Origin of the sequence: Streptomyces sp. NPDC051987, from assembly GCF_040680735.1 — a bacterium.
Classification (GTDB): domain Bacteria; phylum Actinomycetota; class Actinomycetes; order Streptomycetales; family Streptomycetaceae; genus Streptomyces.
In genome coordinates, this window is record NZ_JBFAXI010000004.1 from 115344 (window position 1) to 172894 (window position 57551).

Annotated in this window: 48 protein-coding genes and 2 pseudogenes (1 of these 50 only partly in view); 34 read left to right on the top strand and 16 right to left on the bottom strand. The window is 72.6% G+C overall.

Annotated features, from left to right (window positions below):
- Positions 1 to 127 precede the first annotated feature (127 nt).
- Positions 128 to 1279 carry a hypothetical protein gene (locus AB0M11_RS03520; protein WP_365700848.1) on the top strand — a complete coding sequence of 384 codons (1152 nt, stop codon included), beginning with the start codon at positions 128 to 130 and terminating at the stop codon, positions 1277 to 1279.
- Positions 1280 to 1917: 638 nt separating this feature from the next.
- Here the strand turns inward: AB0M11_RS03520 and AB0M11_RS03525 are convergent.
- Entirely contained in the window at positions 1918 to 2199 is a 282-nt protein-coding gene (locus AB0M11_RS03525; RefSeq protein ID WP_365700850.1) for a chorismate mutase, read from the bottom strand.
- Between the two features lie 411 nt (positions 2200 to 2610).
- Between AB0M11_RS03525 and guaA the strand changes: the two genes are divergently transcribed.
- The gene (gene guaA, locus AB0M11_RS03530; RefSeq protein WP_365700852.1) at positions 2611 to 4176 is read left to right on the top strand and encodes a glutamine-hydrolyzing GMP synthase; all 1566 of its coding nucleotides are present in this window, start codon (positions 2611 to 2613) and stop codon (positions 4174 to 4176) included.
- A gap of 222 nt (positions 4177 to 4398) precedes the next feature.
- Positions 4399 to 5193 carry a class II aldolase/adducin family protein gene (locus AB0M11_RS03535; protein WP_365700854.1) on the top strand — a complete coding sequence of 265 codons (795 nt, stop codon included), beginning with the start codon at positions 4399 to 4401 and terminating at the stop codon, positions 5191 to 5193.
- Between the two features lie 8 nt (positions 5194 to 5201).
- Here AB0M11_RS03535 and AB0M11_RS03540 read toward each other — a convergent pair whose 3' ends face one another.
- A complete protein-coding gene (locus AB0M11_RS03540; protein WP_365700856.1) occupies positions 5202 to 6089 on the bottom strand; it encodes a DUF4429 domain-containing protein in 888 nt (295 codons plus the stop codon).
- Between the two features lie 188 nt (positions 6090 to 6277).
- On the opposite strand from AB0M11_RS03540, the gene AB0M11_RS03545 reads away from it, so the two are divergent.
- Together AB0M11_RS03545 and AB0M11_RS03550 are read left to right on the top strand one after the other, a co-directional pair.
- Positions 6278 to 7555: a hypothetical protein gene (locus AB0M11_RS03545; RefSeq protein WP_365700859.1), complete on the top strand. Its 1278-nt coding sequence runs from the start codon at positions 6278 to 6280 to the stop codon at positions 7553 to 7555.
- 175 nt (positions 7556 to 7730) lie between these two features.
- A complete protein-coding gene (locus AB0M11_RS03550; RefSeq protein WP_365700863.1) occupies positions 7731 to 8270 on the top strand; it encodes a DoxX family protein in 540 nt (179 codons plus the stop codon).
- Positions 8271 to 8291: 21 nt separating this feature from the next.
- Here the strand turns inward: AB0M11_RS03550 and AB0M11_RS03555 are convergent, their stop codons facing one another.
- Both AB0M11_RS03555 and AB0M11_RS03560 read right to left on the bottom strand, forming a co-directional pair.
- On the bottom strand, positions 8292 to 8501 hold the full coding sequence (locus AB0M11_RS03555; RefSeq protein ID WP_365700865.1) for a hypothetical protein: 210 nt from the start codon (positions 8499 to 8501) through the stop codon (positions 8292 to 8294).
- Positions 8488 to 9921, bottom strand: a complete 1434-nt coding sequence (locus tag AB0M11_RS03560) for a PspC domain-containing protein (protein WP_365700867.1) — start codon at positions 9919 to 9921, stop codon at positions 8488 to 8490. Before AB0M11_RS03560 ends, AB0M11_RS03555 begins: the two co-directional genes overlap by 14 nt.
- Positions 9922 to 10119: 198 nt before the next feature.
- On the opposite strand from AB0M11_RS03560, the gene AB0M11_RS03565 reads away from it, so the two are divergent.
- Both AB0M11_RS03565 and AB0M11_RS03570 read left to right on the top strand, forming a co-directional pair.
- Positions 10120 to 11412, top strand: a complete 1293-nt coding sequence (locus AB0M11_RS03565; RefSeq protein WP_365700869.1) for a PspC domain-containing protein — start codon at positions 10120 to 10122, stop codon at positions 11410 to 11412.
- Complete coding sequence (locus AB0M11_RS03570) at positions 11409 to 12122, top strand: response regulator transcription factor (protein WP_365700871.1); 714 nt, start codon at positions 11409 to 11411, stop codon at positions 12120 to 12122. The genes AB0M11_RS03565 and AB0M11_RS03570 overlap by 4 nt, the downstream gene beginning before the upstream one ends.
- A gap of 176 nt (positions 12123 to 12298) precedes the next feature.
- Here AB0M11_RS03570 and AB0M11_RS03575 read toward each other — a convergent pair whose 3' ends face one another.
- Complete coding sequence (locus AB0M11_RS03575) at positions 12299 to 12772, bottom strand: ATP-binding protein (RefSeq protein WP_365700873.1); 474 nt, start codon at positions 12770 to 12772, stop codon at positions 12299 to 12301.
- 132 nt (positions 12773 to 12904) lie between these two features.
- Here AB0M11_RS03575 and AB0M11_RS03580 point away from each other — a divergent pair, with 132 nt between their 5' ends.
- Complete coding sequence (locus tag AB0M11_RS03580; RefSeq protein WP_365700875.1) at positions 12905 to 13723, top strand: helix-turn-helix transcriptional regulator; 819 nt, start codon at positions 12905 to 12907, stop codon at positions 13721 to 13723.
- Positions 13720 to 13968: a DUF397 domain-containing protein gene (locus tag AB0M11_RS03585; RefSeq protein ID WP_365700877.1), complete on the top strand. Its 249-nt coding sequence runs from the start codon at positions 13720 to 13722 to the stop codon at positions 13966 to 13968. The genes AB0M11_RS03580 and AB0M11_RS03585 overlap by 4 nt, the downstream gene beginning before the upstream one ends.
- Before the next feature lie 196 nt (positions 13969 to 14164).
- Here the strand turns inward: AB0M11_RS03585 and AB0M11_RS03590 are convergent, their stop codons facing one another.
- Positions 14165 to 15223 (bottom strand): NlpC/P60 family protein, encoded by a 1059-nt coding sequence (locus tag AB0M11_RS03590; protein WP_365701000.1) that lies wholly within the window; start codon positions 15221 to 15223, stop codon positions 14165 to 14167.
- Between the two features lie 452 nt (positions 15224 to 15675).
- Here AB0M11_RS03590 and AB0M11_RS03595 point away from each other — a divergent pair, with 452 nt between their 5' ends.
- Both AB0M11_RS03595 and pcrA read left to right on the top strand, forming a co-directional pair.
- Positions 15676 to 16029, top strand: coding sequence for a hypothetical protein (locus AB0M11_RS03595; protein ID WP_365700879.1), 354 nt, complete (start codon positions 15676 to 15678; stop codon positions 16027 to 16029).
- Between the two features lie 174 nt (positions 16030 to 16203).
- Positions 16204 to 18690, top strand: a complete 2487-nt coding sequence (gene pcrA, locus AB0M11_RS03600) for a DNA helicase PcrA (protein ID WP_365700881.1) — start codon at positions 16204 to 16206, stop codon at positions 18688 to 18690.
- Positions 18691 to 18745: 55 nt separating this feature from the next.
- On the opposite strand, the gene AB0M11_RS03605 is transcribed toward pcrA, so the two are convergent.
- Both AB0M11_RS03605 and AB0M11_RS03610 read right to left on the bottom strand, forming a co-directional pair.
- A complete protein-coding gene (locus tag AB0M11_RS03605) occupies positions 18746 to 20221 on the bottom strand; it encodes a M23 family metallopeptidase (protein WP_365700883.1) in 1476 nt (491 codons plus the stop codon).
- Between the two features lie 211 nt (positions 20222 to 20432).
- Positions 20433 to 21296 (bottom strand): alpha/beta fold hydrolase, encoded by an 864-nt coding sequence (locus AB0M11_RS03610; RefSeq protein ID WP_365700885.1) that lies wholly within the window; start codon positions 21294 to 21296, stop codon positions 20433 to 20435.
- 326 nt (positions 21297 to 21622) lie between these two features.
- Here AB0M11_RS03610 and AB0M11_RS03615 point away from each other — a divergent pair, with 326 nt between their 5' ends.
- Entirely contained in the window at positions 21623 to 22039 is a 417-nt protein-coding gene (locus AB0M11_RS03615; RefSeq protein ID WP_365700887.1) for a cobalamin B12-binding domain-containing protein, read from the top strand.
- A 90-nt stretch (positions 22040 to 22129) separates the two neighbouring features.
- On the opposite strand, the gene AB0M11_RS03620 is transcribed toward AB0M11_RS03615, so the two are convergent.
- Both AB0M11_RS03620 and AB0M11_RS03625 read right to left on the bottom strand, forming a co-directional pair.
- Positions 22130 to 23722: a DUF5691 domain-containing protein gene (locus AB0M11_RS03620; protein ID WP_365700889.1), complete on the bottom strand. Its 1593-nt coding sequence runs from the start codon at positions 23720 to 23722 to the stop codon at positions 22130 to 22132.
- 160 nt (positions 23723 to 23882) lie between these two features.
- Positions 23883 to 25238, bottom strand: a complete 1356-nt coding sequence (locus tag AB0M11_RS03625; RefSeq protein ID WP_365700891.1) for an SWIM zinc finger family protein — start codon at positions 25236 to 25238, stop codon at positions 23883 to 23885.
- A gap of 132 nt (positions 25239 to 25370) precedes the next feature.
- Here AB0M11_RS03625 and AB0M11_RS03630 point away from each other — a divergent pair, with 132 nt between their 5' ends.
- From AB0M11_RS03630 to sucD, 7 genes are all read left to right on the top strand, one after another.
- Entirely contained in the window at positions 25371 to 26489 is a 1119-nt protein-coding gene (locus AB0M11_RS03630) for an AAA family ATPase (RefSeq protein WP_365700893.1), read from the top strand.
- Entirely contained in the window at positions 26486 to 28933 is a 2448-nt protein-coding gene (locus AB0M11_RS03635; RefSeq protein ID WP_365700895.1) for a DUF5682 family protein, read from the top strand. The genes AB0M11_RS03630 and AB0M11_RS03635 overlap by 4 nt, the downstream gene beginning before the upstream one ends.
- A complete protein-coding gene (locus tag AB0M11_RS03640) occupies positions 28930 to 30327 on the top strand; it encodes a VWA domain-containing protein (RefSeq protein WP_365700897.1) in 1398 nt (465 codons plus the stop codon). The genes AB0M11_RS03635 and AB0M11_RS03640 overlap by 4 nt, the downstream gene beginning before the upstream one ends.
- 236 nt (positions 30328 to 30563) lie before the next feature.
- Positions 30564 to 31469, top strand: coding sequence for a hypothetical protein (locus AB0M11_RS03645; RefSeq protein ID WP_365700899.1), 906 nt, complete (start codon positions 30564 to 30566; stop codon positions 31467 to 31469).
- A gap of 235 nt (positions 31470 to 31704) precedes the next feature.
- Positions 31705 to 32058 carry a hypothetical protein gene (locus AB0M11_RS03650; protein ID WP_365700902.1) on the top strand — a complete coding sequence of 118 codons (354 nt, stop codon included), beginning with the start codon at positions 31705 to 31707 and terminating at the stop codon, positions 32056 to 32058.
- Positions 32059 to 32555: 497 nt separating this feature from the next.
- Positions 32556 to 33737, top strand: coding sequence for an ADP-forming succinate--CoA ligase subunit beta (gene sucC / locus AB0M11_RS03655; RefSeq protein WP_046733149.1), 1182 nt, complete (start codon positions 32556 to 32558; stop codon positions 33735 to 33737).
- A gap of 27 nt (positions 33738 to 33764) precedes the next feature.
- Complete coding sequence (gene sucD, locus AB0M11_RS03660) at positions 33765 to 34649, top strand: succinate--CoA ligase subunit alpha (RefSeq protein WP_365700905.1); 885 nt, start codon at positions 33765 to 33767, stop codon at positions 34647 to 34649.
- Positions 34650 to 34846: 197 nt separating this feature from the next.
- On the opposite strand, the gene AB0M11_RS03665 is transcribed toward sucD, so the two are convergent.
- Entirely contained in the window at positions 34847 to 35659 is an 813-nt protein-coding gene (locus AB0M11_RS03665; protein WP_365700906.1) for a sigma factor-like helix-turn-helix DNA-binding protein, read from the bottom strand.
- Between the two features lie 97 nt (positions 35660 to 35756).
- Between AB0M11_RS03665 and AB0M11_RS03670 the strand changes: the two genes are divergently transcribed.
- A complete protein-coding gene (locus AB0M11_RS03670; RefSeq protein ID WP_365700908.1) occupies positions 35757 to 37526 on the top strand; it encodes a DUF6350 family protein in 1770 nt (589 codons plus the stop codon).
- Positions 37527 to 37556: 30 nt separating this feature from the next.
- Here the strand turns inward: AB0M11_RS03670 and AB0M11_RS03675 are convergent, their stop codons facing one another.
- Positions 37557 to 38351, bottom strand: a complete 795-nt coding sequence (locus tag AB0M11_RS03675; RefSeq protein WP_365700910.1) for a hypothetical protein — start codon at positions 38349 to 38351, stop codon at positions 37557 to 37559.
- Positions 38352 to 38721: 370 nt separating this feature from the next.
- Here AB0M11_RS03675 and purN point away from each other — a divergent pair, with 370 nt between their 5' ends.
- On the top strand, positions 38722 to 39351 hold the full coding sequence (gene purN / locus AB0M11_RS03680) for a phosphoribosylglycinamide formyltransferase (RefSeq protein ID WP_365700912.1): 630 nt from the start codon (positions 38722 to 38724) through the stop codon (positions 39349 to 39351).
- Positions 39348 to 40931 carry a bifunctional phosphoribosylaminoimidazolecarboxamide formyltransferase/IMP cyclohydrolase gene (purH, locus tag AB0M11_RS03685; RefSeq protein ID WP_365700914.1) on the top strand — a complete coding sequence of 528 codons (1584 nt, stop codon included), beginning with the start codon at positions 39348 to 39350 and terminating at the stop codon, positions 40929 to 40931. Before purN ends, purH begins: the two co-directional genes overlap by 4 nt.
- Positions 40932 to 41045: 114 nt before the next feature.
- On the opposite strand, the gene AB0M11_RS03690 is transcribed toward purH, so the two are convergent.
- Positions 41046 to 41636: an RDD family protein gene (locus AB0M11_RS03690; RefSeq protein WP_365700916.1), complete on the bottom strand. Its 591-nt coding sequence runs from the start codon at positions 41634 to 41636 to the stop codon at positions 41046 to 41048.
- A gap of 229 nt (positions 41637 to 41865) precedes the next feature.
- Here AB0M11_RS03690 and AB0M11_RS03695 point away from each other — a divergent pair, with 229 nt between their 5' ends.
- From AB0M11_RS03695 to AB0M11_RS03710, 4 genes are all read left to right on the top strand, one after another.
- Entirely contained in the window at positions 41866 to 42720 is an 855-nt protein-coding gene (locus AB0M11_RS03695; RefSeq protein ID WP_365700918.1) for a bifunctional methylenetetrahydrofolate dehydrogenase/methenyltetrahydrofolate cyclohydrolase, read from the top strand.
- A complete protein-coding gene (locus AB0M11_RS03700) occupies positions 42710 to 43180 on the top strand; it encodes a DUF3017 domain-containing protein (protein WP_365700920.1) in 471 nt (156 codons plus the stop codon). Before AB0M11_RS03695 ends, AB0M11_RS03700 begins: the two co-directional genes overlap by 11 nt.
- A gap of 550 nt (positions 43181 to 43730) precedes the next feature.
- Positions 43731 to 44753: a DUF2690 domain-containing protein gene (locus AB0M11_RS03705; RefSeq protein ID WP_365701002.1), complete on the top strand. Its 1023-nt coding sequence runs from the start codon at positions 43731 to 43733 to the stop codon at positions 44751 to 44753.
- Positions 44754 to 45057: 304 nt separating this feature from the next.
- Positions 45058 to 46047 (top strand): malate dehydrogenase, encoded by a 990-nt coding sequence (locus tag AB0M11_RS03710; protein WP_365700922.1) that lies wholly within the window; start codon positions 45058 to 45060, stop codon positions 46045 to 46047.
- A 70-nt stretch (positions 46048 to 46117) separates the two neighbouring features.
- Here the strand turns inward: AB0M11_RS03710 and AB0M11_RS03715 are convergent, their stop codons facing one another.
- Both AB0M11_RS03715 and AB0M11_RS03720 read right to left on the bottom strand, forming a co-directional pair.
- Entirely contained in the window at positions 46118 to 46804 is a 687-nt protein-coding gene (locus AB0M11_RS03715; RefSeq protein ID WP_365700924.1) for a siderophore-interacting protein, read from the bottom strand.
- A gap of 38 nt (positions 46805 to 46842) precedes the next feature.
- Positions 46843 to 47553 (bottom strand): MFS transporter, encoded by a 711-nt coding sequence (locus AB0M11_RS03720; protein ID WP_365701004.1) that lies wholly within the window; start codon positions 47551 to 47553, stop codon positions 46843 to 46845.
- On the opposite strand from AB0M11_RS03720, the pseudogene AB0M11_RS03725 reads away from it, so the two are divergent.
- The 8 genes and pseudogenes from AB0M11_RS03725 to AB0M11_RS03760 form a co-directional block, all read left to right on the top strand.
- Positions 47547 to 47921, top strand: a pseudogene (locus AB0M11_RS03725) (LysR substrate-binding domain-containing protein); the annotation flags it as partial. The gene AB0M11_RS03720 and the pseudogene AB0M11_RS03725 overlap by 7 nt on opposite strands.
- A gap of 198 nt (positions 47922 to 48119) precedes the next feature.
- On the top strand, positions 48120 to 48299 hold the full coding sequence (locus AB0M11_RS03730; RefSeq protein ID WP_365700926.1) for a hypothetical protein: 180 nt from the start codon (positions 48120 to 48122) through the stop codon (positions 48297 to 48299).
- 23 nt (positions 48300 to 48322) lie between these two features.
- Positions 48323 to 49012: a DUF2637 domain-containing protein gene (locus tag AB0M11_RS03735; protein WP_365700928.1), complete on the top strand. Its 690-nt coding sequence runs from the start codon at positions 48323 to 48325 to the stop codon at positions 49010 to 49012.
- A 170-nt stretch (positions 49013 to 49182) separates the two neighbouring features.
- A complete protein-coding gene (locus tag AB0M11_RS03740; protein ID WP_365700931.1) occupies positions 49183 to 50703 on the top strand; it encodes an aldehyde dehydrogenase family protein in 1521 nt (506 codons plus the stop codon).
- Positions 50704 to 50771: 68 nt separating this feature from the next.
- Positions 50772 to 52310, top strand: coding sequence for a GMC oxidoreductase (locus tag AB0M11_RS03745; RefSeq protein WP_365700933.1), 1539 nt, complete (start codon positions 50772 to 50774; stop codon positions 52308 to 52310).
- Positions 52310 to 53335 (top strand): annotated as a pseudogene (locus tag AB0M11_RS03750) (glycine betaine/L-proline ABC transporter ATP-binding protein); the annotation flags it as partial. The gene AB0M11_RS03745 and the pseudogene AB0M11_RS03750, both read left to right, overlap by 1 nt.
- Positions 53336 to 53733: 398 nt before the next feature.
- A complete protein-coding gene (locus tag AB0M11_RS03755; RefSeq protein ID WP_365700935.1) occupies positions 53734 to 55662 on the top strand; it encodes an ABC transporter permease subunit in 1929 nt (642 codons plus the stop codon).
- A gap of 2 nt (positions 55663 to 55664) precedes the next feature.
- On the top strand, positions 55665 to 56615 hold the full coding sequence (locus AB0M11_RS03760) for an ABC transporter substrate-binding protein (protein WP_365700937.1): 951 nt from the start codon (positions 55665 to 55667) through the stop codon (positions 56613 to 56615).
- A gap of 73 nt (positions 56616 to 56688) precedes the next feature.
- Here the strand turns inward: AB0M11_RS03760 and AB0M11_RS03765 are convergent, their stop codons facing one another.
- Positions 56689 to 57551 carry the 3' portion of a hypothetical protein gene (locus AB0M11_RS03765; protein WP_365701006.1) on the bottom strand. It continues 1 nt past the right edge of the window, so only the last 863 of its 864 coding nucleotides appear in the window; the start codon is cut by the window's right edge — 2 of its three bases fall inside, at positions 57550 to 57551; the stop codon is at positions 56689 to 56691.

Here is a 57551-nt window from a genome sequence, read left to right on the forward strand (position 1 = left end):
TTGCCTCCGCATTCACAGGATTCTTATGTGACGTGAGTCACCTGACCGGAGGGGGTGTTCGGTGGCATGGACACAGCCGATTCCAAGGCTATTCTCGCCCCGTCGAACGGCCGAGCGAGAGAGTGTCATGTCTGACAGACGGTCCGAAGAGTCGTCGGGGGACGAGCCGTCCTCCTCCGTGTCCGACGAGGTGTGGGAGCGGTTCCTCCGCGACACCGAACGGGACATTCGCACGTCCGCCCCCAAGGAGCCCTCCGCCCGAGCCCGCCAGGTGACCGAACGGCTCAAGGGCCAGAAGGGCGAGCCGCAGGGGTGGCGGACCGGGCCCGCCTGGCAGGAGATGAACGGGCGGGCCGCCCGCCGCCGCAGGATCTGGGCGGTCGTCGGTGTTCCGCTGGCGATCGCCGCGGCCGTCGTGGCCATGCGGCCCTCCCTGATCCCGGGCGATCCCTTCGGCTCCTCCGGCGGCACGGACACCGCCACCACGCTCCTGCCCGACGAGACCACCACGCCGACCGCCCCGCCCTCCGCGGTCGCCCCCGACACCCCCACGCCGGCGCGTCCGTTCGCCGGCTCCCCGGCGCTGCGCTGGGCCGACGGCGCGGCCGGCATCGTGCTGCCGAAGGCCACCGCGCTCGGTGCGATACCGAAGGACCGGGTCGCACTGGCCCTCCAGCAGACCAGGAAGCTGCTGGTCGACGCCAACCTGAACCCCGACGTGGTGGCCGGCGGCCGCCCCGTGGTCGCTCTCTCGGTGCTCGACCCCAGGCAGCCCGGCGTGCTCGACGGTCTCACCACCTCGCTGCGCAGCCCCAGCAAGACCCACGACCCGCTGTTCCTCTTCAGCCGCTTCGACCCGAAGGACGTGCGGCCGGCCGGGAAGGTCGTCAAGGTGCGCGGCCGGATCACCTTCGCGAAGGGCAAGTTCGAGGGCGTGGCCGTGCACGCCGACTACACCTTCGTCTACCCGGTCGTCCGCGCCGGCGGCTCCACCGAGGTCACCCGCACGATCGTGCGCCGGGTCATCGACGTCGAGCTCCCCGACCCCGCGCGGTACCGGGTCACCCCCGGCCGGCTGACCCTCCTGCGCTACGACGAGGACGCCGGCAACTCCTCCTGCGGCATCAAGGACGGGTACCTGCACCCGCAGTTCCCGTCCCAGGCCAGGACCGGGACCCCGACCGGGAGCGCCACTCCCAGCGGGCCGCCCGTCGACCCGTACGACCGCAGCCGCGACATCGGCAAGGAGGGGGCCTGCAGCACGGTGAGCCGTATCTGACGGTGAGCTCTGTAGCTGACGGTGAGCCGTGCCCGGTGGACCAGGTGCGGGCAGGCGAAGGGCCCCGCGGGACGGAGCCGCGGGGCCCTTCTTTCGTCAGCACCGACGTCAGGGCAGCGTCGGTGCCTGGGAGCGGCGCCGGGGGGTTGCGCCGCTGGTCTCTGTGCCCTGTGCCACCGTCCGTGCCCGGGGTCGGCGCCCCGGCGCGCTCGGGGCGTACGGCAGGTCTCGACCTTTGGTGGACGGTCGGCACACGGCAATACCGTTGCCTGCACGGGGACTTGGGACCTGTGAAGGCCTTGGCCGACCTTCTAGGCATCGTGCTGGATGGACCCGGCCTCCGCAACCGCTTGACCCAGCCTTGTGCATTTTTGCAATTTTCCGCCGGTCGGCCCCGGGCGTCCCCGGAGCCGGCCGTTTTTGGGTGACCGGGCTGCTGTCCCCTGCCGTCCGGTCACTTGACCGGAGCGAGGTCCCACGACACACGGCACGTTCCGTGCGTCTCATCGCTCCGGTGAGCCACGCGTGGTACTTCGGGCCCGCCCCTGGCTGACACGGACACCCCACCAACGAAGCGGTCCGCCCACCGGTCACGCGCCGTACGGGTGAGAGCCGTACCGAACTCAGGTCCCCCCGACTCAGATGCGACCCCGGCACAGCTCCAGGAGCGTCATGGCGAGGGCGGTGCCGGGCCTGCCGAGCGCCGTGCTGTAGTGGCCGAGGATCTCCATCTCCCGGGAGAGGTTCACCCGGCGGCCGCCGGAGCCGATCCGGGCCTCCTGGACGACCGCGGAAACGGCCATCCGTTCCTGGATCAGTCCGATGATCCGGTCGTCGAGCGCGTCGATCCGCTCCCGCGCGCCGGCGATCACCTCGGCGGCCTCGGGTGTACGGGCGCCGGTCACATCGAGTGTGGTCATGTCGGGTTCCTCGTCTCAGGGGCTGCGGTGCCCCGGAGCGACAGGATCCGGAGAAACACCAGGCGCCCCGGACCTTGTCGGCCCGGGGCGCCTGGGGAAGTCGCTTGTCAGTGTCTCAAGCAGCACGACCATGGCAGCCGGTGGGCCGGTCGCCATAGGTAAACAGGAAGGTCGTCTGCGTGAGCATGGGGGCGAGTATGCCACACAACCGCCGTACCGGCGGGTACGGGCCGCACGGGGACAGCGGGCACGGACCGCATGGGACAGCGGGCACGGACCGCATGGGACAGCGGGTACGGGCCGCACGGGACAGGGGTCCGGGGGGCGGAGCGTCCAGGGACGGAAGCTGTCCCACCGCACCCCGTTAGAATCGGTGGCACAGACCCCGCCCACACCGCCGGAAGGCACCTCGTGTCCTCAGCCACTCCCGACACCGTCCTGGTCGTCGACTTCGGCGCGCAGTACGCCCAGCTCATCGCCCGCCGCGTCCGCGAGGCCCGGGTCTACAGCGAGATCGTGCCCAGCACCATGCCGGTCGCCGAGATGCTCGCCAAGAACCCGGCGGCGATCATCCTGTCCGGCGGCCCCTCGTCCGTGTACGAGGAGGGCGCCCCCCGCCTGGACCGCGAGCTCTTCGAGGCCGGCGTCCCGGTCTTCGGCATGTGCTACGGCTTCCAGCTGATGGCCCAGGCCCTCGGCGGCACGGTGGACAACACCGGCGCCCGCGAGTACGGCCGCACCGACCTGCACGTCTCCAAGGCGGCCTCCACCCTCTTCGAGGGCACCCCCGCCGAGCAGCACGTGTGGATGTCGCACGGCGACGCCTGCTCCGCCGCCCCCGAGGGCTTCACCGTGACCGCGTCCACGGACGTCGTCCCGGTCGCCGCTTTCGAGAACGACGAGAAGAAGCTCTACGGCGTCCAGTACCACCCCGAGGTCATGCACTCCACGCACGGCCAGCAGGTCCTGGAGCACTTCCTGTACCGGGGCGCCGGCCTCAAGCCGACCTGGACCACCGGCAACGTCATCGACGAGCAGGTCGCCGCCATCCGCGAGCTGGTCGGCGACAAGCGCGCCATCTGCGGTCTGTCCGGCGGCGTCGACTCCGCGGTGGCCGCCGCCCTGGTCCAGAAGGCCATCGGCTCCCAGCTGACCTGCGTCTACGTCGACCACGGCCTGATGCGCAAGGGCGAGACCGAGCAGGTGGAGAAGGACTTCGTCGCCGCCACCGGCGTCCAGCTGAAGGTCGTCGACGCGCAGGACCGCTTCCTCGACGCCCTCGCCGGGGTCTCCGACCCGGAGCAGAAGCGGAAGATCATCGGCCGCGAGTTCATCCGGGTCTTCGAGCAGGCCCAGGCCGAGATCATCGCCGATGCCGGCCCGGCCGTGGAGTTCCTGGTCCAGGGCACCCTCTACCCGGACGTGGTGGAGTCCGGCGGCGGCACCGGCACCGCGAACATCAAGTCGCACCACAACGTCGGCGGCCTGCCGGAGGACCTCGAGTTCAAGCTGGTCGAGCCGCTCCGCAAGCTCTTCAAGGACGAGGTCCGGATGGTCGGCCAGGAGCTCGGCCTGCCGGAGGAGATCGTCCAGCGCCAGCCCTTCCCCGGACCGGGTCTCGGCATCCGGATCGTCGGCGAGGTCACCAAGGAGCGGCTCGACCTGCTCCGCGAGGCCGACGCGATCGCCCGCGAGGAGCTGACCGCGGCCGGCCTCGACCGGGACATCTGGCAGTGCCCGGTGGTCCTGCTCGCGGACGTCCGCAGCGTCGGCGTCCAGGGCGACGGCCGCACCTACGGCCACCCGATCGTGCTGCGCCCGGTCTCCTCCGAGGACGCCATGACGGCCGACTGGTCGCGCCTGCCCTACGACGTCCTCGCGAAGATCTCCACCCGGATCACCAACGAGGTCCGCGACGTCAACCGGGTCGTCCTCGACGTCACCTCGAAGCCGCCGGGCACCATCGAGTGGGAGTAGTCCCCGCTGGGAGCAGTCCCCGCGGAGCGCTGAAGAAGAGGTGGCACGGCTCCGGCCGGCGCCACCTCTTCGGCATGTGCCGTACCAGTCACGCGGCTGTCGATTCCCGACATCTTCTGTCGCGATGTGCTCGCGCGCGTCATCTTTACAGAACAGCTCTGTTTTCCTGTGCTGACCGGCGGTAACTTCCGGCCGTAACACAAACCCAGTGCTGGAGGACCTATGCACGGGCCGACCCCGCCCCTGCCGCTGCCCACCGATCAGCTGCAGTTCGCGATGCCGCCGATGTACGACTCGCTCGACGACGAGCGCCGGCATCGCAAGGAGCGGCTGGCCGGCGCGCTGCGGATCTTCGGCAGGGCCGGGCTGGAGGACGGGGTGTCCGGGCACATCACCGCCCGCGACCCCGAATACTCGAACTGCTTCTGGGTCAACCCCTTCGGCATACCGTTCAAGCACGTCACCGTGAGCGACCTCGTCCTCGCCAACCAGGACGGCCAGGTGATCGAGGGCGGCTACCACATCAACCAGGCAGCCTTCACCGTGCACGCCCAGGTGCACGCGGCCCGCCCGGACGTCGTCGCCGTCGCCCACTGCCACTCCGTGTACGGCCGCGCCCTGTCCGCCCTCGGTGACCTGCTCGACCCGATCAGCCAGGAGAGCTGCGCCTTCTACGAGGACCACGCCCTCTACGACGCCTACACCGGCGTCGCCGTCGACGCCGAGGAGGGCCGCCGGATCGCCGCCGCCCTCGGCTCCCGCAAGGCGCTGGTGCTGCGCAACCACGGGCTGCTGACCGTCGGCGACTCGGTGGACGCGGCGGCCTGGTGGTTCCTGTCGATGGAGAAGTCGGCGCAGGTCCAGCTGACCGCCAAGGCGGCCGGCCGCCCGCTGCTCATCGACCACAGGCTCGCCGTCGCCACCCGGGAACAGCTCGGCGGCGACCTGGTGGCCTGGATCAACTACCAGCCCCTGTGGCGCGACATCAGCCGCAGCGAACCGGACCTGCTCGGCTAGCCGCAGGCTCAGAAACTCCGCAGCACGGCCGCCTTCGTCAGCGCGAACTCCTCGTCCGTGAGCACCCCGTCCCGGTGCAGCTCGCCCAGCTCCCGCAGTCTGCGCAGCAGGACGTCGTGGTGGTCGCCGGACTGACGCGGCACGGTGACCGGGGGCCGGTCCCGGCCGGGGGGTTCCGCGCCCGGCCGGGTCGACGGATGCGGCAGCCGGGCCGTGACCGCCGCCGCGACCAGCGCCGTCAGCAGGTCGCGGCGGACACTGCCCCACAGGTCCAGGGCGTAGGGGTCGCGCTCGGCCGGCAGCTTCGAGAACGCCGTCTCGTGGGTCACGAACCGCAGGAAGCCGCCCTCGTGGCCGGAGTTGGGCAGCCACTCCACCCCCACCAGATCGCCGACACCGATGATCCGGGGCCCGGTGGCGCGCTTGACCCGGTCGGAGGTGTCGGCCCAGTCGACGCGCACCTGCGTCCCGTCGAACGACACCGTGCCGTCCGAGGACCGCACCGACACCGGAACCGGCGGGCCCGGCAGCAGATACGTCGTCGTCGGCCCGCTCGGGACCTGGTCCAGCAGCAGCGACTGCCGGATCTCCGCCGCGACGTACTCGGCCACCCCGGAGCGGTCCTCGTCCACGGCCAGCCGGTACGGATCCGCCGCCTCCGGCAGCCGGCCCCCCGTCGCCTGCAGCAACGGGTCCGCGCCCTCGCGCAGCCGCATCCTCAACCGCCCCCGCCTGCGCTCCGGCTCGTACACCACCCCCGACACCGCCTCCAGGGGCACGGCGATCTCCCCGTAGGTCTGCCGGAACAGCGGCACGCGGCGGTGACGCCCCGGCGTGATCCGGACGGTGCTGCCGTCGAAGGCCCAGGTCCCGTCCCGCTGGATGATCTCGGCCATGGGGAAATTCTCGCAGCCGGGTCAACATGTCTGCCGTATCTTCACTCGTCGTGACCGGCCCATTGACCGCGGACACCGTGGCGTAGGGCACAATTCGCTCTCGACACAAGGGAGTTGCGCGATGCCGTCCGGCCCCGGGGAGGGCCCTGCGGGTCGTGCCCCGGGCGTGGGGAAGGCAGGCGTCGGGCGTGGCGGTGCAGGAGGCGGGGCAGGGCGCCGGTTCGGGTGTCCACGGGGGCGGCTGCACGTGCGGGGACTGCCCGCACGGAGCACGCGAGGGACACCGGCGGGCGGTGGCCGAATTCCTGCTCAGACGCGATGAGTTCGCGGCCGGACAGGGGCTGCCCGCGGCGGTGGCCCACTCGGCCTCCGCCTCCCGCCAGTGGGTCTCCGAGGAACTCACCCAGTCCGCCGGCGTGGTCGCCGAACGCGGCCGCGCCGAGGGCGAGGCCTGGCTCGCCCGGCTCTGGCTGCGCACCGCGTGCACCGTCTGGGCGGCCGTCGTCACCATGCTCCTGATCCAGTCCCTCACCGCCATCGGCACGGGCTGGACCAGCGCCCGCACCGCCGGCCTGCTCGCCGCCCTGATCATGGCCCTCGCCCTCACCGCCGCCTCCTGGTTCCACCGCTCGCGCGGTGGGGTGCTCGCCCCCGTCATCGGCGAGGACAACCGCATGTCCACCTCCCGCACCGTCGCCGCCTCCTGGGTCCTCTTCGTCGCCTACGCCGTCCTCGTCCTGGCCGGCCGCCTGGCCGCCGCCTCCTCTCCCGCCGAGCGCGACGCCCTCCTCTCCGGCCTCGACCTCGCGCGCGGCGCCGGCGTGGTGAGCGTGCTCGCCGTGGTCTGCGGCATCGCCGTCCTGGTGCGCCGGGTGGTCGGCCTGCGCATCGTCGGCCAGCGGCTGCAGAAGGTGCGCGCCCACCGCCCCCGCGCCGCCGACCTGCTCACCGACGACGCCGGCCGCGGTACCTTCGCCGACATCCAGTACGTCGTCATCGGCGCCGTCGCCCTGCTCTTCGCCGCCGTACGGCTGGCCCGCCGCCCCGACCAGCTCCCCGACCTGCCCTGGGGGCTCGCGACCGTGGTCCTGATCTCCGCCGCGACCTACCTGGCCGGCAAGTACGCCGAGGGGGGCCGCCCGGTGATCCTCTCCGTCGTCCGCGCCCGCGAGGCCGGTGACCTGGACGCACCGATCCGCACGGGCGACGACATCGAGATCCGCGGCACCGGCTTTGTCCCGCCCGGGGCCCAGAGCGCCGACCGTCTCTCCCGCATGGTGGTGCGCATCGGCGCCGTCAACGTCCACGTCCCGCTGGTCCCGGTCACCGGCGGCTTCAGCAACCCCACGGACCAGGTCCTCACCGTCCCCGTCCCGGCCGACGTGGAGCCCGGCTCGGTGGAGGTCCAGGTGGTGACGGCGGCCGGCGTGGCCACCAACCGCTGTGTGGTCGAGGTGACGGACTGAAGGGCGGCCCGAGCCCGTCCGGACCTGCGCACTCTTCCCTCTCTCCACCCTCACAGGTGGCGGAGTCCGGCCGAAATTCGGAAAAACGTCCGGGAGAGGGTTGAGCCGGGCGTGGTTGTCGTACGTATGGTCTGTTGAGGGGCCTGGGCACAGCGGCGAGAGGTGGCTACTGGCGATGACTCACAGCACCCGTTCGGACACGCACACCCGGTATCTCGACGGCGACGGCGGTCTGCGCGACACCGCCACCCGGTACGCCCTCCTTCCGCTGCGGATCTTCCTGGGCGTCACCTTCATCTACGCCGGCCTGGACAAGCTGACCGACAGCGCCTTCCTGAAGTCCGGTGGGTCCGGGTCCATCGGCGACACCATGCGCGCGGTCCGTGACTCCGCCGCGATCCCGGCCCTGGTCGACCTGGCGCTGAAGAACCCCGTGGGTTTCGGCACCGCGATCGCCATCGGTGAGCTCGCCGTGGGCCTCGGCACCCTCTTCGGCCTGCTGGCCCGGCTGGCCGCGCTCGGCGGCGCGCTGATCTCGCTCAGCCTCTGGCTGACCGTGAGCTGGGCCAACTCCCCGTATTACTACGGCAACGACCTCGCCTACCTGATGGCCTGGCTGCCCCTGGTCCTCGCCGGCGCCCCCTATCTCTCCCTGGACGCCGTCCTCCGCGCCCGACGCCGAGACCGCTCCGCACGGGCCTCGCTCGGCCTCTAGGCCTTCAGGCCTGTCGGGGCTCTAGCTCTCCGGCGCGCCGCGGCGCCTGCGTATCGCCCGGGTCAGGGCCGCGGTCACCCCTGCCAGGAAGAGGCCGGCCACCAGTACCGGGACGGCCGCGAACCACTCGGTGTCCCACCAGCCGACCGCGTCCCCGGCGTAGGCGATGCCCGCCCCCGTCAGGAAGACGCCGACCACCAGGCGTCCGGGCTGGAACTCATGCCGCAGCACGGGTCACCTCCACCTGTCCCGCGCCGACCTGGAGCTCCAGGTCGAGCGTCCCCGCGTTCTTCGCGCCGCTCGTCGGCGGCAGCGTCACGTTCTTGTGCCTGCCCGGCTCCACGTCCACGTCCTTCTTGTCGTCACCGGGCAACTGGATGTCGCCCACCCCCACGTCGATGCTCATCGACACGGTCACGTCCGCCGGAACGGCGATCTCCAGCCGGCCCGCGCCCACCTCGGCCGACGTCGCCAGCGTCTGCTCCTTCGCGAGGCGTATGTGCGTCAGATCCAGCGTGGCCACGCCCGTCCCGAGGTGGTACTTCGGCGACACCTCCGCCGTCGTGGCCGGGGTCCAGGACACCCGTGTCCAGTGGGTGCTGATGTCGGACGGCAGGGCCGTCGCGGCGGCCAGCAGGGCCGCCGTGACCAGCGCCAGGAACAGCGAGCCCGCCCCGGTGCGGCCGACGAACGAGCTGAGCGCCGTGCCCAGTCCGAACACGATCAGCGCGCAGGCCAGACCGGCCTGCAGACTGACGCCCAGTGGGTGCGTGTCCCACGTCAGTCCGGTGGCCAGACCGCCCGCCAGCAGGGCGAACAGGAAGATCCAGCCGCCTATCCAGCGCGGTCCGCGCGGTTTCGGGGGCGGGCTCTGCCGGGCGCGGACGTCCTGGCCGTGCACCCACGGGGTGCTCAGCCGGACGTCGAGCCCCGGCACGCCCCGGCCACGGGCCTCGGCCGGGCCCCAGAGATAGCCGGTGCCGCCGACGTGCGTGCCGTCCTTGACGATCGGGTCGCGCCACCACGACGGGTAGGAGATCGGGATCGGCGGCGCCTGGGCCTCCGGCGGGGCGTCGGCGACGGCCTGCGCGGACAGCGGGTCGGTGTCGGGAGCGCCGCGGTGCCGCGACCAGTACCCGGCGCCGGCCAGCAGCAGGGAGAGGACCACGGCGAAGGCCAGCACCTGGCCGTTCCTGATCATCGTGAGCAGTACTCCGCAGCCGACCAGCGCGAACAGCACGGCCGCCAGGGCCTGCCCGTCGACCCGGCCGGTCAGCAGCTTGCGGACCTCGTTCTCCTCGTTGTCCTCGCCGTCCTCGTACGGAACGAAGAGCCAGGCGAAGCCGTAGAAGATGAGGCCGATGCCGCCGGTCGCGGCCAGCACCGCCAGCGTGATGCGGAAGATCACCGGATCCAGGTCGGTGTGGCGCCCGAGCCCCGCGCACACGCCCGCGATCATCTTGTGCCGACGATCGCGCCGGAACCGGGGGGAGGACGCGTCGACGGCCGCCGCGGCGGTGCCGCCGGCGCCCGCCCCCGGCCCGGCCGTCTCCGCCGCGGCGGGCGCGGCATCCGACGGCCCGGCGCCCGCTGCGGGCCGCGGGCCGGGGCCGGGTCCCGGACCCGTCGCGGCGTGCTCGTGATCAGTCATGAGTCAATGGTGACGGGCGTGCCGCCCCGACGGCAGTCGGGATGACCCTGGCCGAACCCTGAAATCGGCCCCGAGACCGCACCGGGAGGCGTTCGAACGAGCCGCGGCGCCCCGGAGTCGGCGCAAACCCGAAGATCAGGGGAGTCTCGGGGGTCGACCCTGATGCTCCGCAACCCCGGGCGTGTGACCATCGATGGCATGCCGGAAGCCGCAGCAGTGCCCCTCGACGACCCGCGGCCGCCGCGCAAGCTCTACCGCAGCAGCGACGGCCGCTGGCTCGGCGGAGTGGCGCGGGGCCTCGCCGGGCATCTCGGGCTGCCCGTGGTCTGGGTGCGGCTCGTCTTCGTCGGCCTGTTCATGGCCAACGGTCTCGGCGCGCTGCTGTACGCCGCGTTCTGGTTCTTCGTACCCCTCGGCGTCGGCGGGGTCGGCGGCCAGAAGCCGCCGTCCCTGGTCGCCACCGAGACCCTGGCGGACGGCCGCCGCAGACTCGTCGCCCGCAAACCGGACCGGGGCCAGATCGTCGCTCTGCTCCTCATGGTCGTCGTGTCCATGGTGTTCGTGGGCAGCGTCAACCTGACCGGCGGCGCCAAGGCCTATCTCCTGCCCGCGGTCCTCGTCGCCGCCGGTGTCGCCCTCGTCTGGCGCCAGGCGGACAACGCCCGCCGCGCCCGCTGGGTCGAGGTGGGCAGCCGGCGCCGCACGCTCACACTGCTGCGCGCGGGCGTCGGTGTCCTGCTGGTCACCGCGGGCGTCTCGGGTGTCTTCGTCATGCAGGGCTCCGCCGCGCACATCGGCGCGGTGCTGCAGGCGGCCCTCGCCGTGCTCGTCGGCATCACGCTGCTCGCCGGTCCTTACCTCGTGCGCATGACCCAGGACCTCTCCGAGGAGCGCCTGATGCGCATCCGCGCGCAGGAGCGCGCCGAGGTCGCCGCCCATGTCCACGACTCCGTGCTGCACACGCTCACCCTGATCCAGCGCAATGCGGAGAACGCGGGCGAGGTGCGCCGCCTCGCCCGCGCACAGGAGCGCGACCTGCGCACCTGGCTCTACAAACCCGAGGGCACCGGCAAGGACGAGGCCGACGAGCCCACCACCCTCGCCGACGCCGTCCGGCGCAATGCGGCGGAGGTGGAGGACAAGCACGGCGTCCCCATCGAGGTGGTGGTGGTCGGGGACTGCCCGCTCGACGAGCGGACGGGCGCGCAGATGCAGGCCGCGCGCGAGGCGATGGTCAACGCGGCCAAGTACGGTGGCGAGGGCGGCGCCGTCCAGGTCTACGCCGAAGTCGAGGGCAGGACGGTCTTCGTGTCCGTCCGTGACCGCGGTCCCGGTTTCGACCTCGACTCGATACCCGCCGACCGCATGGGTGTCAGAGAATCGGTCATCGGCCGTATGGAGCGCCACGGCGGCACCGCACGGCTGCGGTCCGTGCCGGGCGGCGGCACGGAGGTCGAGCTGGAGATGGAGAGGGCGGAGAAGACGTCATGAGCGACGCGACCGAGGCGAACGGCCCGGCGGAAGGCGCGGAGAAGGCCGGGCGTCGGGTGCGCGTGGTCCTCGTCGACGACCACCGGATGTTCCGGACCGGCGTCCAGGCCGAGATCGGGCGGACCGAACAGACCGGCGTCGAGGTGATCGGCGAGGCCGCCGACGTCGACCAGGCGGTCTCGGTGATCACCGCGACCCGGCCCGAGGTGGTTCTCCTGGACGTGCACCTGCCGGGCGGCGGCGGGGTCGAAGTGCTGCGCCGGTGCGCTCCGTTGATGGCGGACGCCGAGCAGCCGGTGCGCTTCCTCGCCCTGTCCGTGTCGGACGCGGCCGAGGACGTGATCGGCGTGATCCGCGGCGGCGCCCGCGGCTACGTCACCAAGACGATCACCGGCACCGACCTGGTCGACTCGATCTTCCGGGTCCAGGAGGGCGACGCCGTCTTCTCCCCGCGGCTCGCCGGGTTCGTGCTGGACGCGTTCGCCTCCACCGACGCCCCGCCGGTCGACGAGGACCTGGACCGCCTCACCCAGCGCGAGCGCGAGGTGCTGCGGCTGATCGCCCGCGGCTACGCCTACAAGGAGATCGCCAAGCAGCTGTTCATCTCCGTCAAGACGGTCGAGTCCCATGTGTCGGCGGTGCTGCGGAAGCTGCAGCTGTCGAACCGGCACGAGCTGACCCGCTGGGCCACGGCGCGTCGGCTGGTGTGACCATCCGGTAGGCGCGCCAAGGATCGCACCTGCGCTGGGACGGTGCTTGGACACACATGCCCCTACAGGGGGGCCATGGCGGCGGATCAGCACGCGGATATCGTCAGCAGCGGCGTCGAGATGCCCGTCCGCGCCGACGGCGAGCTGTGGGCGGTGGGCGGTGGGCGCGGTGATCTTCAATCGGCAGGGTCGGGCCTTCGCCCAGAAGCGCAGTCCCCTGTTGCGAGCGCCAGCTCGAACCACATCTCCTTCCCGATCCCGCATCTCCTCCTCTCCGCACCCCAGTCATCCGCGAACGCCGCCACCAGCGCCAGCCCTCGGCCAGACTCGGCGTCCAGCGGCGCCGTGCCGGGCGTCGGGAGGATGCCGCTCGCATCGGTCACCGTTACGCGGACCCGGTCGTCCGTGACCACGCAACGGGCCCAGATCTCGCGGCCGGCCGGGACCTTCGCGTGGCGGTAGGCGTTTGTCATCAACTCGCTCAGGAGGAGCTCCGCTGTGTCGGTCACCTCCTGCGGCAAGCCCCAGGACGTTGCCTGCTCGCGGAACAACTCGCGTGCTCTGCCCACGCTTCGAGCGTGGCGCGGCAGGCGCCACTCGATGTCCTTGAGGGCGGTCGTCACGGGCAGTGGGGGGTGTGGGGACTGCATGCGCTGTTCATCCCTTGCGGCTGACATTCCGGCGTTCGGCCTGATCACGGTCCCCGTTGGCGCGTAGCCTCGCGAGTAACGGCGCGGGTACAGCGGGTGGTTGTACCCGGCGTGGACCCGGCGGAGGTGTGCGTGTCGACCGAGGTGAACTCCCAGCCGCCGATCGCCTGGCGGTACTGCGGCAGCCAGATCAAGATGTGGCGTACCGATGCAGGCATCGGCCGGGAGGCGCTGGCCAAGGAGGCCGGGTACGACTATGAGTACGTCAAGTCGATGGAGAACGGCCGGCGGCGGCCGACGCTGCGGCTGTTGCAGGTCGCCGACCAGGTGTGCGGGGCGGGTGGGAAGCTCGTCGCGGCTCAGGAGTACCTGAAGCCCGAGCCGTTTCCTGCGCGGTCTCAGGAGTTCATGGCCATTGAGGCAGAGGTCATCAGCTTCTCCTGCTACGAGCCGCTGCTAATTCCCGGACTGTTGCAGACGGAGGAGTACGCGCGAGCGCTGATCGGCGGCAGCTCGCCGCCCCTTGACGATGAGACGGTTGAGGAGCGTGTGGCAGCCAGGCTCCGCCGCGCCGACGCAGTGCGGCGCAAGACGGGCGTGATGTACGGGTTCGTCATCTACGAGGCGGCTCTTCGTACCGGTGTCGGTGGTTCAGACGTGATGGGGGCGCAGTACCGGCACCTCTTGGATGTAGGTGCACTCCGCAATGTGTCAGTCCAGATCTTGCCCTACGGGCGCTGCAGCGGCGTCGCTCTCAACGGCAGCATCGTCCTGTTGGAGACACCGGACCATGAGCAATATGGATACGTGGAGGCACCCGAGGTCAGCGTCCTGTATGCAAGCCCCGGCAAGGTGAGTGCTTTGACTCAAGCTCATGCAATGATCCGCACGCACTGCCTAAGCGTGGAGGAGTCGGCCACGTTCATCAGAAAGGTGGCGGAGGAACCGTGAGTGAGCGCCTGACCTGGTACAAGTCCAGTTACAGCGACAGTCAGGGCGGCAACTGCCTCGAAATAGCCCTCACCTGGCGCAAGTCCACCCACAGCGACTTCGAGGACGCCTCCTGTGTCGAAGTCGCCGCCTGCCCTCACACCGTCCACGTCCGGGACTCGAAGCTCGGTCCCCGAAGCCCCCGATTCGCCATCGCTGGGGTCTCCTGGGCCGCCTTCCTCGCCTACGCCCGTACCGCCGCTTGAGTCGAGTTCCAAGGCTCAAGGGTCGAGATCCGTTTGTGAGATCAGCAAGGCGGAACCGGGCGGTGACGAGCGGGCGTACGGCGATCTGCTCCTGCTGAAGCGGCTGCGGGCCGCCGTTACTGGGCCCTGTTGCGACTGCGGCTCGGAGACATCGACGGCGGCGCGTCACAGCGGTCACGGCCAGGTCCGTGACCGCTCACACGACCCGCGTCGCCCCCGCGAACGGCATCTCGTCGACCGGGGCGATCCGTACCGGCGCCGACGGGTTGGGTGCGTGGATCATCTCGCCGTTGCCGATGTAGATGCCGACGTGGCTGATGCCCGAGTAGAAGAACACCAGGTCGCCCGGTTGGAGTTCGGAGCGGGAGACGCGGCGGCCGGCGTTGATCTGGGCGTAGGTGGTGCGGGGGATGGAGATTCCTGCGGAGCGGTAGGCGGCCTGGGCCAGGCCCGAGCAGTCGAAGGCGTCCGGGCCGGTCGCGCCCCAGACGTAGGGGCTGCCGAGCTTGGAGTAGGCGTAGGCGACGGCTGCCGTGGCGCGGGAGTCGGTGGCGGTGACGCTGCCGGCGGTCAGCGGGGCGCGGGCGTCGGACGCGGAGCGTGAGGCGCGTCCGGTGCCCTCGTCCGCCGCGACCGCGGCCCGCTGCCCCGGCGACAGCCGGTCCAGCAGCCGCCGGGCCTCGCCGAGCTTGGCGTTGATGGCGCTCTTCTGCCGCTTCAGCTCGGCCTGCCGGGACCGCAGCGACGTCAGCTCCACGTGCGCGGCGCCGCGCAGCTGCTCGATCTCCCGCAGCTGCCCGCGCACCCGCGCCACCGCACCGGCCTGCCGGTCGCCGATCCGTTCGGCGAACGCCGCGTCGTCCAGGTACTGGTCGGGGTCGCTGGACAGCGCCAGCTGCCAGGACGGATCGATGCCGCCGTCGCGGTACTGGGCGGCCGCTGTCGAACCGAGCGCGTCCCGGGCGGAGTTGAGTTTCTCCTGGGCACGGGCGGTCTCGTCCTGCAGCGACCTCAGCCGCCGCTCGGCCGTGTCGGCCCTGTCCTTCGCCCCGTCGTACTTCTGGGTGGCGGCCTCGGCCTCCTGGTACAGCTGGTCCACCTTGGCCTTCACCTGCGCCGGTGTCAGCTGCGGCTCGGCGTTTCCGGTCCCGTCGAACGCCGTCGCGGTGGCCGCGCCCGCCAGGGCGAGGGTGGCGGCCGCACGGACCGTGTTGCCGCTGAGCGAGCGCTGTCGGGGCTTGCGGTGCGCTGCCACCTGGACTGTCCCGTCCTTTCGTACGACCGCCGTCCCCTCCGTGCGGGCGCCGGGGAGCGTCGTCACGGCCGGGGGAGTGCGGAGTGCGCGTCCGGCGGCGGCCCGCGCAGGGGAGCGGACCGCCGCCGGACCTTCTCGGCGGTGGTGCCCGACTGCCGCCCCTGGCCCGGGCGGCGGTGGGGAGTCGGTCACCTGGGGGAGGACGCTAGGCCCGGATGTGTCGGCTCGGTAACGCGATGCACGGAATTGGCGTGACCGGATCGATACCGACCGGTACGTGAGCGGGATTCCGGTCCGGAACCGTCGGCTTCTCGGGGTGGATGACCGAAGCGGTGGTTCCGGGGGAGGCAGGGGTCACAGAGTGCTATGGGGTGCATATATGCGGTGTGGCGGACGCGGAGGGAGGGGCCGGTGACCGGTGCCCCGGACGGCCCTGATTAGGCTCCGGGGCCATGGACGTACTCATCCATCTCTTCGTCGGCCTGCACATCATCGGCATCGCCGCGCTCCTCGGCGGCTTCCTCACCCAGATGAAGGCGATGGGCCAGGGCACGGCCCGGTTCGTCCCCGGCATGCTGCACGGCGCGTTCACCATGCTCGCCACCGGCGTGATCCTGGTCGGCCTCAACGAGGCCGACGACCACCACGTCAACACCGTCAAGATCGGCGTGAAGCTCGCCCTGTTGATCGTGATCCTCGGACTCGTCTACGTGAAACGCGACGACGAGAAGGTGGAGAAGGGGGCCTTCGGCCTGGTGGGCCTGCTCACCATGGTGAACATCTTCATCGCCGTCCTGTGGACCTGATCCGTACGGCGGACGAGCCCCGCGGCCGGCGCGCCGTGAGCTTCACCACGGACGTCGTTCCCGGCGCCGAGGCGCGCGCCGACCGGCCGTGACGGAGTGGATCGGTGCGGTCATCCGGGCGACTTTCCGGGGTGGCGACCGGTTGTCGGTGGGGCGCCCTAGACTCGGAGAGCGATGAGCAGCCTCTTTGACGACAGCTTCCTGGCGAGCCTCCAGGCCCCCCGCGGCCACGACGAGGAACCCCCGCCGCCGCCCGAGGACGAGCACGCTCCGGAGTCGGTTCCGGACGATCTGTTCGGCGGGAAGTTCGACGTGCCCCCGGACCGGGACGCCCACTACCGCGACGGCGCCGCCCGTCCGGTCCTGGACCCGGCCGCGCTCCTGGAGGGGCTGAACGAGAACCAGCGGGCGGCCGTCGTCCATGCCGGTTCCCCGTTGCTCATCGTGGCCGGCGCCGGTTCCGGCAAGACGCGCGTGCTCACCCACCGCATCGCCCACCTGCTCGGCGCGCGCCAGGTGCACCCGGGCCAGATCCTCGCGATCACCTTCACCAACAAGGCCGCGGGCGAGATGAAGGAGCGAGTCGAGCACCTCGTCGGCCCGCGTGCGCATGCGATGTGGGTGATGACGTTCCACAGCGCCTGCGTCCGGATCCTGCGCAGGGAGAGCAAGAAGCTCGGCTTCACCTCCTCCTTCTCGATCTACGACGCGGCCGACTCCAAGCGCCTGATGGCCCTGGTCTGCCGCGACCTGGACCTCGACCCCAAGCGCTACCCGCCCAAGTCCTTCAGCGCCAAGATCAGCAACCTCAAGAACGAGCTGATCGACGAGGAGGACTTCGCCGCCCAGGCCACCGACGGTTTCGAGAAGACCCTCGCGCAGGCCTACGCCCTCTACCAGTCGCGGCTGCGCGAGGCGAACGCCCTCGACTTCGACGACCTGATCATGACGACGGTCAACCTGCTGCGCGCCTTCCCGGACGTCGCCGAGCACTACCGCCGCCGCTTCCGGCACGTCCTGGTCGACGAGTACCAGGACACCAACCACGCCCAGTACGCGCTCGTGCGCGAGCTGGTCGGCACCGGCGCACACGACGAGAGCACCCCGCCCGGCGAGCAGGACCTGGAGCCCGCCGAGCTGTGCGTCGTGGGTGACGCCGACCAGTCGATCTACGCCTTCCGCGGCGCGACCATCCGCAACATCCTCCAGTTCGAGGAGGACTACCCGAACGCGACCACGATCCTCCTCGAACAGAACTACCGCTCCACGCAGACGATCCTGAGCGCCGCCAACGCGGTCATCGAGCGCAACGAGTCCCGCCGCCCGAAGAACCTGTGGACCAACGCGGGCGCGGGCGCGCAGATCACCGGCTACGTCGCCGACACCGAGCACGACGAGGCGCAGTTCGTCGCCGACGAGATAGACCGTCTGACGGACGCGGGCGAGGCGAAGGCCGGCGACGTCGCCGTCTTCTACCGCACCAACGCGCAGTCCCGTGTCTTCGAGGAGATCTTCATCCGCGTCGGCCTGCCCTACAAGGTCGTCGGCGGGGTCCGCTTCTACGAGCGCAAGGAGGTCCGGGACGTCCTGGCCTACCTGCGGGTGCTGGCCAACCCGGAGGACTCCGTCCCGCTCCGGCGCATCCTCAACGTCCCCAAGCGCGGCATCGGCGACCGCGCGGAGGCGATGATCGACGCCCTCGCCCAGCGCGAGAAGATCAGCTTCCCGCAGGCGCTCAAGCGCGTCGACGAGGCGTACGGCATGGCCGCGCGGTCGACGAACGCGGTCAAGCGGTTCAACACGCTCATGGAGGACCTCCGCACGGTCGTGGAGTCCGGCGCCGGACCCGCCACAGTCCTGGAAGCGATCTACGAACGCACCGGATACCTGGCCGAGTTGCAGAACTCCACGGACCCCCAGGACGAGACCCGCATCGAGAACCTCCAGGAACTCGCCTCCGTGGCGCTGGAGTTCGAGCAGGAGTCCGGCGAGGGCGAGCAGTCGGGCGGGCTCGCCGACTTCCTGGAGCGGGTGGCCCTGGTCGCCGACTCCGACCAGATCCCCGACGAGGACGAGAACGGCGACGGCGTCATCACCCTGATGACCCTGCACACCGCCAAGGGCCTCGAGTTCCCGGTGGTGTTCCTGACCGGCATGGAGGACGGCGTCTTCCCGCACATGCGCGCCCTCGGCCAGACCAAGGAGCTGGAGGAGGAGCGGCGCCTCGCCTACGTCGGCATCACGCGCGCGCGGGAGCGGCTGTACCTCACCCGGTCGTCGATGCGCAGCGCCTGGGGCCAGCCGTCGTACAACCCGCCCTCGCGCTTCCTGGAGGAGATCCCGGGCGCGTATCTGGAGTGGAAGCGGACGGGCGCGATGGCGCCAATCTCCTCCGGGCCCGCGGCGGGTGTGGCGGCCTCGCTCTCCTCGACCCGCTCGCGCTCCTCGGCGTCCGGCGCGTCCGGCTTCGCCACCCGGCGGACCTCGGAGAAGCCGGTGGTCTCGCTGGCCGTCGGCGACCGCGTCACCCACGACCAGTTCGGCCTCGGCACGGTCGTCGCGGTGAAGGGCACCGGTGGCAACGCGGAGGCGACGATCGACTTCGGCGACACCAAGCCGAAGCGGCTGCTGCTGCGGTACGCGCCGGTGGAGAAGCTGTAGCGGAGCAGACGCAGGACCGGGCCTCGCGGCGGCGGGGCCCACCGCACCGGTCAGGTCAGGTCGGGTCGAGTCCGTGGCTGCGCAGCCACGGCAGCGGGTCTATGGCGGCGCCGCCGGCCGGGCGCACCTCGAAGTGCAGGTGCGGGCCTGTCGAGTTGCCGGAGTTGCCGGAGTACGCGATCGGGTCGCCGGCCTTCACCGTCGTACCGGCGGCGACGCGGTACGACGAGAGGTGGCAGTACCACGTCTCCGTGCCGTCCTTCGCCGTCACGATCATCATGTTGCCGTAGGCGCTGTTCCACTTGGTGGAGACGACGCCGTCGGTCGCGGCCATCACCGTCGTGCCGTAGGAGACGGGGAAGTCGATGCCCGTGTGGACGGACATCCAGTTGACGCCGGCCTGGCCGAAGTAGGCGCTGAGGCCCTTCTGCGTGACCGGCAGCACGTACTTCGGGCGCAGCCGCTCCTTGCGGGCCGCCTCCGCCGCCGCCTTCTTCTTCTCGGTCTCCTGCTGGGCCTTGAGGTCGATGCGTTCCTGCGTCCGGCTGGCCCGGTCGGCGAAGTCGTCGGCACCCGCCGAGAGCGTCCTCAGCTGGGCGTCCAGCCTGCTGTTGGCGGCGGACGGTTTCACCGACTGGGCGTCGGAGGCGGAGGCCGTGGTGTCCTTGTTGTCGTCGGTCAGACCGCCGACGGAGGCGGCGGCGATCCCGGCGACCCCCATGACGCACACCGAGGGCACGGCGACCGTCAGCAGTGCGGACCGCTTGGGCGGCGGACGGCGGCGGGAACGCGCCCCCGCGCGGGAGCCGGCGCGGGCCGCCGCCGGGGTGACCTCTTCCTGATCGTCCAGCAGTGGCGTTACTGCAGGCAGTTCACCAGTGGCGGCCAATTCCAGGTCCTGCGGGAAGTCCTCCGCGGCGTCAGAGGCAACCGCGGCATCAGCGGACTCCGCGGACTCCGCGGTCTCCTGGAATTCCGCGGGCTCCGGGAACTCGGCGGACTCCTCGTAGGAACGGTCGTGCTCGGTCTCGGCGTTCTGGGCCGGCGTGCCGTCGGAGTTCCACTGCGTGGCGTCGTACACGCCGGTGTCGAAGGCCTGAGTGCCCCACTCCCACTGCTGCGTCGCGCCGGCCACGGCCGACTGGTCGGGCTGGAGCCAGGCGTTCGCGTCCCAGTGGCCGCCGGTGTCGGTGGCCGTCCCCTGGGCCGGAACGGTCCAGGCGGTGCTGTCGTAGGCGCCGGAGTCGTAGGCGGCGTGGTGCTGGGCCGCGTACGGGTCGTAGTTCAGGGTCTGGCCGCCGGACGTCTGCCACTGGGTGGTGTCGTACCCGCCGGTGCCCTGGCCCTGGCCCGGAAGGCTGCCGAAGAGCGGGTCGCTGTGGAAGGAGGCACCGGCGGCGGTGTGGTCGCCGTACGTGGTGAAGTCCCCGTACTGGGCTTCCTGGGTGCCGTACGACGCGTAGTGCGCCGGATCGGCGTCGGAAGCCGGTGCCGGGGTGGTCATGGTCCCCGACGGGTGACGGTCGTCCACCAACTTCTCTTTCGCCTCGACAACAGGGGCTGCCAGAGCAGTGCGGCGACTGTACCCGGCGGTATGCGGGCGCGACAATCTTCAACAGGTTTCGCTATGACGGGAAACGGGCATTCGGCCGTGTTTCGGGGGACGGCGGGCACGGGTTTGGCCTTGTGTTCGATGAGTGTTCGAGGAGAAGTGGCCGCGGCAGGCCACCGCCAGGCCACCGTCAGGCCACCGTGAGGCCTTCCGTGACCCGGTCCTCCGGGTGTGTTTCGTCGAGGGCCTGCCGTATACCGGTGGCGATCGCCGGGTGGACGGGCAGGGCCAGGTGGCCGATCCCCGTCACCCGCACGTTCGTCACCATCAGGTCCGGGTGGTCGATACGGGCCGTCTCCACCGGCTCCATCACCGAGTCGAGGTCGCTCCAGAAGCTCACGAACCGGGTACGGCAGCCGGGCGCGGGCCGGTTCAGCTCCTCGATCACCTGCGAACCGGGGCGCATCTGCCGCACGATCGGGTGCGCGTCCGCGAGCGGTGCCACCCGGGTGCCGCCGTGCGGGGTGCCGAGCGTCACCAGGGTGCGGACGCGCAGGTCACCGCCGAGGCGCTGGACGTAGTAGCGGGCGATCAGACCGCCCAGACTGTGTCCGACGACGTCGACCCGGCCGGCGCCGGTGCGCTCGCAGATCTCCTCGATGTGCCGGCCGAGCAGCTCGGCGGCGGTGCGGATGTCGCAGGTCAGCGGCGAGTAGTTGAGCGACTCGACGCGCTGCCCGCCGTGCTGGGCGAGGGTGCGGCGCAGCAGGACGAAGACCGAGCGGTTGTCGATGAAGCCGTGCAGCAGCACCACCGGCGGGGCCGCCCGGACCGGCAGCCGGGCCGTGCCCTCGGGCTCCGCGGGCGGAACCGGCGGTACGGGCGGGCGGCGCTCCGGGGTGAGGCCCGTCGGGTAGAGCAGCAGATGCCCGGCCAGGATCGCGGCCTCCAGGGCGGTGGACTTCAGGAGGGCCAGCGACAGGCCGGCCAGCCTGCTGGGCACGAGGCGGCGGCAGAACGGGAGAAAGGGCTCCAGTACCTCGGTGACCTTCATCGGCCGGCCTCCTGTCGGCACGCCGAGGACCGCTCCGTCCCCCGTGTGCCCTCATTGGGGAGGCCGGACGGAGGCGGCGGGGCGGGCGGGGCGCGACAACCTGCCGCGTCGCGTGCCCGTGCTGTCCCCGCGGACCGCCCTGCGGCTCCCTGACGTGTCCCGCTTTCTGTGATTTCCCCCTCTGTAACCTCCGTGAAACTGCCGGTCGCGGGATCCTGTGGATAACGTTCGTTCACGCGAGGCAGGTGGCGGAACGCGCCGAATGTGCGGTACTTCTCGGTACGGATGGATGTCGGCGTGTTCGTTGCATGGTCATGGAGGCAGTGATGGGTGTGGCATCCGGCCCGATCCGTGTGGTGGTGGCCAAGCCGGGGCTCGACGGCCACGACCGCGGGGCCAAGGTCATCGCGCGGGCGCTGCGCGACGCGGGCATGGAGGTCATCTACACCGGGCTCCACCAGACGCCGGAGCAGATCGTCGACACGGCCATCCAGGAGGACGCCGACGCCATCGGCCTCTCCATCCTCTCCGGCGCCCACAACACGCTGTTCGCCGCGGTCATCGACCTCCTCAAGGAGCGTGACGCCGAGGACATCCTCGTCTTCGGCGGCGGCATCATCCCCGAGGACGACATCGCCTCCCTCAAGGAGAAGGGCGTCGCCGCGATCTTCACGCCGGGGGCGACCATGGCGTCGATCGTGGAGTGGGTGCGGGAGAACGTGCGACAGCCGACCGGGGCCTAGTCCGCGGGGGCGGAGGGCCGACGCCGGTGGTGCGGGTCGTGTGTGGACCGCGGGCCGGTGGGCGCCGGTCGCGCGGTTCCCGGCGCCCCCTTACGGGGCGTGGTCGTCAAGCTCCGCCAGCATCGCCGCCCGTAGTCTGAGCGTGGTCACCAGGCGCTGGAAGGCCTCCGACCAGTAGCCTCCGGCGCCCGGCGAGGCGTCCTCGCGTTCGTCCGGTATCGCCAGGAGCGCGTCCAGGCGGCCGGCTTCGGCGGGATCCAGGCAGCGCTCGGCCAGGCCCATCACCCCGCTGAAGCTCCACGGGTAACTCCCCGCGTCACGCGCGATGTTGAGGGCGTCCACCACGGACCGGCCGAGCGGCGCGGACCACGGCACGGCGCAGACACCGAGCAGTTGGAACGCCTCCGACAGACCGTGCGCCGCGATGAACCCGGCCACCCAGCCGGCCCGCTCCTCGGCCCCCAGCGTGCCCAGCAGCTTGGCGCGCTCGGCGAGGGACACCGCGCCCGGACCGCCTGCCTCCGGTGCCGCCGGAACCCCGAGCAGTGCTCTCGCCCACTCGGCGTCCCGCTGCCGCACGGCCGCCCGGCACCAGGCCGCGTGCAGCTCACCCTGCCAGCCGTCCGCCACCGGCAGCGCCACGATCTCCTTCGGCGTACGGCCACCGAGCCGGGCCGGCCAGGTGGCGAGCGGGGCCGCCTCCACCAACTGCCCCAGCCACCAGGACCGCTCGCCCCGCCCGGTCGGCGGTTTGGCCACCACCCCGTCGCGCTCCATCCCCGGGTCGCACTCCGGCGGTGCCTCCACCGCGATCACCGGCCCGTCCCCGGTGTGATCGACCGCCACGCACGCCCCGGCCCGCACCGCCATCCGCCCGGCCAGTGCCGAGCCGGGCAGCGCGGACAGCAACTCCGCCGCCGTCGTCCGCACGTTACGGCTCCGGTCCGACAGGGCCTGCTCCAGGAACGGCTCGTCCCCGGCGGCGAGTCCCGTGCGCAGCGAGTCGAGGAACATCAGCCGGTCCTCGGCCCGCTCGGTCGGCCAGGTCCCGGCCAGCAGCTCGCGCGCCGCCTCGGGCGTCCGGGCCCGCAGCGCGGCCAGCAGCGCGACCCGCTCGGCGAACAGCCCCTCCTGCCACAACCGGCGTATCGCGTCGGTGTCCTCGGGGCCGGGCAGGGCCGCGCCGCCGCCCGGGACCGCGCGCAGGGCGAACCGCCAGTCCTGGTTGAGCCTGGCCAGCCACAGAGCGCGCGGTCCGGCGAAGGCCAGCGCGGCGGGCCGCAGATCGGTACGGCCCCGGGCCGCGTCCAGCAGCGCGGGCAGCGTCTGCGGGGGCGCCGCGAACCCGCGCGCGTTGGCCGCCGCGAGCCACTGCGGCAGCAGTTCCATCAGGTCGGGCGAGGTGCCCCGACGGCCACCGGCCAAGGTGCCGGGGCGGTCGGCCAGCAGCATCGCCAGCCTGCGTACCGCGGCGGCCGGCGGCGTGGGGCGCGGATCCTCGGGGGCGGGTTCGGGGCGGTTGGCGGCCGGTGCGGGCCGCAGCCCGGCCCGGCGCCGCACGGTCGCCACGGCCGCCTCGTCCAGCAGGGCCGCGGGAGCCGCACGGCCGGGCGCGCCGGTCGTGGGCGGACGCCGGTCCGTGCCCAGCAGGGCCGTGGTGACGAGATCCTCCCAAGCCGTCACGGGGACTCCTTTCCGCGAGTTCCGCGAGTTCCGCGAGTTCCGCGAGCGTCGTGAGCATGGTGAGTGTCGTGAGCATGGTGAGGGTCATGAGGTCCGCGAGGCTCACGAGTTCCGTGGGGTGTCCGAGTGGTCGCGCGCGTGGGGCCGGGCGTCGGCCGGGTCAGCACAGCGGCACCGCCTCTCCTGCTTTCTCCGGCCAGGCCGTCAACGGGACGAAGCCGCGGTGGCCGCACTCGCCGAAGACCGTGACCGGCGCACCCCCCGACAGCGCGACCAGCCGCCACAGACCCGGCCCTGAGCGGGCGGCCGGAGCGAGGGGCAGTGCCGAATCGCCCTCCGCGTCCGCCAGTTGCCAGGAGTCGCCGTCCGGGACGGGCACGACCCGGTCCAGGGTCACCGGCACCGACTCCAGCCAGGGGTCGTCGCGCAGCGCCTCCCCGTACCGAGCCGCCGCCTGCGCCGTCGGCACGCCCGGCGGCCGCACCGGCAGTGGCACGGGTGCGGCGAACCGCTCGCCCAGCGCCGCGCGGTGCCGGCCCGCGCCCGGATAGGCGGACAGCTCCGCCTCCAGGGCGAGGCCGACCGGCAGTGCCAGCTCCGGGGCGCGACCGGCCGCGCCGTAGGAGAGGAGCAGTGCCGTACGGCGCGTGTCGGCGCCGTGCAGCCAGATCCGGCGGGTCGTCAGTTTCACGTCCACCGTGTCGTACTGGGCGAGGACCAGCCACCGGTCGCGCACCGGCGGACCGTCCGCCGAGGCGGGCAGGCCGACCCGGGAGCGGACCGTGGCCGCGAGGTGCGCCGGGAGCCGGTCACGGCGCAGCCAGCCCTGGTCGAGGAGGTGCAGCAGTGCGCACTCCTCCAGCAGCCGCACCGGCCAGCCCGGACCCGAGCCCGGTATCGCCCCCAACTCCCGCACGCGCGAGGCAAGCCCGGGGGCCTGCGCGTCGACCATGCGGGCCGCCGTCTCCTCCCACAGCCCGTATCCCGCCTGCTCGGCCGCGGCCAGGCCGCCGCGCAGCAGGTCGGACAGGCGCTGCTCCAGCTCCGTGGCGCCCGCCGTCACCCGCTCGGCCCGCTTCTCCGCCCGGCGCCGGGCCGCCTCGGGATCAGCGGCGGCCGGGGAACTCCCGCCGCCCGTGGGCTGTTTCTCCTCCGCGCGCCGGCGTCTGCCCGCGAGCCACTGCTCGGCCCAGTCAGGTGCCTGTTCCGCCGCCGGCACCGAGTCGTCCCCGCCCGCCCAGAGCAGAAGCAGTCCCAGGGCGTGCTTGCAGGGGAACTTCCGGCTCGGGCAGCTGCACTTGTAGGCGGGACCCGCCGGGTCGGCGATGTCCACGACCGTCTGGTACGGCTTGCTGCCACTGCCCTTGCACAGTCCCCATACCGCCCCCTCCTCGCCGCTCCCGGTCCCGGACCACGGCCCTGCCGCTCCGAGTCTGCTTCCCGCCTTGCGTGACGCGGCGTCAGGCGCCAAGGCCAGCACCTGGTCCGCACTCCAGCGCACCCCCTGCTGAGTCATGCCATCGAAGGTAGATCCCGCCACTGACAATCACCCTTGCGGACTCGTTTGTGCAGGTCAGGGCGATTGTCAGTGGCGTGGTGCACGGTGGACACCAGATCCGAACCGGCCGAGCTGGAGGGGGCCTCAGCCATGACTGTGTCCGTGGAACCGACCGACCCGACGACCGTCGACAGCGCGCTGCGACCGCACGCCGAGCAGGCCTTCGCCGCCGAACTCGCGGCGCTGGCCGCACAGGACGACCGGCCGCGTCCGGCCCGCTGGAAGCTGTCGCCGTGGGCGGTGGCCACCTATCTGCTCGGCGGCGTGTTGCCGGACGGCACGGTGATCACACCGAAGTACGTCGGACCGCGCCGCATCGTCGAGGTCGCCGTCACCACGCTCGCCACCGACCGCGCCCTGCTCCTGCTCGGTGTGCCCGGCACCGCCAAGACCTGGGTCTCCGAGCACCTGGCGGCCGCCGTCAGCGGCGATTCCACCCTGCTGGTGCAGGGCACGGCCGGCACGCCGGAGGAGGCGATCCGCTACGGCTGGAACTACGCCCGGCTGCTGGCCCACGGCCCCAGCCGGGCCGCCCTGGTGCCGAGCCCGGTGATGCGGGCGATGGCGGACGGGATGACGGCGCGAGTCGAGGAGCTCACCCGGATCCCGGCCGACGTGCAGGACACGCTCATCACCATCCTGTCCGAGAAGACCCTGCCGATCCCCGAGCTGGGCCAGGAGGTGCAGGCGGTCCGCGGCTTCAACCTGATCGCCACCGCCAACGACCGCGACCGGGGGGTCAACGAGCTCTCCAGCGCCCTGCGCCGCCGCTTCAACACCGTCGTCCTGCCGCTGCCGGAGAGCCCGGACGCCGAGGTCGACATCGTGGCGCGCCGCGTCGACCAGATCGGCCGTTCCCTGGACCTGCCGGCCGTGCCGGACGGCATCGAGGAGATCCGCCGTGTCGTCACCGTCTTCCGGGAGCTGCGCGACGGCGTCACCGCCGACGGCCGCACCAAGCTCAAGTCGCCGAGCGGCACGCTGTCCACGGCCGAGGCGATCTCCGTCGTCACGGGAGGCCTCGCCCTGGCGGCCCACTTCGGGGACGGCGTGCTGCGGGCCGGTGACGTCGCGGCCGGCATCCTCGGGGCGGTCGTCCGGGACCCGGCCGCCGACCGGGTCATCTGGCAGGAGTACCTGGAGACGGTCGTCCGCGAGCGGGACGACTGGAAGGACTTCTACCGCGCCTGCCGCGAGGTGAGCGCATGAGCGACGACGCGCGGTGGCGGCGGTCGCCCGGCCCGGGGCCGCTGCTGCTCGGAGTACGGCACCACGGGCCCGGCTCCGCGCGGGCGGTGCGGGCCGCGCTGGACGCCGCCCGGCCGCGGGCCGTGCTGATCGAGGGGCCGCCCGAGGCCGACGCGCTCATCCCGCTGGCCGCCGACCCGCAGATGCGGCCACCGGTTGCGCTGCTCGCGCATGCCGTGGACGAACCCGGCCGCTCGGCGTTCTGGCCGCTGGCCGACTTCAGCCCCGAGTGGGTGGCGATCCGCTGGGCCCTGGAACACGAGGTCCCGGCCCGCTTCATCGACCTCCCGGCCACGCACACACTGGCCTGGGAGCAAGCGCAGAAGGCACCGGCCACGCCCCCCGGCCCCGAGAGCGACGCCCCCGGCACCCGGACCGCCGGGTCCGGCGCCGAAGCGGACGGTCCCCGGGACGCCGCCCCCGCCGCCGAGCTGCGGATGCGGGTCGATCCCCTCGCCGCCCTCGCCGAGGCCGCCGGTTACGACGATCCCGAGCGTTGGTGGGAGGACGTCGTCGAGCACCGGGGCGAGGCCGCGGACCGCGACGTGTTCGCGCCGTTCGCGGCGGTGGCGGAGGCGATGACGGCCCTGCGGGAGGCTTACGGGACCGGCGGCCGGGACCGGGACCCCGTGCGGGAGGCGCACATGCGGCTCCGGCTGCGGACAGCGCAGCGGGAGTTCGGGGAGGAGGTCGCAGTGGTGTGCGGGGCCTGGCACGTGCCGGCGCTGCGCGCGAGAACCACCGTCGCCGCCGACCGGGAGCTGCTCAAGGGGTTGCCCAAGGTCAGGACGGACATGACCTGGGTTCCGTGGACGAACCGCCGACTGGCCCGGTCGAGCGGATACGGCGCCGGCATCGACTCGCCGGGCTGGTACGGGCATCTGTTCCGGGCCCCGGACCGGCCGGTGGAGCGGTGGCTCACCAAGGTGGCCGGACTGCTGCGCGAGGAGGACCGGATCGTCTCCTCGGCCCATGTCATCGAGGCGGTGCGGCTGGCTCGGGCGCTGGCCGTGATGCGCGGCCGCCCGCTGCCCGGCCTCGGCGAGACGACCGACGCGGTGCGGGCGGTCCTGTGCGAGGGTTCGGACGTCCCGCTGGCGCTGGTGCACGACCGGCTGGTGGTCGGGGACGCGCTGGGGGAGGTGCCGGAGGCGGCGCCCGCGGTGCCGTTGCAGCGGGACCTGGCCCGGGAGCAGCGCCGGCTCCGGCTCAAGCCGGAGGCGTTGGAGCGGGAGCTGGAGCTCGACCTGCGCAAGGAGACCGACGCCGGGCGCAGCAGGCTGCTGCACCGGCTGCGGCTGCTCGGCGTCGAATGGGGCGAGCCGGTGCGCTCGCGGGGGAGCACGGGCACGTTCCGGGAGACCTGGCGGCTGCGCTGGGAGCCTGAGCTGTCGGTGCGGGTGGCCGAGGCCGGGGTGTGGGGGACCACCGTCGAGGGCGCGGCGTCGGCCAGGGCCGAGGCGGACGCGGTGCACGCGAGCGCCCTCGCCGAGGTCACCGGGCTCGCCGAGCACTGCCTGCTCGCCGGGCTGGCGGACGCCCTGCCGGTGGTGATGCGGGCGCTCGCCGACCGGGCCGCGCTGGACACGGACGTAGGCCATCTCGCCCAGGCCCTGCCGGCCCTGGTGCGCGCCCTGCGCTACGGCGATGTCCGGGGCACCGACACCAGGGCGCTCGCCGAGGTCGCCGCGGGCCTCGCCGAGCGGGTCTTCGTCGGGCTCCCGCCGGCCTGCGCCGCCCTCGACGGGGACGCGGCCGAGGAGATGCGCGGCCACGTGGACGCGGTGCACACGGCGGTGGGGCTGCTGGCCGAGCCGGCGGCGGAGGGCGACCCGGGCCACCGTGACCTCCGGCATCGCTGGCGGACCGTGCTGCGCACGCTGGCCGGGCGGGACAGCCTGCCCGGGGTGCTGCGGGGCCGGGCCGTGCGGATCCTGCTGGACGAGGGGGAGCTGGCGCCCCAGGAGGCGGCCCGGCTGATGGGGCTGGTGCTCTCGCCGGGGACCCCGCCGGCGGACGCGGCCGCCTGGATCGAGGGGTTCGTCGGCGGGAACGGCGGGGGCGGGATGCTGCTGGTGCACGACGAGCGGCTGCTCGGCCTGGTCGACGCCTGGCTGACCGGAGTGCCGGCGGATGCGTTCACGGACGTGCTGCCGCTGCTGCGGCGGACGTTCTCGGTGTACGAGCCGGGCGTGCGCCGGACGATCGGCGAACTGGTGCGCCGTGGCCCGGGGGAGCGGATCCAGGGGACCGGGCGGGCCGGCGGGACACCGGGGTTCGGCACCGAGGCGGACACGGAGCGTGCCGACGCCGTACTGCCGGTGCTGCGCCTGCTGCTCGGCCTGGACGAGACCGGCGCCGGTGGGGCCGGACCGGACAACGACCTTGTGGGGGCGGGGAGATGACCAAGACGACCACCGACACGACGGACGCGACGACCTCGGGCGCGACGACCGCGCGTGCGACGATCTCGGGCGCGACGACCGCGCGTGCGACGATCTCGGATGGGACGATCTCGGACCCGGCCGTCGCGGACCTCACCATCGCGAGCGCGACGGACACGGGCGGCACGGACACCGGACTCGGCGGGGACACCGGAGTCGGGGAGGTCACCGGAGTCGGCGGCGACATCGGCGTCGGCGGGGGCATCGGCGAGCCCGCCGGGGAGCGGCTGCGGCGCTGGCGGCTGGTGCTCGGGGGCGAGGCCGCCGACGGCACCGGGTGCGTGCTGTCGGGGCGGGACGCGGCGATGGACGGCACGCTGGCCGCGCTCTACGGGAAGGGGGACAGACCCCAGTCGGGGCGTGAGCGTTCGGCGGGCCTCGGGGCGTCCGCGCCCTCGGTGGCGCGCTGGCTCGGCGACATCCGGAGGTACTTCCCGTCCTCCGTGGTCCAGGTCATGCAGCGGGACGCCATCGACCGGCTCGGACTCTCCTCGCTGCTGCTCGAACCGGAGATGCTGGAGGCGGTCGAGGCGGACGTGCACCTGGTCGGCACCCTGCTCTCGCTCAACAAGGCGATGCCGGAGACGACGAAGGAGACGGCACGGGCGGTCGTCCGCAAGGTCGTCGAGGACCTGGAGAAGCGGCTGGCCACCCGTACCCGGGCCACCGTCACCGGCGCGCTCGACCGCAGCGCCCGCGTCAGCCGGCCGCGTCACCACGACATCGACTGGAACCGGACGATCTCGGCCAACCTCAAGCACTACCTCCCCGAGTACCGGACGATCGTGCCGGAGCGGCTCGTCGGGTACGGGCGGGCGTCGCAGTCGGTGAAGAAGGAAGTCGTGCTCTGCATCGACCAGTCCGGGTCGATGGCCGCGTCGGTGGTGTACGCCTCGGTGTTCGGGGCGGTGCTGGCGTCCATGCGGTCGATCGACACCCGGCTCGTCGTCTTCGACACCGCGGTGGTCGACCTCACCGACCAGCTCGACGATCCGGTGGACGTCCTGTTCGGCACCCAGCTCGGCGGCGGTACGGACATCAACCGGGCGCTGGCCTACTGCCAGTCGCAGATCACCCGGCCGGCGGAGACCGTCGTCGTCCTCATCAGCGACCTCTACGAAGGCGGCATACGCAACGAGATGCTGAAGCGGGTCGCGGCGATGAAGGCGGCGGGGGTGCAGTTCGTGGCGCTGCTCGCGCTGTCCGACGAGGGGGCACCCGCGTACGACCGCGAGCACGCGGCCGCGCTCGCCGCGCTGGGGGCACCGGCGTTCGCGTGCACGCCGGACCTCTTCCCCGAGGTGATGGCGGCGGCGATCGAGAAGCGGCCGATCCCGGTGCCGGATCCCGCGTGACGACCGCGGCGGACGGGCGACTTGTCGACTCGGCGATGTCCGGGCCGCCGCCAAAAGGGACATGAGTGTCCATCGGTAACGGGGGGCTTGCGCACCCTCGGGAGTGCCGTGCAAGGATCGAAGTCTCCACTGGTCTTTCACCGGCCTTCACGCCGTTGGACCACCTCTGCTCTGTTCCGCCGCACGGGAGGGTCCTCCCCGTCTTGACCTCGCCAGCAGTTCTGTCCGATGCCGCGGTGCGCGTGGTGCGCACGGTGCCGGGACGGCGTGCGCTGCACCTGGCGCTGCTGGTCGGCGGACTGCTCGCGCTCGGTTTCCTCTGCGGGCAGCAGGCGCAGGCGGCCGAGCGGGGGTCCGCGACTCCGTCATCGGCGTCGCTCGTGACCCAGAAGGCGGCGCCGCCGGGCGTGGTGGCCTCCGATCGGGTGCCGGGAGCCGCGCGGAAGCCCGGCGCCGAACCCGTGCCGGTGACGGACGGCGTCCATGACCTCGTCGGATCCGTGACCGGCACGGTGGGTGACACCGTGACCGTGACGGCGACGGTGACCAAGACGCTGACGGAGACGGCGACCGAGACGGTGGTCTCTCCCGTCGTCTCGGTCCTGACCGACACGCTCGCCGAGACGGTGCGGCAGGTGACACAGCTGCCCGGCGTGCCCGTGGTGCAGCTTCCGGTGCCACCCGTCGTCTCCGAGCCGCCGGCCGAGCCGGCACCGGTGACGCCGGCGCCCGGTCCCGCCCGGGGGCAGGCGCAGCCGCGGACACTGGTCACGCACGACACCGGGCACGAGAAGTCCCGTACCCCGGCGGAAAGGAAGACGGCGGCGACCACCGCCGTGTCCTACGGGCCGCGGATCGCCGTCGCACCCGTCCCGCCCGCCGCGGCGACGCGCAGCGGCGGCCACCGTGCCGACCGTGCCGACCGTGCCGTCGACGCTCCCGCCCATCCCGCGCCTATCGGAGATCCGGACGGCGTGCTGGGCAAGTCGGCCGTCGACGGCGGCTCCTCCCGCCACGGGGACGCGCACGCCGTCACCTTCGCCGGCCGGGCGCCGTTCGGGCTCGCGCCCGGTGCCGCCGCGCGTGCCGACGCGGCCGGGACCCGGGACAGGCACGGGGACATCCCGGTCTTCCCCGGCTAGGACCGGCGACCACCTTCCCCGCCACAGACCTGACGCGCGGGGGCGGAACAGGTCTGCCCGTCCGTCCGGACCCTTGCGGATCCCCCTCCTGGACTCCGTGAGCACGCCTCGGTTCCCCTGGCCGAGTGCACTCCGGGCGGCGATGTCCCCAGCCGCGCTTCCGGCCTGACCGGAAGCTCTCCCGGCTCCGTCCGCGCGTGACGAGCGCGCCGGAGCCCGAAGGACTGACACACGCATGAACGAGTACATCAGCCGTTCCATGGTCACAGCAGCCGGCCGGAGCTGGGCCTGGGCGTTCGGCCGGCCCGTGGCGGCCGAACGCCCACGGGCCGCCGAAGAGCCGCCCGTCGTCTCCAGCCGGGCGACCCGGATCCGTGGTGCCCAGGCCATCCAGGGCGCCCGTGCGGCCCGTGCCGCCACGGCCACGGCCAGGGCGCAGGCCACAGCCCGAGCACACGCCCAGGCCCTTCAGGACCGCGCCGCGACCATGCTCACGGACACCGCCTCCGGCCCCTTCCCCTTGGCCCTCACCCCCATGGCGGCGGAGGCCGGCCGCGGGGCGCAGGCCCGGCTGACCGGTTCTCAGTGACTCCATGACTCAGTGACTCCATGACTCCGTGACTCACGGACTGACTCCGTGACTCACGGACTGACTCAGTGGCTCCGTGGGTGGCCCGGTGCGGGCGGCCGAATGCCGTCGGTCCGTCCGGCCGGGGCTCACGGTTCGGGCCGGCCCTCTCCCGGGGGCGGGGTGCGGCCGCCCGGCCCGAGGACCGGAAATCCTCGGGTCCAGAGGCCTCACCGGGCCAACCCCAGCCCGGTGAGGCCTCGCACGTCCCCCGGCAAGGCGGCACGCCGTGCCACATCAACCAGGGATATCCGGCATCATGTGACAGGTATCACCGCTCAGGTGTGACTCCCGATTTAGAGACCCCCAGCGAGCGGCGATAATCTGCGAGACGGACATGCCGCGCGCTCGGACACCGTGTGCGCACCCCTTGTGACTCATTGCGGACGTCACGTTGCCCTTCGCGGCACGCCCACGCATCCAACGAACCGCGAGATCACTGATAGGGACGGAAGCGCGTGGACCTGTTCGAGTACCAGGCGAGGGACCTCTTCGCCAAGCACGATGTACCGGTGCTGGCCGGTGAAGTCATCGACACGCCTGAGGCGGCGCGCGAGATCACCGAGCGGCTGGGCGGCAAGTCCGTCGTCAAGGCGCAGGTGAAGGTCGGTGGTCGCGGCAAGGCCGGTGGCGTCAAGCTGGCCGCCTCCGCGGACGAGGCCGTCGCCCGTGCGACGGACATCCTCGGCATGGACATCAAGGGCCACACGGTCCACAAGGTGATGATCGCCGAGACGGCCCCGGAGATCCTCGAGGAGTACTACGTCTCCTTCCTCCTCGACCGTGCCAACCGCACTTTCCTCTCCATCGCCTCCGTCGAGGGCGGCATGGAGATCGAGGAGGTGGCGGCCACTCGCCCCGAGGCCGTCGCCAAGACGCCGATCGACGCGATCGACGGTGTGGACCTGGCCAAGGCCAAGGAGATCGTCGCCGCGGCGAAGTTCCCGGCCGAGGTCGCCGACAAGGTCGCCGACGTCCTGGTCAGGCTGTGGGACACCTTCATCAAGGAGGACGCCCTTCTGGTCGAGGTCAACCCGCTCGCGAAGGTCGCCTCCGGTGACGTCATCGCCCTCGACGGCAAGGTGTCGCTGGACGACAACGCCGAGTTCCGCCACGCGGACTGGGAGGAGCTCCACGACAAGGCCGCGGCCAACCCGCTGGAGGCCGCCGCCAAGGAGAAGAACCTCAACTACGTCAAGCTCGACGGCGAGGTCGGCATCATCGGCAACGGCGCGGGTCTCGTCATGAGCACCCTGGACGTCGTCGCCTACGCCGGTGAGAACCACGGTGGCGTCAAGCCCGCCAACTTCCTCGACATCGGCGGCGGCGCCTCCGCCCAGGTCATGGCCAACGGCCTGGAGATCATCCTGGGTGACCCCGACGTCAAGTCGGTCTTCGTCAACGTCTTCGGCGGCATCACCGCGTGCGACGAGGTCGCCAACGGCATCGTGCAGGCCCTGAAGCTCCTGGAGGACCGCGGCGAGGACGTCTCCAAGCCGCTCGTCGTCCGCCTCGACGGCAACAACGCCGAGCTGGGCCGCAAGATCCTCACCGACGCCAACCACCCGCTGGTGCAGCGCGTCGACACCATGGACGGCGCGGCCGACAAGGCCGCCGAGCTGGCCCACGCCGCCAAGTAAGCACTCAGGACGAGGACACAACACACCATGGCTATCTGGCTCAACAAGGACAGCAAGGTCATCGTCCAGGGCATGACGGGCGCCACTGGCATGAAGCACACCAAGCTCATGCTGGGCGACGGCACCAACGTCGTGGGCGGCGTCAACCCGCGCAAGGCCGGTCAGAAGGTCGACTTCGACGGCACCGAGGTACCGGTCTTCGGCACGGTCAAGGAGGCCATCGAGGCCACCGGCGCCAACGTCACCGTCATCTTCGTGCCGGAGAAGTTCACCAAGGACGCGGTCGTCGAGGCCATCGACGCCGAGATCCCGCTGGCCGTCGTGATCACCGAGGGCATCGCCGTGCACGACTCGGCGTCGTTCTGGGCGTACGCCGGCAAGAAGGGCAACAAGACCCGGATCATCGGCCCGAACTGCCCCGGCATCATCACCGTCGGCCAGTCCAACGTCGGCATCATCCCGGGCGACATCACCAAGCCGGGCCGTATCGGCCTGGTCTCGAAGTCCGGCACGCTGACGTACCAGATGATGTACGAGCTGCGTGACATCGGCTTCTCGACCGCCGTCGGCATCGGTGGCGACCCGATCATCGGCACCACGCACATCGACGCGCTCGCCGCGTTCGAGGCCGACCCCGACACCGACCTGATCGTCATGATCGGTGAGATCGGCGGCGACGCCGAGGAGCGGGCCGCGGACTTCATCGCGAAGAACGTGACCAAGCCGGTCGTCGGTTACGTCGCGGGCTTCACCGCGCCCGAGGGCAAGACCATGGGCCACGCCGGCGCCATCGTCTCCGGTTCGTCGGGCACCGCCCAGGCGAAGAAGGAGGCCCTGGAGGCCGCGGGCGTCAAGGTCGGCAAGACCCCGACGGAGACGGCGAAGCTGGCCCGCGAGATCCTCGCCGGCTGAGTGTCGTTCCCGACGCCGGTCGACTGAACGCCGGTAGGCCCGTCCCCGGGGTGGGGCGGGCCTACCGGCGTTTCGCCCAGCGGCACGACTGCCCGCGGCTGCGTACGGAGGACGTATGGAGGCCGCGGCGGGGCAGCGCCCCGCAAGGGGCGCGGGGAAGTGCGCGACCAGCCCCTGCCGGGCCGCACCCGACCGCACTACCTCGGCACCGGCACCAGTCTCTCCGGGCCGTTGTGAGCAAGCTGCTGCAGTTTCAGCCGCAACGCCCGTTCCCCCGCCGACAACGGCCCCAGCCCCACCTCCGCCGGCACCCCGCTGATCGCCTGGGCCGGGCCGATCGGGGCCTCGTAGTGCGTCGGCGCCGTCCGCAGCGTGAGCGTGGTCGCCGCGATGATCGTCGCCGTGAAGGCGAGCGCGGACCGGGTCCAGAACCGCGTCTGCCGTTCGGCGTACGTCCGCACGGTCGGCGGCTGGGCCGCCCGCAGCCCCTCCGCCGAGGCCAGTTCGGCGAGCCGGCGGTGCAGCGCGGCGGGGTCGGCGAGTTCCGGCACCCGGTCGGCGACCAGCCGCCGCGCGCGGGTCAGCCGGTTGGCCGCCGCCGGCGTGCTCGCCTCGGTCTCCGCCGCCGTCTCCGGCAGATCGAGGCCGACGCCGTCGTACAGCAGGAGCGTGCGCCGGTAGGTGGGCGGCAGTTTCAGCAGCGCGTCCAGCAGGGCGCGGTCGGCCGCGTCGGTCGGCGGGGGCTCGGGGTGGCGGTGGCGTAGCCGGAAGCGGTGCCAGGGAGAGAGCGCGCACTCGTGCGCCACCGCCCGCACCCAGCCGGCCGGGTCAGGGTCGCGGGCCACCTGCGGCCAGTTCTGCCAGGCGAGTTGAAAGGCCCGTTCGACCGCCTCCTGCGCCAGCTCCCGGCGGCCGGTGAGCAGGTAGGCCTGCCGTACCAGGGCCGGGGCGCAGAACGCGTAGAGCGCGTCGAAGGCCTGAGCGGGCGTCAGTGGGGGGCTCTGGGTCATCGGGCGCACCTCACTCGGAAAAAAACACATAAACATATATTGGGCGACACTTCGGCTGTTCGTCGGTTACGACGGAAAGGCGCGTGTCGTTGGGAACATGGCGGTCGTGATCCGGATGACCGCCCGCCGACCGTCGCGGCCCCGCCCACCGTCGTTGACGTTCCGCCGACCGTCGCTGTCGCGGCTGCTCGGCAGGGTCCGCGACCGTTCCCCGGGACTGGCCGCGAGCCTGGCGGCCGGGGCGCTCGCGGCCGGGCTCGGGCTGGGAGCGTTCGCCGTGCTGACGATCGCCCTGTGGGTCAGCTCGCCGTACCCGGACAGCGGGCCGGGCGGCGCCACGCACACCGCGGCGGCGCTCTGGCTGCTCGCCCACGGCGTCGCCCTGGTCCGCACCGACACGCTGTCCGGGGTGCCGGCCCCGGTCGGGATGGCGCCGTTGCTGCTGCTCGCGGTGCCGGCGCTGCTGGTGTACCGGGGCGCCCGGGACGCGGTGGACGCGCCGGACGGCGCCGATGCCGAGGCGCCACCGCCGGTCCGTGCCCGCACCGCCTGGACCGGCGTCGTCGCCGGCTACCTCGGCGTCGGCGGGTGCGCCGCGCTGTACACGGCCGGCGGCGAACTGCGGCCCCAGTGGCCGTCCGTGGCGGTGTGTCTGCCCCTGCTCGCGGCGGCCGCGGCGGGCGCCGGGGTGTGGACGGCGTACGGCCGTCCGCGTGAACCGCTGCCGAACCTGGTGGTGCTGCTGGCGGACCCGGTACGGCGGCGGCTGCTAGGGCGCGACACGCGGGTGCGGTGGGGTACGGCCCTGCGCGCTTCCCTGGCCGGGACGGCTGTGCTCTTCGGCGGCGGAGCGCTGCTGCTCGCGGTGTCGCTGGTGACCCACGGCGAGGCGGCGCGGGCGTCGTTCCTGCAGCTGACGGAGGGCTGGTCGGGCCGGTGCGCGGTCCTGTTCCTGTGCCTCTCGCTGATCCCGAACGCGGCGGTGTGGTCGGCGTCGTACGCCCTGGGCCCTGGCTTCACGCTCGGTGCCGGGCACCTGGTGAACCCCCTGGGCTCGGATCCGGCACCGCTGCTCCCGCCCTTCCCGCTGCTGGCGGCCGTGCCGCGGCACGGGCCCGGAACTCCGGTGCACTGGCTGGCCGGAGTGGTGCCGGTGGCGGCCGGGGTGACGGTGGCGTGGTTCGTGGCGGCGCGGGCGGCCCGGCGGCACTGGCCGGCCGGGCGCACGGCCGGGGTGGCGGCCCTGGCGGCACTGCTGGGCGCGCTGCTGCTCGCGGTGTCGGCGGAGCTGGCCGGCGGCTCGCTGGGCGTCGCCGCGCTCACCCGCTTCGGCCCGGTCTGGTGGCAGACGGGCGCGGCGACCGGCGCCTGGCTCCTCGCGGTGGGCGTACCGGCAGCTGTCGGGCTGCAGGCCTGGCGCCGGGAGGGGGCCGCCTCGCTCGCCGCGTGGCTGGGGTTCGCCAGGAGCGGGCCGGGGGAGCCCCGGGCCGCGGACCGGAAGAGCGGGCAGGAGAGGGAGCCGGGAAGGGAGCCGGGGAGTCACATGCCGTCGGCGTCGGCGTCGGCGTCGGCGTCGGAGTCGGGGTCAGAGTCGCCGTCGGAGTCGATGTCGGCGCCGGGATCACCGTGGGCCTGGGCTGCGGACCCCGCCGCGACGCCCGCCCGGAAACCGCCACCGGCCTCGATCATCGTGGACGGGCTGTCGCCCGACGCCGCGGACGGCGACGCCTCCGAGCGCTACGAGGCGCTCCCGGTCCAGCCCCACGACGGGCTGCCCGGCTCCTGGGAGGACGAGGCGGCGCGCAGGGCCCGCTGGACCGCGCTGCGGAAGCTGTCCGAGCCGGCCGAGGATCCCGACGGTCCCTGAACCTCCGGGACCGACGCCGCCCCCGCCCTTTCAGCTGTTCCCGCTCCCCAGGACGCCCCGCAGCTCCTGCGGCAGCAGATGGTCGCAGGACTGCTTGGCCTCGTTGGTGAGGGCGTCCGTGACGCACGTGTAGTAGTCGCGGTAGACCATCTGCGCCGTGAAGTTGGCCGCCACCAGCGCCAGCGCCAGGGTCGCCGTGACCAGGCCGCTGATCGCCGCCGTCGTCTGAGGGCGCCCGTCGGCCGCCTCCTCGGGGCCGCGGGGCTTGGTGCGCAGTGCGCTGACCCCCCAGTAGAGGGCCAGCGCACCGAGCAGCAGCGCCAGGTACGGCCAGCTGAAGAGCGCGAAGAGGAAGGCCCACATGCCGCACAGCAGCGCGTACCGCGCCCGCCGCTGGGCCGGGTCGGCCGGGTCGAACCGCATGCCGGGGCCGACGGGCCCGCCGGGGCCGTTCTGGCCGCCGCCCGGACCGCCGCCGGGACGCTCGCCGAAGCCGCCGGACTGCCGGCCGGGCTGGCGGTCGCTCCACTGGCTGCCCCAGGGCGCCCCCGCGCCCTGGTCGTCGTCCCCGGCCGGGCGGCGCGGCCGCCAGGGGGTGTCCGGCGTGCCCTCCGGCGGCGGGGCGAAGGGGTTGTCGTCCCGTTGGTCGTCCCGCCGGTCGTCCTGCTGGTCGCCGCGCCGGTCGTCCTGCTGGTCGCCCTTCGGCCGGTCCGAGGGCGCGTCCGGCGGTGAGGCCGGCCGCTCCCGCAGCAGCACGACGGAACGCGTCCCCTCCTGTACCGACTGCGGGGGGAGGATATGAAGTCCCAGGCTGCGGTCCGGCATCAACTGAGCGTCTTCCCCTAGATCAAATGAACGGAACAGAGCTGATAAATCGGTCGAACAGGGCTGGATACGGTCTGATACGGCTGGGTGCGGCGGATGTCCGCGGCGGGTCGGCACGGCAGCCGGAACGACCGCCTACCCCGTGAACGCGTCGTATCCCGGACGCGTTCCCGCCTCGGTACCTCCCAGACGCTACCTTTCGGCCACGCCCCCGTCCCGTGGGGGCCGCCCGGTGTGCCGGTATCGTTGCTGACGGTCGGCCGCTTCGTAGACTTCCCCGTATCCCGGGGCGCGAAGCACTCGTACGAATGTACAAAGCGGGTACGAGGCCGGCCGCCGTACCGACGCTCCCCCGAGAAAGGGCCCCACCGTGGCCGCCAAGCCCGTGGCCAAGCGCCTCGTCGTGCTGGTCTCCGGATCCGGCACCAACCTCCAGGCGCTCCTCGACGCGATCGCCGAGCACGGCGCCGAGGCCTACGGCGCCGAGGTCGTCGCCGTAGGTGCCGACCGAGCCGGCATCGAGGGCCTCGCGCGTGCCGAGCGGGCCGGGATCCCGACGTTCGTGACCAGAGTGAAGGACTTCGGGACCCGGGAGGAGTGGGACCGGGCGCTGGCCGAGGCCGTGGCCGCCCACCGGCCCGACCTCGTGGTCTCCGCCGGGTTCATGAAGATCGTCGGGAAGGAGTTCCTGGCGCGCTTCGGGGGGCGGACCGTCAACACGCACCCCGCCCTGCTGCCCAGTTTCCCGGGGGCCCACGGCGTGCGGGACGCGCTCGCGTACGGCGCCCGGGTCACCGGCTGCACCGTCCACTTCGTCGACGACGGCGTCGACACCGGGCCGATCATCGCTCAGGGCGTGGTGGAGATCCGGGACGAGGACGACGAGAGCGCTCTGCACGAGCGCATCAAGGAAGTCGAGCGAAGGCTGCTCGTCGAGGTCGTGGGGCGGATCGCCCGCAACGGCTATCGCATTGAGGGACGAAAGGTAGTTATCCAGTGACCGCCGAGAGCACTGTCACGGCCGAGAGCGGCAAGCGGGCCATCCGTCGCGCGCTCGTCAGCGTCTACGACAAGACCGGGCTCGAAGAGCTCGCCCGCGGGCTGCACGAGGCCGGTGTCGCACTGGTCTCCACCGGCTCCACCGCCGCCCGCATCGCCGCCGCCGGCGTCCCCGTCACCAAGGTCGAGGAGCTCACCGGCTTCCCGGAGTGCCTGGACGGCCGGGTCAAGACCCTGCACCCGAGGGTGCACGCCGGCATCCTCGCCGACCTGCGTCTGGACAGCCACCGCGAGCAGCTGAAGGAGCTCGGCGTCGAGCCGTTCGACCTCGTCGTCGTCAACCTCTACCCGTTCCGCGAGACCGTCGCCTCCGGCGCCGGCCCGGACGAGTGCGTCGAGCAGATCGACATCGGCGGCCCGTCGATGGTCCGCGCCGCGGCCAAGAACCACCCCTCGGTCGCCGTCGTCACCAGCCCGCAGCGGTACGCCGACGTCCTCCGGGCCGTCGCCGAGGGCGGCTTCGACCTCGTCACCCGCAAGCGCCTCGCCGCCGAGGCCTTCCAGCACACGGCGGCCTACGACGTGGCGGTGGCCTCCTGGTTCGCCTCGGAGTACGCCCCCGTCGACGAGTCGCGGTTCCCCGACTTCCTGGGCGCCACCTGGGAGCGCGAGAACACCCTGCGCTACGGCGAGAACCCGCACCAGCCCGCCGCCCTCTACGTCGACGCGAGCGGCGGCGGCCTCGCCAGGGCCGAGCAGCTGCACGGCAAGGAGATGTCGTACAACAACTACACGGACACGGATGCCGCGCGCCGTGCCGCGTACGACCACGACGAGCCGTGCGTCGCGATCATCAAGCACGCCAACCCCTGCGGCATCGCGGTCGGTTCGGACGTGGCCGAGGCGCACCGCAAGGCGCACGCCTGCGACCCGCTGTCCGCGTTCGGCGGGGTCATCGCCGTCAACCGGCCGGTGAGCCGGGAGATGGCCGAGCAGGTCGCCGAGATCTTCACCGAGGTCATCGTCGCGCCCGACTACGAGGACGGCGCCCTCGAAGCGCTCGCCAAGAAGAAGAACATCCGCGTCCTGAAGGCACCGGGTGCCCCGGCGAACCCCGTCGAGGTCAAGCCCGTCGACGGCGGTGTGCTGCTCCAGGTCACCGACCGCCTCCAGGCCGAAGGCGACGACCCGGCCCACTGGACCCTCGCGACCGGCGAGGCGCTCGGCCCGGAGGAGCTGGCCGAGCTCGCCTTCGCCTGGAAGGCCTGCCGGGCCGTGAAGTCCAACGCCATCCTGCTCGCCAAGGACGGCGCCTCGGTCGGCGTCGGCATGGGCCAGGTCAACCGCGTCGACTCCGCGAAGCTCGCCGTCGAGCGGGCGGGGGAGGAGCGGGCGCGCGGCTCCTACGCCGCCTCCGACGCGTTCTTCCCGTTCCCCGACGGCCTGGAGATCCTCACCGCGGCCGGTGTCAAGGCCGTGGTGCAGCCGGGCGGTTCGGTCCGTGACGAACTCGTCGTGGAGGCCGCGAAGAAGGCGGGCGTGACGATGTACTTCACCGGGACGCGGCACTTCTTCCACTGAGCGCCGCGGCAGCCGCAGCGGAAGGCGCAGACGCCGGCGGCACCGGACGGCGCAGACGCCAGGGCCGTGTCCTCCCTTACGGGGGGACACGGCCCTGGGCGCTACGGCGGACGCTCAGTTGCTGCGTATCACGATCGTGCCGCAGACCTTGTCCGCGAAGGTCTGGCGCTTGGCGTCCCACGCCGGCCACAGCCAGCCCAGGTAGCAGGCGAGGCTGTCCAGGAAGTGCGCGATACGGCGCACGAAGGCCATGCCGACGCCGATCGGCTGACCGGTGTCCTCCTTGACCAGGCGGATGCCCAGCGCCTTCTTGCCGATGGTCTGGCCGGTGCGGCCCTCCATGATCAGCTGCCAGATCGCGAGGCCGAGGATGCCCAGGCCGCCGATGACGCCCAGCACCGCGGCCTTGCTGCTGAAGAGCACCAGGATGTACGGCACCAGGAAGACCAGGCCGTCGACGACCGTGCCGCCGAAGCGCTGACCCCAGTTCGCGTACGGCGGCGTCGCGCCGTACCCCTGCTGCGGGTAGCCGTAACCGCCCTGCTGCGGGTAGCCCGGCTGCTGGGGGTAGCCGTAGCCCTGCTGCGGCGGCACGCCCTGCGGGGCCTGCTGGTAGCCGGGCTGCTGCGGGTAGCCGTAGCCGGGCTGCCCCTGCTGCGGGTCCTGCGGCTGACCGTAGGGGTTGTTCGGCGCGCCGAAACTCATGACGGGTTTCCTCCGTGTGGCCTGCGGGGACGACGCGGACAAGGACGGAGGTACGTCAATAACTGAGCGGTTTTGCCCCCCACCGACCGCGATACTGCGCGGTTTATGTTCAAGTACGTGCGAGATGTTGTCCAGTCCGATTAACCATGTGTTGTGCAAGTGCAACATGATTGATCATGACTGCGCACCCGACTGGAACCGGGAGGCCGCCATCCGGGAGGATGGAGCCATGACCGCCCAGATTCTCGATGGCAAGGCCACCGCAGCCGCGATCAAGTCCGATCTGACCGTCCGCGTGGCGGCGCTGAAGGAGAAGGGCGTCACGCCCGGCCTCGGCACGATCCTCGTCGGGGACGACCCCGGCAGCCAGAAGTACGTCGCCGGCAAGCACCGCGACTGCGCGCAGGTCGGCATCGCCTCCATCCAGCGTGAACTCCCGGCCACCGCGACCCAGGAGGAGATCGAGGCCGTCGTCCGCGAACTCAACGACGACCCCGCCTGCACCGGCTACATCGTCCAGCTCCCGCTGCCCAAGGGCATCGACGAGAACCGCATTCTGGAGCTGATGGACCCGCACAAGGACGCGGACGGCCTGCACCCGACGAACCTCGGCCGGCTGGTGCTCGGCGAGCCCGCGCCGCTGCCCTGCACCCCCAACGGCGTGCTCACCCTGCTGCGCCGCTACGGCGTCGAGATCAAGGGCGCCGAGGTCGTGGTCGTCGGCCGGGGCGTGACCATCGGCCGCCCGATGCCGCTGCTGCTCACCCGGCGCAGCGAGAACGCCACGGTGACCCAGTGCCACACCGGCACCCGGGACCTCGCCTCGCATCTGCGGCGGGCCGACATCATCATCGCCGCCGCCGGTTCCCCGCACCTGATCCGTCCCGAGGACGTCAAGCCGGGCGCCGCCGTGCTCGACGTCGGCGTCTCCCGCAACCCCGACGGCAAGATCGTCGGGGACGTGCACCCCGGGGTGGCCGAGGTCGCGGGGTGGCTCTCCCCGAACCCCGGCGGTGTCGGGCCGATGACCAGGGCTCAGCTGCTCGTCAACGTGGTCGAGGCGGCGGAGCGCAGTGTCGGCTGAGCAGGCGCACGACGACGAGCCGACCGTCCGCGACGCGATCAGCGCCCCGGACGCGGAGGGTCGGCCACGGCGGACCACGCGCCGCTTCCCGCTCTTCACCCGGGACACGGCCCGCCCCGAGGGGGGCGGCAGGGCCGCGTCCGGGGATCTGCCGGCGCCGGCCCGCCAGTGGCCCCTGCTGGTCGTCCTGGCGACCGTCGGGGTCGGGCTGCTGCTGACCTCGCTGGACCAGTTCCGGGTGGGGGCGCTGCTGATCGGGGCGGCGCTGCTGGCGGGGGCGGTGATGCGGTGGACAGTGCCGAGCGTCGGGATGCTGGCGGTCCGGTCGCGGTTCACGGACATCGTCACGTACGGGGTGCTCGGCCTGGCGATCGTGCTGCTGGCGCTGATGGCGCAGCCGAAGCCGTGGCTGGTGATCCCCTTCCTCAAGGACACCCTGCACTTCACGATGCGGAACTGACCCGTCCGGCGTGACCTGGCCACAAGGCGGCCCGTCCCCTCCCCCGAGCAGGACGGGCCGCCGTCCGGAACCAGCCTTCCCAGCGGGCGGCGGCTGTTCGACGGCTGTCCGTCGGCTGTGGCAGAGAGGTGACCGTTCCGCTACGGGCCGCCCGCACTCCACGGCCTGCGGGAAGCGTCCGGCCGCCCGCCGTGACTCCCGGGTCGGCTGGGCGGTCTGTGAACCGCGAGGTCACGGCCGGATGACCGGTGTGTCGATGTGTTGACAGTTCGCGGATATGTCACGAAGCGGGCCCACAGCCGGGCTAACGTCTCCGATCGGGACGAGCCGGCGGCCCGACGAGCCGGCGGCCCGTCGGGCCGTACGACGGTCGGCGTGCGACGGTGCTGCCGGGCGGACCGGTGCTCCTGTGCGCCCCCTGACCGGGGACTGTGCTCCGGGGATGCCGCATTTCGGTGGGTAGCCACAACGGGGGCCGCCGCGGGGGGGGCGCCGCGCGTACGGGGAAACGCGGAAGGAGTGGGGGGAAGCAATGTCTCGGTGGAAACCTCTGCCGGATGAACTCGATCCGCAGGTGGCGGAGTTCACGACCCAGCTGCGTCGGCTCGTGGACCGCGGCGGCCTGAGCGTCGCGGCACTGTCCGACCGCACCGGCTACGCCAGGTCGTCCTGGGAGCGCTACCTCAACGGCCGTCTGCTCGCGCCCAAGGGCGCGGTGGTCGCGCTCGCCGAGGTCACCGGCACCGATCCCGTCCACCTCACGACCATGTGGGAGCTGGCCGAACGGTCCTGGAGCCGTTCGGAGATGCGCCACGACCGGACCATGGAGGCCATCCGGATCGCCCAGGCGCGGGCAGCGCTCGGGGAGTTCGGGGCGCCGCCGGCCGCCTCCGCGGCCACGGCCGCCGACGGCAGGGCGCCGCGCCGGGCGGGCGGGGCCGTGGCGATGCCGGGGATCGCCGGACCGGCGGGGGTCTCGCCCACCATCCCGCCCCAGCCGACGGCCCCCGACGCCGACCGCCGCGAGGGCTCCGGCTCCCGCGGCCCGGTCACACCCCCGCCGTCGGCCGCGCCGGGCGGCGGCAGGCGGCGGCTGACGATGTTCCTCGCCGGAGCCGTCGGCATGGCCGTGGTCATCGCCGGGGTCCTCTTCTTCACCGGAGGCGACGGGGGCGGCAGGACAAGCAAGGCCCACGCCTCGGCCACCGCGTCCGCCGGCACCAGCGGCGACCTGCCGGCCGGGGTGAAGTGTGCGGGCGCCGGCTGCACCGGCAAGGACGCGGAGGCCATGGGGTGCAGCGGCGACCTCGCGACCACCGCCCGAACCGTCACGGTCGGCGCGACCACCCTGGAGGTCCGCTACAGCAGAACCTGCGGCGCCGCGTGGGGCCGGATCACCGGGGCCGCCCAGGGCGACTCGGTCCGGGTCACGGCCGGCACCAGGACGGAGCGCGGCTCCATCACGGCCACCGGCGACACGATCGCCTACACGCCGATGGTGGCGGTGCGGGACGCGACGGCGGCGAAGGCCTGCACCACGCTGGCGTCGGGCCGGCAGGGCTGCACACCGTAACGGGCAGAGAAAGCGGTGGCGCGCAGGAATGGCCGTCTGCCTCGTGGGCACGCGAAGGATGTCCCCCCACGGGAGTCCGGGATCCGGTACCCCCGATCGGCGGCCGTCCTGCCCCACCTCTCCCGGCAGGCGGCCGCCTCTTTTGTGGGGCGAGCCACACCGACCCCTCGCTCTGCGGCATCCTTGATGCGCGATAGCCTGACCGGTGGATCTCTTGATACCAAGAGATCGATCATCTGTACGTCCGCACCCCAGGGCACCCAGGGCAAGGACGCCCACCGCCAGCTGTCATACGGAGAACGCCATGACCCGCACTCCCGTGAACGTCACCGTCACCGGCGCGGCCGGCCAGATCGGCTACGCCCTGCTCTTCCGCATCGCCTCCGGCCAGCTGCTCGGCGCGGACGTGCCGGTCCGGCTCCGCCTCCTGGAGATCACCCCGGCGCTCAAGGCCGCCGAGGGCACCGCCATGGAGCTCGACGACTGCGCCTTCCCGCTGCTGCAGGGCATCGACATCTCCGACGACCCGAACGTCGCCTTCGACGGTGCCAACGTCGCGCTGCTGGTCGGCGCCCGCCCCCGCACCAAGGGCATGGAGCGCGGTGACCTCCTGGAGGCCAACGGCGGCATCTTCAAGCCCCAGGGCAAGGCCATCAACGACCACGCCGCGGACGACATCAAGGTCCTGGTCGTCGGCAACCCGGCCAACACCAACGCGCTGATCGCCCAGGCCGCGGCCCCGGACGTACCGGCCGAGCGGTTCACCGCGATGACCCGCCTCGACCACAACCGCGCGCTGACCCAGCTCGCGAAGAAGACGGGCTCCACGGTCGCCGACATCAAGCGGCTCACCATCTGGGGCAACCACTCCGCCACCCAGTACCCCGACATCTTCCACGCCACGGTCGCCGGCAAGAACGCCGCCGAGGTCGTGAACGACGAGAAGTGGCTGGCCGAGGAGTTCATCCCGACCGTCGCCAAGCGCGGCGCGGCCATCATCGAGGCCCGTGGCGCGTCCTCCGCGGCCTCCGCCGCCAACGCCGCCATCGACCACGTCCACACCTGGGTCAACGGCACCGCCGACGGCGACTGGACCTCCATGGGCATCCCGTCGGACGGCTCCTACGGCGTCCCGGAGGGCCTGATCTCCTCCTTCCCGGTCACCGCCAAGGACGGACAGTACGAGATCGTCCAGGGCCTGGAGATCAGCGACTTCTCCCGCGCCCGCATCGACGCGTCGGTGCAGGAGCTGGCGGAGGAGCGCGAGGCGGTCCGCGCCCTCGGCCTCATCTGAGCCTCCCGTACCACCCCGGCGGGCCCCGCTCCGGACTCCTCCGGAGCGGGGCCCGCCGCCGTCCGCCGCGTCACTCCATCCCGCGCCTGCCCGGTGTCCAGAACGGCTTGGTGAGCACCGCCCGCCGGTCCCACCCCGCCTCCTGGACCAGCACCTTCCGCACCGCCTGCACGGCCCGCGCCTCCCCGGCGACATACGCCATCCCGCCGGGTTCGGGTGCGAGCCGCCGTACCGCCTCCGGCAGCGAGGTCTCGGCGCGCAGCACCCAGTCGAGGCGCTCGGCGTACGGGAGGGGCAGCCGGTCCGCGGCCGTCTCCGTCTCGACACAGCCGGAGATCCGGGCCTCCTCGGGCAGCGCCGCGAGCATCGCGCCGAAGGCGACCGCGGCCGTCTCGTCGCCGACGAACACATGGTGGGCGGCGTCGGGACGCAGCGTGAAGGTGCCCTCGGGCCCGCGCAGCCGCACCTGCTCGCCCGCCCGGACGGTCCGGCCCCAATGAGCGCCCGGACCGCCCTCGGAGTGGTCGAGGACGCACAGCTCGACGACGCCGGACGGGTCGTAGCGCCAGACCGAGTACGTGCGCAGGGTCAGGCCGGCGACCAGGACCCGGACCTGCTGGCCGGGCCGGACGTCGAGGCCGGCGAGCCGGTCGCCGTCGATGCGCAGCCGGCGCATGCGGGCGGTGATCTGTTCGGCCTCGGTGACGGTGCCGCGCAGCGTCAGCAGGTCGAGGACGGGGTTCAGCAGGGCGGGCATCGGGGCTCCTCAACGGGCTGTGGTGCGGGGGGAGTTGCTCAGGCGCCGGACGAACGCGACAGTACGCGTTCCGGGCCGGACGCGATAGTGCGTGTCGGAGTGCGGCCGCCGTGACCCGCCACCACGAGCGCCGTCGCCGCGAGCACCAGCAGCGCGACCGTGCGCAGCGCCGGACCCATGCCGGAGGCGAGATCACCGTGCTCGGACAGGATCGTGCCGGTGACCGCGACCCCGAGGGCGGCGCCGGTCTCCCGGGCCGTGGTGCCGAGGCCCGAGCCGAGCCCCGCCTGGTGCGGCGGGAGCGAGCCGACCACGCCGAGGGTGAGGGCGGGCATGGACAGCCCGGTGCCGGCCGAGATCACCAGCAGCCAGCAGGCGTACGTCCAGTACGGCGTGGCCGCGTCGACGGTGGACGCGCCGAGCAGCCCGAGGCCGATCAGGGCGGCCCCGGCGCCGGACAGGCCGCGGCCCGCGATCAGCACGGCGGGGTCCGGCGCGAGCGCGCTGGTTCCCGCGCCCGCCGCGAACAGACCGAGCCCGGCGAGCAGGGCGCCCTTGCGGCCGTACCGGTCGCCGAGCGCGCCGGCCGGGATGAGCAGACCGGCGAAGGCGATGACGTAGGCGTCGACGGTCCACAGGATCTCGCTGTGCGAGGGGTGCAGGGACGACGCGGCCAGTTCGGGTATGAGCAGGTTGACGGCGGCGACCATGCTCTGCGCGACCAGCACACAGGCGCACAGGACGAGCAGGGCTGCTGGCGGGCGAGCTGACGCCCGAGCGGTTCGCGACCGCGGCCGGACACCTGAACGTCTCCCGGCGCGGCAGGCTGCACGGCCCCGTCGACGCCGCGTTGGCCGAACTCGGCCTGGAACGCCGGGTGGTGGGCACCGTCGGCACCTTCCCGGGCTCCCTGTTCGTGCTGCGCGACTCCGACCTGATCGGCCTGATCAGCTCCTGGGGGACCCCACTGGCGACCGCCCTCGGCCTCATCACCTTCGAGATCCCGCTGCCGCTGCCGCCGATCCCCATCGGCCTCGCCTGGCACCCCCGCCACGACGCCGACCCGGCGCACGCCTGGCTGCGCGGCTGCGTCCGGGAGCTGCTGGCCGTCGGCTGACGGCCGGCGGAGTGCGGCGCGGGGGCCGTTTCCGGCGTGGTGCGGGGCCGCTCGGCACCGGTCAGATCGTCATTCGTTTAATTGCAGTATTCACGGAGGGTAATCTCCCGCATATTCAGAATTTCTGCCCCGGCTTCTCTTCCGGGTGACTGAATTCCCCCGAACGCTCCAAACCCCGCCCCGCGCGCCGGTCGTTAGGTGACCGTGACGCGATTGGACTGGTGCACAACCGAAGATCATCCGACAACCGTGCTCCGCTGGCCGGGTGGTATGGATATCACCTCATGCTCGGACCTGCTCGATGATTTCCTGAAGAGAATCAATGCGATGGAAATCGAATATCGGCGGACCCTGGCGGATCTGTACGCGGCGTCCTGAGACAGGGTGCGGAGGTTAAATCGATGGACGGGATTCAGCACGACTCAGGTCCGGGGCTCTACGACCACACCGGCTTCTACGATCACCCCGGTCTCTACGACCACACCTGGGGTGTCCCGGAGCCGGACGTCGCGCCGAACGACTGGGACCCGGTCGAGGAGCTGGCGCAGATACTGTCCGCACCGACCAGTGTGACCGCGGCCTCCACGCTCCTCGACGTGCCGGCCCAGCGCCGGGGCAGCCGCCGGCGGGTCCGCCACGACTCCCACCTGCTCGACGGCGGCCGCAGCTTCACGCACATCACGCTCCTGATCGTGGCCGTCTCGCTGTGCGCGGTGTTCATGCTGGCCTGGTCCGTCTGCTACTCCTACGCGCAGTTGCGCGGCATCGCCTCGTCGGTGCTCCCCGGAGGGCTGGCCCGGTACTGGCCGCTGACCGTCTACGGCCCGTGGTTCGTGGCGGCGCTGTCCGTCCTGCGGGCCACCGCGCAGCGCCGGAGCGCGCGGCGGTCCTGGTGCGTCGTGCTGGCCGCCTCCGTCGTGGCCGTCGCCCTGTGCATCAGTCACTCGTCCCACGCGCTGCTGTCGTTAGTGATCTTCGGGATTCCGCCCGTCACCGCCCTGGTCTGTTTCTGGGAGCTCGTGGGTCAGATCTCGACCAAGAACCGGCCCCGGCACGCCGTGTCCACCGAATCGGCGGGCGCCACGGCCTGAATCCGTCCTGACCGGTTTGTCGTTCTCCGTCCGACTGTTCCGTGACGCCGCACACTTTCGGCCGACGATTGCGCATGCAATCCGAGACCGAGGGCAGGTGCTGGCGGTCCCCGAGGGTGACGTGCTGGTCACCCAGGGGCACCGAACAGGAACGGAAGGCAATACCGATCATGGCGGACAGTGCGGACAGTACGGCACGAGCGACCATCCATGTCGGAGGCGAGTGGCTGGCAGCCGTCTCCGGCGCGACACGCGAGATCATCGACCCCGCGGACGGCCTGCCCTTCACCGTGGTGGCCGAGGGTGACGAGAAGGACGCCGAGGCGGCGGTGGCCGCCGCCCGGCGCGCCTTCGACACCGGCGACTGGCCCCGGACCCCCGTCGCCGAGCGCGCCGCCCTGCTCCGCCGGGTGGCCGACCTCCTCGTGCGCGACCGCGAACAGCTCGGGCTGCTGGAGAGCCGGGACGCGGGCAAGACCGTCGAGGAGGGCCGCGTCGACATCGACTGCGTCGCCGACGCCTTCCGCTACTTCGCCGACCTGGTGACGGCGGAGGGCGCGGGCCGGGTGGTCGACGCAGGATCGGCCGACATCCACAGCGTGGTGGTATCCGAACCGGTGGGCGTGTGCGCCCTGATCACCCCCTGGAACTACCCGCTGCTCCAGGCGAGTTGGAAGATCGCTCCGGCGCTGGCGGCCGGCAACACGTTCGTCGTCAAGCCGAGCGAGCTCACCCCCCTGACGACGGTCGCGCTGATCGGTCTGCTGACCGAGGCCGGACTGCCCGCCGGGGTCGCGAACCTCGTCACCGGTCCCGGCCACACCGTCGGCGCCCGCCTCGCCGAGCACCCCGGCGTCGACCTGGTCTCCTTCACCGGCGGCCTGGCCAGCGGCACCAAGGTCGCCCAGGCCGCCGCGCCCACCGTCAAGAAGGTCGCCCTCGAACTGGGCGGCAAGAATCCCAACGTCGTCTTCGCCGACGCCTGCGCCACGCGGGAGGGGTTCGACACCGCCGTCGACCAGGCCCTCAACGCGGCCTTCGTGCACAGCGGGCAGGTCTGCTCGGCCGGCGCCCGGCTGATCGTCGAGGAGCCGCTGCGCGAGCGGTTCGTCGCCGAACTCGCCCGCCGCGCCGCCCGGATCCGGCTCGGCCGCGGCACCGCCGACGGCGTCGAGTGCGGCCCGCTCGTCTCCGAGCAGCAGCGCGCCAAGGTCGAGGCGTACGTGGCGTCCGCGCTGGCGGAGGGCGCGGTGCTGCGCGCGGGCGGCAAGCGCCCCGAGCCGTCCGCCGTCCGCCCGGCCACCGGCTACTTCTACGAGCCCACCGTCCTCGACCAGTGCCACCGCGGCATGCGGGTGGTACGCGAGGAGGTCTTCGGCCCGGTCCTCACCGTCGAGACGTTCCGCACCGAGGACGAGGCGGTCGCCCTCGCCAACGACACCGAGTACGGCCTCGCGGGCGCCGTGTGGAGCGCGGACGCCGGGAAGGCCCGCCGGGTCGCCGGTCGGCTGCGGCACGGCACCGTCTGGATCAACGACTACCACCCCTACCTCCCGCAGGCGGAGTGGGGCGGCTTCGGACGGAGCGGGACCGGCCGCGAGCTGGGACCCGCCGGGCTCGCCGAGTACCGGGAGACCAAGCACGTCTACCAGAACCTCGCGCCGAAGCCGGTGCGCTGGTTCGCCGGCTGAGCCCCCACAACGCCCGGCCGGCGAACCAGCTCCGCCCCGTTCTCCCACCCCCCAGGAGTAACCACCCCATGGCCGATCACACCCCGAGCCCCCAGGAATTCGACTACGTCGTCATAGGCGGCGGAACCGCCGGTTCCGTCATCGCCTCCCGCCTCACCGAGGACCCGGACGTCACGGTCGCCGTCATCGAGGGCGGCCCCAGCGACGTCGGCCGCGACGACGTCCTCACCCTGCGCCGCTGGATGGGCCTGCTCGGCGGCGAGCTGGACTACGACTACCCGACCACCGAGCAGCCCCGCGGCAACTCCCACATCCGGCACAGCCGCGCCCGGGTGCTGGGCGGCTGCTCCAGCCACAACACCCTCATCGCCTTCAAGCCGCTGCCCTCCGACTGGGACGAGTGGGAGGAGGCGGGGGCCAAGGGCTGGGGCGCGGTGCCCATGGAGGCCTACTACGCCCGCCTCCTCAACAACATCGTCCCGGTCGACGAGAAGGACCGGAACGCCATCGCCCGCGACTTCGTCGACGCGGCCCAGCGGGCGCTGGGCGTCCCGCGCGTGGAGGGCTTCAACCGGCAGCCGTTCACCGAGGGCGTCGGCTTCTTCGACCTCGCCTACCACCCCGAGACCAACAAGCGGTCCAGCGCGTCGGTGGCCTACCTGCACCCGGTGCTGGACGAGCGCCCCAACCTCCACGTCCTCCTGGAGACCTGGGCGTACCGGCTGGAGCTGCACGACGGCCGCGCCGACGGGGTGCACGTCCGCACCAAGGACGGCGCGGAACTGCTGATACGGGCCCGCGAGGAGGTCGTCGTGTGCGCGGGCGCCGTCGACTCCCCGCGCCTGCTGCTCCATTCGGGCATAGGCCCGGCGGCGGACCTCGAAGCCCTCGGCATCCCGGTCGCGCACGACCTGCCCGGCGTCGGCGAGAACCTCCTCGACCACCCCGAGTCGGTGATCGTCTGGGAGACGAACGGCCCCATCCCGGAGAACTCCGCGATGGACTCCGACGCGGGCCTGTTCGTCCGCCGCGACCCCGAACTCACGGGCCCGGACCTGATGTTCCACTTCTACCAGATCCCGTTCACCGACAACCCCGAGCGACTGGGCTACGAACGCCCCCCGCACGGCGTCTCGATGACCCCGAACATCCCCAAGCCCCGCAGCCGCGGCCGCCTCTACCTGACCAGCGCCGACCCGGCCGTGAAACCCGCGCTGGACTTCCGCTACTTCACCGACGAGGACGACTACGACGGCCGCACCCTCGTCGACGGGATCAGCCTCGCCCGCGAGATCGCGCGGACCGAGCCGCTGGCGGGCTGGCTGAAGCGCGAGGTGTGTCCCGGCCCGGAGATCGTCGGCGACGCCGAGCTGAGCGAGTACGCCCGCAAGGTCGCCCACACGGTCTATCACCCGGCGGGCACCTGCAGGATGGGCGCGGTCGACGACCCGCTCGCCGTGGTGGACCCGGAGCTGCGCATCCGAGGCCTGGACGGCATCCGCATCGCCGACGCCTCCGTCTTCCCGGCCATGCCGGCCGTGAACCCGATGATCGGCGTGCTGATGGTCGGCGAGAAGGCCGTGGACCTGCTGAAGGGCGGTGCGTGATGAGCGGTACGACCCCTGTCTTCTCCGTCGACGGCCTGTGGAAGGTCTTCGGCCCGAGGGCCGAACACGTCCCGGCGGACCCCGAGCTGACCGCCCTCTCGCCCGCCGAGCTGCGCAGCCGCACCGGCTGCACGGCCGCCGTCCGTGACGTCTCCTTCGACGTGCGCAAGGGCGAGGTGTTCGTGGTGATGGGCCTGTCCGGGTCCGGCAAGTCGACCCTGGTCCGCTGTCTGACCCGGCTCATCGAGCCGACGGCCGGCCGGATCGCCATCGACGGCGAGGACGTCCGCGCGATGGACAAGGGCCGGCTGCGGGAACTGCGCCGGCACCGGGCCGCGATGGTCTTCCAGCACTTCGGGCTCCTGCCGCACCGGTCCGTCCTCGACAACGTGGCGTACGGCCTGGAGATCCAGGGCGTCGGCAGGTCCGAGCGACGTGAGCGGGCCGCCGAGGTAGTCGCCAAGGTCGGCCTCGACGGCATGGAGCAGCGCCGCCCCGGCCAGCTGTCCGGCGGCCAGCGCCAACGGGTGGGGCTCGCACGGGCGTTGGCGGTCGATCCCGAGGTCCTGCTCTTCGACGAGCCGTTCAGCGCGCTCGACCCGCTGATCCGGCGGGACATGCAGGAGGAGGTGGTCCGCCTGCACCGGGAGGAGGGCCGCACGATGGTCTTCATCACGCACGACCTGAGCGAGGCGCTGAAGCTCGGCGACCGCATCGCCCTGATGCGCGACGGCCGGGTGGTCCAGCTGGGCACCCCGGAGGAGATCGTCGGCGCCCCGGCCGACGACTACGTCCGCGAGTTCGTCCGCGACGTGCCGCGCGAGCAGGTGATGACGGTCCGTACGGCGATGCGGGCCGCGGGCGCGGGGGAGGCCGGGGAGGCCGGCGGCCCCGAGGTCGGCGCGGAGGCGACGGTCGCCGAGGCGATCGACGTGGTCGCGGCGACCGGCGCCCCGGCGCGGGTCGTGGCGGAGGGCCGGTGTGTCGGCGTGGTCGACGCCGACACGTTGCTCGGGGTGGTGGCGAAGGGGGGTGCGGACGGTTCTCCGACTGCGGGCGGTGGTGGGCCGGTCGCGCCCACGCGACGGAGCCGCACGGTGTCTCGCCCCGCGCCCCTGGGTGGGGATGGGCGGCCCCCGCTGGAAAGGCCCCCAGCCACGGGTGTCGCCGACACTGTCCCCGCTACGGGTGCTGCCGACACTGTCCCCGTCGCGGGTGCTGCGGACACTGACCCCGTCGCGGGTGCTGCCGACACTGTCCCCGCTGCGGGTGCTGCCGACGCTGCCCCCGTCGCGGGTGCTGCGGACACTGACCCCGTCGCGGGCAGTCGTGCCGCTGGGGCGGCACGGGTGGGCGCGGCGGTACCCCGCGAGCGCGGGCAAGTGACACCCCCCGCGCCCAGCACCAACCCGGAGGGCGTCTGATGGCGACGATCAGTGTGCCGAATCCTCGTCGAGTGGCCCTTCCCGCCGGCCGAGCCATGCGCAAGCTCCTCGCTCTGGCCGTCGCCGCCGCGATCCTCGTCCCCCTCGCCGGCACCCTCGGGGCGTCCTGGCCGCGCGGTCTCACCGTCAGCCTCTCCGCCCCCCTCACCTCCGCCAGCAACTGGGTCATCGACAACCGCGACACCCACCCCCTCTTCCTGTACTTCTTCGGCTACCTCAGCGAGGCCGTCGTCCTCGCCGTCCGCGCCGTCTACCTCACCCTCCTCGCCGCGGGCTGGCCCGGCGTCACCGTGCTCGCCGCCGTCGTCGCCCACCGCGTCGCCGGGGTGCGGCTCGCCGCCGGCACGGCCGTCGCGTTCCTCGCCTGCGGCGCCCTCGGCATGTGGGTGCCGACCATGCAGACCCTCGCGCTGATGGTCGTGGCCGTCCTCGCGTCCGTCGTCGTCGGACTCGTCCTCGGCCTCGGGGCCGGTCTCTCCGACCGGCTGCACCGCGCCCTGCGCCCGGTCCTCGACACCATGCAGGTGCTGCCCGCCTTCGCCTACCTCCTCCCGGTCGTCCTGGTCTTCGGCATCGGCGTCCCCGCGGCCGTCCTCGCCACCGTCGTCTACGCGGCCCCGCCCATGGCCCGGCTCACCGCCCTCGGCCTGCGCGGCGCCGACCCCGAGGTCCTGGAGGCCGTGGAGTCGCTCGGAGCCACCCGACGGCAGCGGCTGCTGACCGCGCGGATCCCGCTGGCCCGCAGGGAACTCCTCCTCGGCCTCAACCAGACGATCATGATGGCGCTGTCGATGGCGGTCATCGCCTCCGTCATCGGCGCCGGCGGCCTCGGTGACCGCGTCTACCAGGCGCTCGCCTCGGTGGACGTCGGCGCGGCCCTCGCCGCCGGCATCCCGATCGTGCTCCTCGCGGTCGTCCTGGACCGCATCACCGCCGCGGCGGGCGAGCGCGACGACACCCGGAAGGCCGCCGCGGGCCTCCTGTACGGCCTCGGCGCCACCGTCGCCGTCGCGCTCGCCGCCCGGCTCCTCGGCCGCCTCGACTGGCCCACCGCCTGGACCCTGGACTTCGCCGGACCGGTCAACCGCGCCGTCGACTGGATGACCGCGCACCTGTACTCGGGTGTGCCGGTGGTCGGCGGTACGGCGGACTGGGCGGGCCACTTCACCACCTGGGTCCTCGACCCCCTCCGGGACGGGCTGCAGTGGCTGCCCTGGTGGGCGGTGCTGTTCGTGGTCGCCGCCCTGGCCTGGCTGATCGGCACCTGGCGCACCGCGCTCACCGCCGTCCTCGCGATGGCCGCGACCGGCGTGCTGGGCGTGTGGGAGCCGTCGCTGGACACCCTGTCCCAGGTGCTCGCGGCCGTCGCCGTCACCCTCGTCCTCGGCTTCGCGACCGGCATCGCCGCCGCCCGCAGCGACCGCGTGGAGCGTGTGCTGCGTCCGGTCCTGGACGTCTTCCAGACCATGCCGCAGTTCGTGTACCTGATCCCGGTGGTCGCGCTCTTCGGGGTCGGCCGCGCCCCGGCCGTCGCCGCCGCCGTCGTCTACGCGCTGCCGGCCGTCGTACGGATCACCGCCCAGGGGCTGCGCCAGGTGGACCCGGCCGCCCTGGAGTCCGCGCGCTCGCTCGGCGCGACCGGGCGCCAGCAGCTGTGGCAGGTGCAGCTTCCGCTCGCCCGGCCCGCGCTGCTGCTCGCCGTCAACCAGGGCGTGGTCCTCGTCCTCGCCGTCGTCATCATCGGCGGGCTGGTGGGCGGTGGCGCCCTCGGCTACGACGTCGCCTTCGGCCTCGCCCAGGGCGACCTGGCCACCGGTCTTGTCGCCGGTGCCGCCATCGTCTGCCTGGGGCTGATGCTCGACCGGGTCACCCAGCCCACGGAACGCCGCACGCGGAAGGGAGCGTGACCATGCGCCGTACGACACTCGTCGCCGCCGCCTCCGTCCTCGTCCTCACCACCGGCTGCGGGGCCGCCGACATGACGAAGCAGGCCTCGCCGTTCGCCGACGCGCGCGGGTCGAAGACCGTGACCCTCTCCGTGCAGTCCTGGGTCGGCGCGCAGTCCAACGTCGCCGTCGCCCAGTACCTGCTGGAGCACGAGCTGGGCTACCGGGTCGACACCGTGCAGGTCGACGAGGTCCCGGCCTGGGACGCCCTGAGCCAGGGGCGCGTCGACGCGATCCTTGAGGACTGGGGCCACCCGGACCAGGAGAAGCGGTACGTGGCGGAGAAGAGGACCATCAGCCGGGGCGGGGAACTCGGGGTCACCGGGCACATCGGGTGGTTCGTGCCGACCTACCTGGTCAAGCAGCACCCGGACATCACGGACTGGAAGAACCTGAACAAGTACGCCGCCCTCTTCCGCACCGCGGAGAGCGGCGGCAAGGGTCAGCTGCTGGACGGCTCACCGTCGTACGTCACCAACGACAAGGCGCTGGTCAGCAACCTGAAGCTGGACTACCAGGTCGTCTTCGCCGGTTCCGAGGCCGCCCAGATCACCCAGATCAAGCAGTTCGCCAAGGAGAAGAAGCCCTTCCTCACGTACTGGTACGCGCCGCAGTGGCTGTTCAAGAAGGTGCCGATGACCGAGGTGAAGCTGCCTGCCTACAAGAAGGGGTGCGACGCCGACCCGGCCAAGGTCGCCTGCGCCTACCCGCACACCCCGCTGCAGAAGTACCTCAACACGGACTTCGCGCACGGCGGCGGCAGGGCGGCGGCCTTCCTGAAGAAGTTCCGGTGGACGACCGAGGACCAGGACGAGGTCTCCCTGATGATCGCCGACCAGAAGCTGAGCCCCGAGGAGGCCGCGAAGAAGTGGGTGGAGAGCCACCCGTCGGTATGGCGGCCATGGCTCTCCTAGCCGGGATGTGCGCGGTGCCGGCCGGCCGGCGACCGACGTCGCCCGGAGGTGAGGTCACGGCTGTGGGACGGGATCACGGCTGCGATGGCATGACCGGCTCCTCCGTTCCGGCGCCGGTGTCCTCGGCGCCGGGTGCCTCCCCGAACCGGGCCAGTGCCAGAGCTCCCGCCACGGCCACCGCGAACCCGAGCACCGCGAGCCAGGCCAGCCCCTCCCGGGTGCGGTCCCCGAGCCACAACACGCCCACCGCGGCCGGGCCGATCGTCTCGCCGACGACCATGCCGGCCGTCGCCGTGGTCACGGAGCCGCGCTGCAGGGCCGAGGTCAGCAGCATGAAGGCGGCGCCGCCGCCGACGAGGAGTGCGTACGTCGCGGCATTGGTGAGGAGGTCCGGCAGCCGCAGCGTGTCGATCAGCCGCACCGACACCTCCACCACGCCGAACCCGAATCCGGCCCCGAGGCCCAGCACCAGGGCCCGTCCGCGCCCGCTGAGCCGCCCGCCGGCCAGGCCGAGCAGCAGTACGCCCACGGCCGTCCCCAGCATCACCCACTTCAAGGTCGTCGACCCGGCCCTGTCCCCCTCGGGGCCCGACGCCAGCCCCAGCATCGCGAGCCCCGCGCACACCACGCCCACCGCGGCCCACTCCACCCCGCTCAGCCGTACCCGCAGCAGCCGCGCCGCGACCACCGCGGTCACCGCGAGCGAGGAGGCCAGGGCCGCGCTGACCGCGTAGATGGGCAGCGACCGCAGCGCGAGGATCTGGAACACGAACCCGAGGCCGTCCAGTCCGAGCCCGACGACGTACCGCCACTGCCGCGCGGCCCGCAGCAGCAGCGCGGCCTCCCCGCCGGCGCCGTCACCGGCCGCCCGCGCGGCCACCGCCTGCAGGACCGTCGCCGTACCGAAGCAGATCGCCGCCGCGAGGGCGCACACCA

Coding starts and splice junctions, on each gene's coding strand:
- AB0M11_RS03520 (WP_365700848.1), top strand. CDS start 128: ATGTCTGACAGACGGTCCGAAGAGTCGTCGGGGGACGAGCCGTCCTCC.
- AB0M11_RS03525 (WP_365700850.1), bottom strand. CDS start 2,199: ATGACCACACTCGATGTGACCGGCGCCCGTACACCCGAGGCCGCCGAG.
- AB0M11_RS03535 (WP_365700854.1), top strand. CDS start 4,399: ATGCACGGGCCGACCCCGCCCCTGCCGCTGCCCACCGATCAGCTGCAG.
- AB0M11_RS03540 (WP_365700856.1), bottom strand. CDS start 6,089: ATGGCCGAGATCATCCAGCGGGACGGGACCTGGGCCTTCGACGGCAGC.
- AB0M11_RS03550 (WP_365700863.1), top strand. CDS start 7,731: ATGACTCACAGCACCCGTTCGGACACGCACACCCGGTATCTCGACGGC.
- AB0M11_RS03560 (WP_365700867.1), bottom strand. CDS start 9,921: ATGACTGATCACGAGCACGCCGCGACGGGTCCGGGACCCGGCCCCGGC.
- AB0M11_RS03565 (WP_365700869.1), top strand. CDS start 10,120: ATGCCGGAAGCCGCAGCAGTGCCCCTCGACGACCCGCGGCCGCCGCGC.
- AB0M11_RS03570 (WP_365700871.1), top strand. CDS start 11,409: ATGAGCGACGCGACCGAGGCGAACGGCCCGGCGGAAGGCGCGGAGAAG.
- AB0M11_RS03575 (WP_365700873.1), bottom strand. CDS start 12,772: ATGCAGTCCCCACACCCCCCACTGCCCGTGACGACCGCCCTCAAGGAC.
- AB0M11_RS03595 (WP_365700879.1), top strand. CDS start 15,676: ATGGACGTACTCATCCATCTCTTCGTCGGCCTGCACATCATCGGCATC.
- pcrA (WP_365700881.1), top strand. CDS start 16,204: ATGAGCAGCCTCTTTGACGACAGCTTCCTGGCGAGCCTCCAGGCCCCC.
- AB0M11_RS03610 (WP_365700885.1), bottom strand. CDS start 21,296: ATGAAGGTCACCGAGGTACTGGAGCCCTTTCTCCCGTTCTGCCGCCGC.
- AB0M11_RS03615 (WP_365700887.1), top strand. CDS start 21,623: ATGGGTGTGGCATCCGGCCCGATCCGTGTGGTGGTGGCCAAGCCGGGG.
- AB0M11_RS03625 (WP_365700891.1), bottom strand. CDS start 25,238: ATGACTCAGCAGGGGGTGCGCTGGAGTGCGGACCAGGTGCTGGCCTTG.
- AB0M11_RS03630 (WP_365700893.1), top strand. CDS start 25,371: ATGACTGTGTCCGTGGAACCGACCGACCCGACGACCGTCGACAGCGCG.
- AB0M11_RS03635 (WP_365700895.1), top strand. CDS start 26,486: ATGAGCGACGACGCGCGGTGGCGGCGGTCGCCCGGCCCGGGGCCGCTG.
- AB0M11_RS03640 (WP_365700897.1), top strand. CDS start 28,930: ATGACCAAGACGACCACCGACACGACGGACGCGACGACCTCGGGCGCG.
- AB0M11_RS03650 (WP_365700902.1), top strand. CDS start 31,705: ATGAACGAGTACATCAGCCGTTCCATGGTCACAGCAGCCGGCCGGAGC.
- sucD (WP_365700905.1), top strand. CDS start 33,765: ATGGCTATCTGGCTCAACAAGGACAGCAAGGTCATCGTCCAGGGCATG.
- AB0M11_RS03665 (WP_365700906.1), bottom strand. CDS start 35,659: ATGACCCAGAGCCCCCCACTGACGCCCGCTCAGGCCTTCGACGCGCTC.
- AB0M11_RS03670 (WP_365700908.1), top strand. CDS start 35,757: ATGGCGGTCGTGATCCGGATGACCGCCCGCCGACCGTCGCGGCCCCGC.
- AB0M11_RS03675 (WP_365700910.1), bottom strand. CDS start 38,351: ATGCCGGACCGCAGCCTGGGACTTCATATCCTCCCCCCGCAGTCGGTA.
- AB0M11_RS03690 (WP_365700916.1), bottom strand. CDS start 41,636: ATGAGTTTCGGCGCGCCGAACAACCCCTACGGTCAGCCGCAGGACCCG.
- AB0M11_RS03695 (WP_365700918.1), top strand. CDS start 41,866: ATGACCGCCCAGATTCTCGATGGCAAGGCCACCGCAGCCGCGATCAAG.
- AB0M11_RS03710 (WP_365700922.1), top strand. CDS start 45,058: ATGACCCGCACTCCCGTGAACGTCACCGTCACCGGCGCGGCCGGCCAG.
- AB0M11_RS03715 (WP_365700924.1), bottom strand. CDS start 46,804: ATGCCCGCCCTGCTGAACCCCGTCCTCGACCTGCTGACGCTGCGCGGC.
- AB0M11_RS03735 (WP_365700928.1), top strand. CDS start 48,323: ATGGACGGGATTCAGCACGACTCAGGTCCGGGGCTCTACGACCACACC.
- AB0M11_RS03740 (WP_365700931.1), top strand. CDS start 49,183: ATGGCGGACAGTGCGGACAGTACGGCACGAGCGACCATCCATGTCGGA.
- AB0M11_RS03745 (WP_365700933.1), top strand. CDS start 50,772: ATGGCCGATCACACCCCGAGCCCCCAGGAATTCGACTACGTCGTCATA.
- AB0M11_RS03755 (WP_365700935.1), top strand. CDS start 53,734: ATGGCGACGATCAGTGTGCCGAATCCTCGTCGAGTGGCCCTTCCCGCC.
- AB0M11_RS03760 (WP_365700937.1), top strand. CDS start 55,665: ATGCGCCGTACGACACTCGTCGCCGCCGCCTCCGTCCTCGTCCTCACC.